We start from the raw sequence: 57,469 nt of genomic DNA, 5'->3' as shown, positions 1-57,469 counted from the left end.
TTCGACTACAACAAGCTGGTAGAATCTTGCGCCATCACTACGTAATGAAGCCTCGTTATCTTAAACGGCGCTTATTTGCACAAATCCATTGACAAAAGAAGGCTAAACGGGCATATTCCTCGGCCTTTGAATTGTCCATATAGAACACATTTGGGAGTTGGACCTTGGCTAATATCAAATCAGCTAAGAAGCGCGCCGTTCAGTCTGAAAAGGCTCGCAAGCACAACGCAAGCCGTCGCTCTATGATGCGTACTTTCATCAAGAAAGTATACGCAGCTATCGAAGCTGGCGACAAAGCTGCTGCACTGAAAGCATTTAACGAAATGCAACCAATCGTGGACCGTCAGGCTGCTAAAGGTCTGATCCACAAAAACAAAGCTGCGCGTCATAAAGCAAACCTGACTGCACAGATCAACAAACTGGCTTAATCGCCCGCTTGCTGAACTTTGTTAAAGAAACCCGCGAAAGCGGGTTTTTTTATGTCTGTTGTTTGCCGATACTTAACTTTGCGGTTGCGCAAACAGCGATGAATAATCGCGATTGCAGATACGCTGTACCGCTGGATGCTGAATCATTCGCTCGGCAAAAATAGCGTGATACTCCTCCATGACGTTCTCCATGCGGCCAATTTCGACAATCGACTCATCAGCATAGAAATCGTGAGCATAGAGGGTTGGCGCCACAAAAATGGCATTATGCGCCGCGCCGAAGGCTTTCATAAGCGCCGCATCGTCGAACTCGCCGAGTATTTCCACCTGCAGCCCCTGCGAATTAAACCAGTTCAGCAGCTTGCGCCCGAGCATTGAACGGCGACCGGGAATGAGCAGGCGACGCTCCTCAAGACAGGCGGGGAACGCTTTTTCCGGCGGCGGATTCATACACCAGAAGCTCACTCCGCATTCGCCGATTTTCACCGAAAACAGCCCCTCTTGCTGGGTCGAGTCAATCGGGCAATCCGAGATAATCATATCCAGCTTATGCTGGCTCAGTTGCTCCAGCAGCATCTCGTGGGTGGATTCAAAGCAGCGCAGGTGAATTTGCTCATCTTCAACTACCGCCGCATCCAGAACGCCGCTCACTAATCGCTTGGAAAGCGCGTCGGCGACGCCGACATCAAATAGCAGGTTCGACTCTTTGCGGTAGTTGACGATATCGAGCATCTCCTGGCTCAGGGTGAACATGCGATCCGCGTAGCGAAACACCAACTCTCCCAGCTCGCTGGGTTCCAGGCCGCGTCCTTTGCGTTTAAAGAGCTTCCCCTGTAAGCGCTCTTCCAGCGCTTTTATCTGCCCGGTGATCGTCTGCGGCGTCAAATAGAGCGCCTCGGCGGCGCCGACGACCGAGCCCTCACGGTAGACGTGCCAGAAATAGTACAGATGGTTGTAATTGATGTGTGACATACATCCCTCCCTGATATGTCCGGAAGGGCCCACAGGCCCTCCCGATGAAGTTACACGCTGTGAGTAAGATCCGTTACGCGCTTACGCAGAATCATGTAGCCGATGACGGCAGACAGGATAGACCCTATCAGAATGCCCAGCTTAGCCCAGTTGATCAATCCGGGATCCACGCTGCTAAAAGCGAGCGTGGCGATGAAAATCGACATGGTGAAGCCGATTCCGCACAGTACGCCGACCGCCATAATCTGCGGGAAGCGGGTTCCCGGCGGCAACGAGGCCCACTTAAACTTCAGCGCCAGCCAGCAGAACAGGCTAATTCCGAGCGGCTTACCGATAAACAGTCCGGCAATGATCCCAAGCGGCAGCAGCGAGGTCAGCCCCGCGAAGGTAACGCCCTGCAGCGAAACCCCGGCATTGGCAAAAGCAAACAGCGGTAGGATAAGAAACGCGACCCACGGATGCAGCACATGCTCAAGCTGTTTCGCCGGCGATTTGCCATTCTGCTCCTTCAAAGGAATCATAAAACCGACGATAACCCCCGCCAGGGTCGCATGTACGCCGGATTTCAGTACCGCCGTCCATAGCACCGCGCCAACCAGGATATAGATACCGGTGCGCCGTACGCCGCTGAGATTGAGCGCCGCCAGTACCACAATCGCGCCAGCGGCGACCGCCAGCGATAGCACCGACAGATCGTTGGTATAAAAGAGCGCGATAATCACGATCGCCCCGAGGTCATCAATGATAGCCAGCGCCATCAGGAAAATTTTCAGCGCTGTTGGTACACGGTTGCCTAATAGCGCCAAAACGCCAAGCGCAAAGGCGATATCAGTCGCCGCCGGGATCGCCCACCCTTCCCGCGCAACGGGATCCTGGGCATTGAAAGCTAAATAGATAAGCGCCGGCACCACCATGCCGCCAATCGCGGCGACCACCGGGAACACCGCCTGACGGCGGCTGGCAAGCGCCCCCTGGATCATCTCACGCTTCACTTCCAGGCCAATTAACAGGAAAAACACCGCCATTAGCGCATCGTTGATCCACAACAGCATGTTTTTGTTAATTTCCAGCGCGCCAACGCGCAGCTGCACCGGCGTCTCCAAAAAGGCATGATACAGACCGCTGGTGACGCCGCTATTGGCCATAATCATCGCCAGCGCGGCGGCGCAGATTAAGATAATGCCCCCGGAAGCATCGCTACTGAAAAATCGTTGCAGATGTTTCACTTTTACTCTCACCTTGTTGGTCAATAACTCGATAAAAGTATGATACAGCCGACAACACATCGAAAAAATCAGATTTAAATTGCCATTACACTCATTTTTTCCGAGCCATCTTGTCCGCTCATTAATCATAGACCACCCGTAGCAGGGTGAGCTGCTTGTCAGCATCGAGATAGCTTTTCTCTACCGTCGCGTAAGCCGAGGCCAGCGATGTCGTGATATTTTCCACGATCACATGGCGTTCGATACGATCGGCGCGCTGGCACAAAATCTCGCTACTTTCCGTTTCGTTCCAGCAGCTTTCAGTAACAACATTGCCAAAAAATTGGATATTACCGGCAGAGTGCGCCTGAACGCCGCCGATGGCGAACAGTGGAACGGCCGCCAACACTAACCATCTGTGCCTGGACTGCATACGCGAAACCCTCGTTCGGAGGAAGCAGGTAACCGGGGTCCGCGCCCCGGTCGCTGAGACTTAACCTTTAGCTTTCTGAATCGCCATCTGCAACGCATCCTGCGACGTACTGCCCGGCACGACCGAGATACGCCCGGCATCCGGGGCGGTAGCCTGTGGCATCACCACAAAAGCCGGAGTACCGGAAAAATTCATATGTTGAGCCAGCGCCTGATTACTTAGCAGCGCGTCATGCACCGCCCCGCTCTGCTGGGCGGTTTTTACCGCCGTCATTTGCGGCTGGGTGAGATAATGCGACGCCAGCGCGTAAACCTCCTTCTCGGTTAGCTGCCCCTCCACTTTGCCGGTGGCGTACAGGGCATTATGCCAGGCCAAATACTTCGCGCCGCCATCGTTCAACCACACCTGTTCGCCGATCCTCGCCGCCAAACCTGACACCGGCCAGCGGGATGAAAAGATAGGAAACTCTTTAAAGATAAAACGCGTATCAGGATTCGATTTCACCAGCTCTTCCACCACGGGCGACATCTTGCTGCACCAGGAACACTGGTAGTCAAAAAACATCACCACCGCCGCTTTAGCATCCGCCGGGCCAACAGAGGGAGAGCTATCGCTCAGCAACTCAGAGCGATACTGCAGCGCCAGCTGCGCATAAGCCTGCTTCTGGGCCACCTGCTGACGCTGATGTAGCGTTTCGCTGGCGGCGATAAGGAATTCCGGATGATCCGCCAGATACGTCGCCACCGCTTCGCCGACTTTATCCGGATGGCTGATGATATACGCCTCAGCGCTCGGTCCAATATCGCTGGCAACAGGTTGTGTATCTACGGCCAACGCGGAAAAAGAGATGACGCCGCCAACCGCCATACACACCGCCGATTTACAGGAAAGTTTGCGCATTATTGAGTTCTCATTATTAAGTTCAGGGGATGCCCGCAGGGGCAGAGTAAAATCGTCATCGCCGTTGCGCCGTTACCGTGACAGGCGGCATTACGCCCCCGGCATCGTTGAGGCTTTGCCAGCGCACGGCGCAGCTTTTCGCCTGTCGACACCACGATGTACGGCGGGTAGAAAACGGCGCGACCACCCCCGCGGCGTCTATAGGCTTACCGTTGACGCGGGTGGAAAAGAGGGTGATGTAGTAGGGTCCAGCATTGCGTACCGTCAGCCCATCCGCCGTTAAGTTCCAGGCCAGTTGGCGATAAGCCTGCTGCGGATCGCCGGTTAGCCCTACAGGCCGATAAATCAGCTTTAACGCCGAGCGAAAAGCCATCTGCACGCTATTGGCGCCGGTTTTTCCCGATGGAATAGCGGCAATACTCAGGGTGAACAAACTTTCACGATCCTGCGCCAGCGCCTCGCCGCTCCACGCGACGCGCAGCGTGTTCTCCTGCCCTGCACGTAATAAGAAGAGCGGCGGCGTGACCACGAATGGTGTTTTACGGGTCGACAAATCATCGGCGCCTGGCCAGCGTCCACCGCTCAGCACGTGGCTGTCCACCAGCCAGTCACTCTCCGAGGTATTGCGCAGCGGAACGCTCAGCGTCGTCCGCTCAGCGTGAAAAATAAAACGCGTGCCGCCAATCACCACGCCCGCATGGCCTATCCCAAAGGGCAACAGCCAGAGCCAAAACCAGCAGAAAAGTCGTCTATTCATAACTCAGCACAAAAGTCGCGGAAGCATCGGCTACACCCGGCGCCACCGGAGCGCCATCAGCCACATAGCGGGCATAAAACTGTAAACGTTCGGACGCGGCGCCCGCGGTTAGCGCGAGCACATCGCTTTGCGCCCCCGGCGCTACCTGTTGTTTGTTCTTGTCGTATAACGCAATCCCGATACCGGAGGCCGCGTTCGCCCCGCTATCCAAAGCGAAAAGATCGCCGCTTTGCGAGTCGCTGGTACCGCTAAAGCTCACCATCACGCCGCTGGCGGTGCTGCCGCAATTTTGTAGGGTGATCGAAAATGGCTGCCACTCCGCGCCGGCCCCCGCTTGATAAAACTGGCGGTTGCTGACGGTTCCCATATCGACCTGAATATTCTCGGAATCCGGCGACAGCGTACAGGTGTTGTCGGTAATCGTGCCCGTCACATAGACCCTACCGTCATGGGCCAGCGCGCCGTTCACCGCCAGAAGGAATCCACAGCAGAAAAACAGTGGTTTGATCATTGCCGCGCGCCTATTCATATTGCAGGTCAAAATACATCACCGCCGTCGCATTTCCGGAGGTCACGGTTGGCCGAGTAGATTTGTAGCGAATATAAAACGATAAGGTGTTGCGGCCCGTTTTCAGCGGATAGACCACCGAGCTGGTGTTATTGATGCTGACGGCATCCTGATCCTCATCAAGGATCTCCACGCCAACGCCGCCTGCCAGCATTTTTTCGCTACCCATCCCGGTGTCGCTCAGCGCCAGCAGCGCCGGATTGTCGCTGTCGGCAGTGCCGGTAAACCAGATTTTGCTGCCGGTAATGCCGCGCGAGCAGTTCTTCAGGTTGATGTTGAACGGTTTAAACTTCGTCGTCGTACCGGTGGAGGGAAAATCTGCCACCGAGAACTGACCTAAATCGATACTCTGGCTAAGGCTGGAAATTTCGACATCGCAGGTTTGCGCGACAATCGTGCCGGTAAATTCCAGGTTGTAACCGCTATCGTCGGCGTAGCAGCCGTTACCGCACAGCAGGATAAGTAAGATGAAGTACTGAAACAGGCGCATTAATCGAAATCCACCCGTAAGTTAGCCAGCGCGGTAAAAGCGCCCTCAGCTGGCGTCTGGCCGGTGGTGCTGACCGGATACGCTTGCAGGGAAAGGGTCGCCTGTCCGTTTTGATCGGTAGTAAAAGGCTCGACGCTGCTGGCGTCATTGGGCGTTAATACCGTGCCATCGCTGCTTTCGACCACCACGCCAACATCAGGATTATCGGTGGCGATAGCCTGGCTTAAGTGACTATCGGCGGTGGCTATCAGCCGCAGGCTCAGGTTAACCTGTGAATCCACCCCACTGCACTTCACCGGCACGGTGAATCTTTTATTGCGGACGCCGGTTGGTTTTTCTCCGGCGCGATTGAAACCGCCGCTGTACAGCGAGCCAAAATCAACGAGGATAGTTTGCCCGGCATTAATCTCGCAGCTTTGCGGCACGGTCACGCTGCCGCTGTAGACAATGCTGTATACCACGGTACTCAGCGGATCGTTCCCGGTGGTGGTGACATAGACGTTAAACATGGTCTTCGGCTCGATATTTACCGTGCCAATAAATGGCTTCACAACCTTAAGTTGAAAAACCAGATTTGAATCATGTACCGGAAACGGTGAGCCATTGTTGACGTTGGCGTCATAGCCCATATAGACATAATCCATTGGAGGATAAAACACCCCGGCCGCCGAGTCTTCGATGCGCATCGCCCCTTCAAGATAGGTGCCATCCAGCTGCATATATTTCCAGTCGCCGTTGGTTTCCACTATCGATGAAGAAGCGACATACGAACGATACGTCCGCCCGGAATCCGAAGAACCGGCGGGACAAATCGCCTGTACGTTTACATCCTGGTTTTTGCTGAGCTGCGTGGTCGAACCGGCCTGATTCTGCGCCGCCGTCAGCATCGTCGTCAGGTCATAATCGACCGTCGCAGGCGAGCCATTGGTATTCTGGCAAACGGCCGCCAGACCACCGCGTGCCAGCAACAACCCCATTAACAGAAAAAGAAAAGAGACAAGCTTCATTTAGCGACATTCCAGATGCTGACGCGCCAGCGGTTGGCTCACGTCAGGGAGATGATAATGGGTGAGGCATTGTTGGCCTGGCCGAGGCCCCCACTGCGCTTTCAGCGTGCCCTGCGGGCTAAGACCGGAGAGATATACTTCGCCGTCGTCGCCAACGATGCCTTCTTCAGCCACGCCAGCAATAGAGACCGTGGCGCCGAACGGTAGCGGTTTTCCGTCATGGTTTAGCGTCAACAGCGCGCGCTCGCCGACTCGTGCGGTAAAGTTCGCCAGCACCATTGCTCCCTGGGTGGGAACCACATTGATCACCGCATCATCAATATCGACATCTTCTTTTAGCGAATTGACGTCCAACGCCATGCGGTTCTGGCGGTAAGTAGTGGCGTACGGCACCACCGCGTAGCCGCGGCCATCGGTGTGGATCCCCGGCTGATCTTCAATATTGACGTCGCCAGCCCCCGGCACGGCGATAAGGACATTGGTATCGCCCAACGGCTGGCTGAGGGTGAGACCATGGGCATGCGCGACCATGCCGCCGCTGAGGCCATAGTTCAGTTGCCGATAATCGCCATGGTTGCTGTTGTTGTAGCCGACATTCAGGTTGCCCTTTGCCCCGTCGTATTCGAGGCTGGCGGAGCCGCTCGCACCAACCCCCTGATTCTGATAGCCCTGCTGCACGCTGTAGCTCAGGTTGTTTTGATCCAACAACGTGCCGCTGATACCGCTATTCTGCGTCACGCCGCCGTGCCCGTCGCTACTGGTGGAGAACGTCGCATAAACGTTATGACGCCGCTGGGTAATATCGTCGCCGTGGCTAAGCCACTGGCTGAGCGGTAGTGAGATATTGAGCGCCAGCGTCCGATAGCGTTCCTCCTCGCCGGGGGCGCGGCTGCTGCTATATGACAGGCTCCACGAGACCCCGGCCAGCGTGTCGCTGTAGCCAATTTGCAGTAATTTATTGGTTTCATCGGTGTGCCAATAGCTCTGTTGGCTACCGGTGACGTACAGTGAGCCAAAATGACCGAACTGCTGAGAGAGGTTGATCTGTACCTTGCCGCGTTTGGTGTAATACAGGTTGTAGTCATCGCCGACATCGCGATCGCTGTCATCCTCCTGCTGGCCGCTATTGCCGGACATCTGCTTCCACGCGGTATCATCGAGCGTATAAAAACCAGAGGTCGAGTAGCGATAGCCCAACAGTTGAAAATGGGTGCCCAGGTCGTTTAACGATTTAGCATATAAAAAGCGCAGCGATTGCCCCTGGTGTTCGCTGTCATCCGCCAGCGTACTGTAGGCTTGCGTAAGATCGACGGAAATCGCCCCCCAGTCACCGAAATTAGCTCCAGTTCCCAGCGCCAGCGCGCGGTAATCGGAGGAAAACTGCGTTCCGCCGTACAGCGTAAAGCCGTGCGGCAACCCCCACATCAGGGTCGCCTGGCCGAAACTCATCTCCCGCTTCTGGCTGCTATCGCCGCGATAGCTCGCCGCGGTGGCGGCATATTTCACCCGCCCCTCGCGTTGCAGAACCGGTACGGCGGCATAGGGCACGCTATAGCTGGAGACGCTGCCGTCGGACTCCTTGATCTCAACGTTGAGATCGCCGCTGGAGGAGGTCGGATAGAGGTCGTCAATGGTGAAGGCGCCAGGCGATACATAGCGCTGGTCGATGGTGTAGCCGTTCTGGCGAATCGTCACCTGGGCATTGCTTTTGGCGATGCCGTGGATAGTCGGCGCGAAGCCTTTCATGCTGTCCGGTAGCATATTGTCATCAGACGCCAGCTGGAGCCCACGAAACGGCAGGCTATCGAAAACGCCAGAAGGGGTATAACTATCGCCCGCCGTCAATTCGCCTTTTAGCGCCGCCACATCACGCTCCACATAGGTACTGATGTGCTGCCAGTCGCTTTTATGTTGCTGATTATCGCTGTTGTAGTTCCATGTCGAGTAATCACGCAAACGCCAGGCACCGAGATTTAATCCGCTATTGAGGCCGAGGAAGTCGTTGTCGCTATTGGTGCCGCCAGCGCTACGGTCCCGGCTATTCGCGCCGGTAAACGTATAGTTGAGCAACAATGCATTAATACCTTCATCCCAGTTTTGTGGCGGAATATAGCCTCGAGCCTGGTTGTTCAGCGCCGCCTGCGGAATGCTGATATTTAGCCGCTGCTGACTAAAGTCAAAAGCGGTAGAGGCTGCCGGGATAGCCGCCGCAAGATCGACGCAGTCGCCGGCACTGGCCTTCGCCAGCGGTGGAAAGGCGCTGAGATTCACGTTCATGCCGTTGAGCATTTCAGGCGTTACGCAGGCGCGCAGACCTGAGCCATCGGCGGCCTGGTTGTTGGCGCGAAAAGCGATATCGCGCGTCGTCAATAATGCGCCATTAAGGTAGACATCGACCCGATAAACCCCCGGCGCCTGACCGTTACCCTCAAAATGCGAAAGGTCAGCGATTTTCGACGGATCGTCAGATAAAAAGGCAGGGTTAAAATAGTTTTCGGCCCAGCCGCGCGGCAGCATAAACGCATTTGCCGAGATTAGAGCCAGGCTGATAAGCGCAGGCAGTCTACCCACCGTCAACTGGCGAGCGGCGACATCGAGTTTCAACACAATCTTACTGGCTCAGACAGGTTTGCTGCGGCGTAGTGGCGCCGAAATCGTTAATCGACTGGAAAGTCACCTGTCCTGCCCCGCCGTGTAAGGTTATCTCGCTTTTCGGCGGCACCATCGCATTGGCCAATTTCTGCCCGCCAACATGAATATCAACCAGCGAAACATAATACGGTGAAGGATTGGCGATGCTCAGACGCTCGCCGGCACGCTGACAGCGTAACATCGCCGGCGCGTCTACCGAGGCAATGGGCAAATGTTTAGGGCGAATAAACAGTTTAATAACGCTTTGCGTGGCGATTTGCAGCGAATTCGCCGCCAACTTGCTTTTATTAACCGAGGGAATGGCTTTGCTGTTGAGATAAAACACGCTTTCGCGATCTTCCGGCAACGAAGGGCCAACGTACATAATACGCAGCAGGTTTTCTTTTCCCGGCTGAATGACGAACAGCGGCGGCGTCACGACAAAATCGGCGCTTCTGCCGCCATCGGCGTTCGACACCCACGACTGAATTAAAAATACATTATTGCTGGATGAGTTAATTACCGGCAGAGAGACCTGCTTATCACCCTGCGGATAAATAACCCGGGTCGAACCCAGCGCGATACCGCCAGCATGAGCCAACTGAGTCATTCCCAGCGCCGCCAGCAGCAATAACGAAAATAAAATCGGGGTAATTCGCGTACTCATTCTTTTGATAACCAGGGAGGAGATGAAATGCATCCCTCCGCTGCCAGCAACGGAGGAGATGCGGATACCAATCAGGAATAGACCATGCTGAAGGTCGCGGTCGCCGCAACGTTACCTGCAGTGGCCGCGCCGGTAGCGACATAATCCACGCTCAGCGGTACGGTGTTTTCGCCATCAATCAGGGTGATGGTGCCGGAGGTATCGCCGATATTCAGAACCTGTCCATCCGGGCCGTATAACTGCAGCGCAACGTTAGTCGCCGCACCCGCGCCAGCGGTATTCGCCAGCGAACCCGCGAGCGTACTGTCCTGCTGACCATTAAAAATAACCGCCGCGTTCTGGCTGACCGTGGTGTCGCAGTCCTCCAGTTTGATTGAGAAATCTTCTTTCTGATTGGCAACCATTCCAGATGCCGTCAGTTTGCTGGTGCGAACCTGGCTCAGGATTACGGTCTGATCGATAGAGTCAGCAGAAACGGAGCATGCAGCATTCACAACCTGCCCCGTAAAATTCACCGTACCGCCGGAAACCGTCGAAGTATCCGCATTAGCTGCGCAGGTCATACCGCCCGCCGCCATGGCGGTTATTGCCATCGCTAAAAGATGTTTTTTCATAAATAACCTTTTAAATACACAAGTCGAAAATAGAATTAATAACGAATTTTAATACCGAGCCCTCTTCACAGAGATCTCTTGCTGGTACCGGGCGCAAAAAACGTTAAAAGTTGTAGCGTACAGAAATACTATATTCAATGAATAGCAAGCCCTGCACTGATTTATAAGCGCTAATGGGAAGTAAATTTCTGCCGTTATTTAATTATTATAAATTGGCCAGGGAGTTGCAATCTACAATGGCTGTTTTTATAGGACTCATCTTAACTACATGTTTTTGCAGTAAATAATTTATTTGCTTTGTTATTTAAAGCGGCAATTAGTAAGCCAACGGTAGTTTCTTAACCCCTAACAAACGCCCACCATCTATATTGATATAACCGCCCTTCCTCAATTCAGAAAGTAACTTCATGGTACGGCTTCGTGATATTCCGGTTCGTCGTTGAATAAAATTCAGGACATTAATGCTCTGACGATATTCGTCGCTGTAGGCGGCAATTTCGATTAATAACGCACGAACCTTGAGATAAGAGTCAACGCCAACCAGTTCCCGATCGCGAACGTTCATCACCATCAGACGATAGGCGAGAAAACGAGCCACATCGTGCCAAAGATTGCATTCGTCCGTCACCTTAATAAAATCCGCTAGCGAAACCGCGCGACCACAGCATTCTGTTTCCGCAATCAAAAAATGTTCCGGGCGAGTGGGAACATCGTAAGTCAGACCGTAGCTATCAATCAGTCCTGCGATTGACGGGGCAAAAACCGACAACACATTCAGCCCTCTGTCGCTGCGGCAAATTGAGAAGATACCGGACTCCAGCAACACAATGCGGCTACTTTGTTTCGTATACAGCGAAAACTCTTCACCCGGTTGCACGACGAAAGGTTTGCCGAAGGGCAAGAGTGCAGAAAATAAAGCATCAATCGCCGCATGAGGTTTAGCCTGCTGGGAGAAAATATATGAGTGCAAGGCATTCTCATTATCATTTTCGAAACCATTTAATTTCATTATATCTTCATTAAAAATCCATAATCATATGAGAAATAAAGATATACGCACATTAGTTAGCCTGCAATTAATAATAAATAAATACTAAATATAGAATAAATGTATAATGAAAGCACAAATAATCAATCATTAATCAAATAAGATAATCCTCAAACAAATAACCAACAAAGATCTCAAAATATTATTAAGCATTTTTAACATTACACACTATAACAAATGAAATTATTTCTTATGATATAACAAGAAAGAGAAAGGCGGCGATCCAGAATAGTACCTCCACTGAATCACCGCCTTTACGCTACATGAAATAAAGATCAATTAACTAAAATATCGCGGAGCCGCGTAGTACTCCGCCATTTTCTCCGCCAACCAACCGCCATCTTCACCATTGGAATGGATAGTGGTGATACTGACCGTCGAACCGCCGCCCCACAGCACGGCAAAAACGTTATAGTCCGGCAGATTTAGCGCCTGCATCTGGCTCCAATCGTATCCCTCATCCTGACGCAGAAAATCCCCCACCGTCGCAACACCATACGTGGTGCTGTTCACCGCGGTATTTAACAGCGCCGGGGTAATGGCGTTGATATCGCTGCCAATCCGCGAGTCCCCCATGAAGAACGTACCGCCGGATGCAAAATGCGCCGCAGCGATTTTACTGGCCCCTTCCGCAACCGTCGGCATATGGCCGCCGGGTATCTGCCACAGCATCGCCGGTTTTTGCAACGCTCTGGCGGCCTCCTTCACCATGCCCAGATAGTTAAACCAGCAGCTGGCGTTCCAGCCGTAGTGGGCCAGGGCATCCGGGCTGAAGCAGTCGCGTTCGAATTTATCAAATGCGATAAAGTCTGGCGCATAATCGCCGCTGTATACGCCCAATTCATTAATGAATTCAGCAATCGCCGCCCCTTGTTCACGCGGTGCGGCGTTGGCGCGCAGCAGCCAATCTGCCGTGCCCGTCGCCCAAACGTTGGTCTGCCAGCCAAAAGCGATATCAGGCGCGAACTGGCGAACGATATAGTTAATCGCCTGTACGTAGCCATACAAATCGTTGCTGAAGGTCGGCAGCGCCGGCGCGCTGAAACCTGGAATCGCAGGGAGCGCATTGATCGCCGCCGCCAGTTGTACATTCACCTGCACGCTATTGGCTTTACGCAACGCGGTATAGCCATAAGGCTCCTGCTGCATAGCGCCCAGGAAGTCCGGATTCAGGACGAAGGTTGCCGGAACCGGATGCTGGTCATCTTTCCAGGATTGTGCCGCCAGGCACTGGGTAATGAAGTTACCAAAGTGGTTGCGTAAACGCTGCTCATCCTGCAGATCCGATACCGCGCTGCCGCCGCTGGCATTGGCGGTATAGACCACCATCACCGGCATCACCGCGCGACCCGCTTCGGCTTCTATCTCGCGAACCAGCGGCACGGTTTTGTGGATCGGTAGCGAAGCATAATCCAGGAAACCATCGCCATTGCTGTCCACTTCCGCCGCCGGAATCGGATCGCCGCCGCCATCAAAACCATCGTATTTAAACAGCGCGCTGCAAGGCACATTGCGATACAGATCGGTCGTCTCTGCCGCATTCACCGTCACGCCGCCGTGCGCCAGATAATTCGGCCAGCCTTTTACCTGCAGCGGAACGCCCTGGATAAACTCAAGCGCGACGTTATTGACGCTTTGTAGTAAACGCAATGGCGCGCTGACGTCGCAACGCCAAGGCGTACCGGCGATATATACATCCGCTACCTGTACGCTATATTCCCCGGCAGATAAACGCAGCGGCAGTTTCTGCTGACGAGTATCGCTTTCCAGCACGAAACTATACTGATAGCCGCCGCAGCAGAAACGATAGCGCTGCGCGGCCGTCCCCTGTGGTAAGCCTAATACCGTTACCGCGACCTCAACAAAGGCGTCGCTCGCAACGGGCGTTTTTTGTAATGCTACGTTCACCTGCATCGTCATGCCGGCCATCGGCACAATGGTTGCAGGCTGCGCTGCGGTCGTGAGCAACTGGTTGTTCATGGTCGTCGGCTGCAGGCAGATAGCATATTGATGATTCGCCAGGAGCTGGGTAACGCGCTGCGGTTGATTCGCCATCAGCGTCAGTGTTCTTTCGCACACGCCCGCCTCCGACCATAGCTCAACAACGACTTCCGCGCCTTCCAGTTCATCGTCCGCCAGCAGCAACTCGATCGCGGCAAAGGTCACCGCTGGCTGATAAGCAATCTGACAGCGCTCAACGGCGTTACCTGAAGCAAGTTCCAGCGTATAGCTTTCTGTCACGGGCGAAATTCTCATCTCGTCGTTACACAGTTCCAGTACCGTAATACCGTAGCTGCCGGCGCTCAGATCGCCGATGGTTAGCGTCGCGCCCCATTCCCCGGCGAAGCGCTGCTGACGGCCATCAGAGTACCGCAGCTCAATTTCCGGCTTCAGCGAGGTGCTCTGCGCCTGCGCCGGGAATTGCAGAATAATTTGTCCCTGGCGTCCCGGGTCATGCGCCAGCGTCGCCGTCAGGTCATTCAGCACGACGGGCGTTTGTGTGGCCGAAAGATAAAACTCCAGTACCGCCGATTTGCCAGCAGCCAACAGATACTCGCCGTCGTTATTGATGGTGATGGTATTTTTTTCTGTCGGCCAGCCGCCGTCGCTGGCCAGCATTACCGCCTGGTTACCCAGCATGGTACCGCTAAATGGGCTGTACGGATCGGGATGCGCTGTCGCGGTGAAGCCTAATTTCAGCTGATTAATATCGACAGACTGCGAATACTGATTCGTCAACGTCAGGGCCATGCGTTGATACCAGCTGGACGCGTTCACCTCTCCGGAAACCAGGGTCAGTCCTGTACCGGTAATCGCGTCGGCGGCGGGCGTTTCAGGTTCTGGTTCAACCTCATCAGCTGAATCATCCGCAGGCGCTTCAGGTTCTGGTTCAAGCTCATCAGCTGAATCATCGACGGGCGCTTCAGGGACTGGTTCAAGCTCATCAGCGGCGTCATCGCTATCGGAAGCCGCCAGAGTCAGAGCGAAGGTAGATAATTTTACCGGTACCTGGGTGGCCGCCAGGCTAAAGAATAGAGTACCGCTTTCCCCAGCCGGCAGTAGCAGCTCGCTGCTGTTGTTTATAATGATTTCATTGAATTCCAGGGTTCCCTGGGCGGTGTCACGCAACGTTAATGAACGATCCCCTTTCAGCGTGCCTCCCGTATTCCCCCACGGATCCGGATGTCCGGAGGCGGTAAAGCTAATCGCCGCCTGGTTCAGATCCACAGTTCGATTACTTTCGTTTGTGAAGGTTAACGTGACTTTCTGGTACCAACTATTCACATCAATCTGGCTATTTTTAATTACAACGGTCATCAACTCGATTCCTCATTCCCTGGTGGAAAAAAGCCCCGGTAAACCGGGGCTTTGCTATAGAGCCCAATACGCCATTAAAAGAGAGATGTATTAGTAGGCGCCTAAGTCAGTCCATGTGCCGCTCTGACCGCAGTTCAGGTCAGGCTGTTCGCCCTGGGACCACCATTTCACCTGGTAGTTGTGACCATTCCAGCTAACAATTTCGAAGGTACCCCAGATTGCGCCATAAACAGCGTTAGCATCCCACAGCGCATATGGCGCATCATGGTCAGCCGCCTCATCGGAAGAGGAGTCATCTTCAGCCGGTTTGGTATCCTCGTCGGGAACCGGAATCACGTCGGTTTCATCTTCTTCATCAGCCGGTGTTGGTTCAACCTGGGCAGCTGCCGGAACCACAGTCAGTACAAAACGCTGTTGAGTTGAAGGTTCGTTGTAGCAGTCACGTACGAAAAGAGTGAACTGGAATGCCGTCTTCGCACTTACCTCAGGCACGACGAACTCAATTACTTCCGCCGTTTTATCCGCGACGTTAATTTCAGACGGTACGCCCCAGCTAAAGGTCAACTCGTCTTTATCTTCATCGGAAGAACCGGCGCCGGACAGCTGAACGGTAGAACCGCCCACTACCAGCAGCTCAATAGCCGCTTTCGGCGCATGGTTGACGTCCGTTTTCTTATCGTCTTCAGCAGATTCATCTTTTTCAACGTTGATGCCGTCGAAGTAGAACGGGTCCATATCGATAGTTTCTGACTCAATTTCATAACCCAGCCCTTCACGCGCCGCATTGACCAACACGCCGTTGTCCTGGTCGATAGTCCAGGTGAACATGCCGCCCAGACCCAGCTTCGCCGCGTATTCGCCTTTGGCTTTCACGGTGCGCGGCGTATCCAGCGACATAAACAGTTTGGATTCCGGGTTGTAGAGATAGTCAGCGTCAGCAACCTGATCGGTATAAACGTTGAAGCCGTTACGGCCCTTCTGGTTTTCCAGATCCAGGTAGTTGTAGATCACGTCATACCATTCATTAGTGCCGGACTCGAAAGTACCCGTGGTATCCCCGTTACCCGGGTTATAGGTACCTTTCAGCGGAGACAGCGACTCCAGCTCAACGTTACGGCCGTTACGGGTATAGCCGGCATAACCAATGTTGATATTTTCGGCCGGGAAACCTTCAGACAGCAGATGTTCCACAATAGTGTTTACACCCCAGCCGCCCTCTTCCAGCGCCTTCAGGTTAGTGTGATGAGCAACGGTTTCCGCCCACGGAGTGCCGAAGAAGTCATAGGTCATCAGGTTGATGCCGTACAGGCCAGCATTAATCAGCGCTTTGACGTTGGAATAATCGAAAGTCTTCACCACCGCGGAGCTGGCAATGGAGATTTTCACGTTGCTCAGGTTGGCGGAATCCAGCTGCTTACGCAGTTCGCCAATCAGCAGGGCGTAGTTTTCGCCATCTTCCGGGCCGCAAGGGTTGCCCGCGCCTTCGGCATTCGGGTATTCCCAGTCGATATCCACTTCGCTGAACATCGGGAACTGTTTGAACAGCTTCACCACGCCTTTAGCGAAGGTTTTACGTGCGGAATCAGATGCCGCGGTTTCATGGAAGCCGTTACTCATAGTCCAGCCGCCGATGCTCATGGACAGCACCAGGTTGTGGCCCTGCTGTTTGGCTTTCGCCTGCAGGTCACGCAGGCCGCCGAGCAGGCCTTTGGTATTCTCCTGGGTTACGGTTTTCGGATCGACATCCCAGCCGCTGACGCTGTGACCAACGTTAATGTAGGACTGGAAGTCACCCCACGGATCCAGGAAGGTTGGTTCATATTTGACTTTGCCGCACTTCTCAGCGCCTTCGGCCACCACGTCGCGATACTGGCCATCAATTTTATGGAAACCAGTCACGCCAACGAAGCCGACAATAATTTTATCGTAAGCGGTCGGTGAGATATTGGTCAGGTCATAGCCGCGACCGCGGTTATCTTTAGAGTCATCCCCTTCCAGACGACCATCATACTGAGACCAGTCGGTATAATAGCCAAATACCTTCGGCTTCGTGGTTGCTGCTTTATATTTGTTATAGACCGGCTTTGCGACACGCGCTGAAGTATAGCTATAGTTGCTAACTTCAGTTGCTGGATTAAAACCATCAGCGGCGTTGCTGGTTTCGGTAAGAGTATCGCCTTTAATCAGTTTGCTGGTAGCCATTTTAAATTTCCTTTTAAGTTTAAAAATTATCGCAGTTCGTTCTGCGAGACCAATAATCCATGACTCATGAAAAATTGGCTAATCACAAAGCATCAGCAATTAATCAACGCCAAATAATTATTTCACTGAGACCTCAATGAGGAACATCAGCACGACATCATTGGGTCAGAGAGGCCATCAAACCCACCTGAAGAATAAAAAACAAACAGCATATTAAATATAATTTAGGTAGTAATTAATTGTCATTTAACTTACATGAGATTATGTGACAGAGGTCTCCCCAACAAACAACACTACAATAAAACCGATGACAAAAAATGGATTAAGCCATTTCTTGTGCAATATATTCATCGACGACAATCAGGATGTGCAAATCTAAAGGAAGACGTTATGAAAACTTATCTCATCAATAACAACTGCATCTACAACGAACAGAAATATGAACTAAGAACGAGCTCAAATTCGCAAGTTATTCGAATGACGGCAATGCGTTCTAAATGTCTTAGTTTCATTATTGAAAACGCTCATCTGGAGATTATCGAACGGCAGAAAATCACCAATGAGTTATGGGGTAGCAGAAGTCATTTTGTGAATGATGCCAATCTAACGCAGATACTGTATTTAATCAGACGAGATCTCAAAGCACTCGGTATAAACGATCTTTTCATTACCATCCCGCGCCAGGGGCTGCAGGTCAACAAAGACATTACCATTGAAAAAGTCGAGCCCAGGAAACCAAAAGTCAGAAAGCAGTTTTTCCGTAAAACGCTGGCGGCGCTAACCACCGTCTTTTCCGTCACGCTGGGTACAATGATGTACATGCACATTCATTAATTCAGGGAGAATAAAATGAATCCAATTATTGATGGAATCCTCGGACTGGAAGGCGGCTATAGCGCCAATCCTAAGGATAAAGGCGGCGAGACTAACTGGGGCATCACAGAAGCAACGGCGCGAGCGCACGGTTACCAGGGAAAGATGAGCGAACTTTCTCACAATGAGGCCTATGCGATTCTGGAGACCGATTACTGGATCAAACCCGGCTTTGAGCAGGTATCGCAACTCTCCTGGTCAGTAGCATTTGAGCTGTGCGACGCGGCAGTGAATATTGGTCCTCACCACCCCTGTATGTGGCTACAGCGCTGGCTTAACGTGATGAATCGCGAGCAGCAATACTACCCGGATATAAAAACAGATGGCAACATTGGCCCGCGAACCCTGAATGCGCTGAATTGCTATTTAACGCGACGAGGTAAAGAAGGAGAACAGGTGTTAGTCAAAGCGCTAAACTGCAGCCAGGGGGCTTATTACCTGGAGATCAGCGAGAATCATCGACAAAATGAAGAGTTCATTTACGGCTGGCTTAAAAACCGGGTGACATAGTTGAGGCGCACTAATCTGTAATAAAAGACTCAAGGATGAGCCTTTTATTACGTAGTAATACTACTTGAGCTTAGTACCGCCAAGCGTATTTTTTACTTTCTCACCCAGTATTTTTAAAATTGGACCGGCAAAAACACCGCCTAACCCTGCGGCTAACAGCACCATATTAAAGCTAAATCCTTTTTCGATAGCGATAGCGCTAAGGAGAAAACTGGTAAAACAAGATATCACCACCTGGGTCAGGCAGTTCATAATTCCCTGATGTGCTTCGCCACTGTCTTCCTTATTTTTACGGAGAAGGAAACTGACGAATCCCCCCCAGGCGCCGATAGAAATAATGGTCAGAAGTATCTCTACTTCCAGTAATACAACTTCCGTTGTTTCTAAATGATTAGGTATAGACATAATCGCTCCTGCATAACTAAAGTAAAAAAAGATTCATCAGGAGTGTAAGTGGCGTAACTGGGGAAAGGTAATCAAAGAATATCAAGACTAACCACATCATATTAATGACGGTAAGATGATGGAACTTACCGTCTGAATGATGACAGCGTATGTAACATGGAAACTGTTTCATTTATCGCTGATATATTTCTACTATTTTTGTTCCATGAAGCATAAACCTGCACGGACTTAAACATCAATTCAGGTGGCGGTTGGATAAAATTTATATCGTATTTACGCTGATTTTTATAAAATAGCGCCAGCTTTAAAGGCAATAATGCAATCAACGCGGTTCTTTCTACCATGCCAACCAGTCCGGTGATAGAATCGCTGCAATAGCCCATGGTACGTGAGCCGTCATAATAAACATCATCTTTAAATAATCCGTTATCAGTGATGATGGAAGGAGAAGAAATGCCGGGTTGATACATGGCATGGCGGGAAGAGTAGAACTGATGTAAAGAAAGCTGCGACAGTTCGCTGAACAAATGGCCCTTGGCACAAATACAGACGAAATTTCTGAAGCTATCAATCATTTGATTATCGAGCCCAGGTTCAACCAACGGCTCAGAACCAATCGATAAATCGCATTGTGCCGTCAGTAGAAGCTCTTTAGCTTTATCGCGGCTAATATTGCGGGATGAAAAATGATTGATCACGCCCTGTTCAAAAAGCGCGCTGCCGTACAGTTGGGAAAGGTAATAACTTTCGATGAAGTCGCTACCAAGGATCGTAATCCGGGTATCATCATCCTTGTTTTCTGTCAGAAAGGTATTATCGACAAGCAACATGGCCTGGCGAAAACTATGGTGGATCTCGAGTGCTTTCGCTGTTGGCAGTAAACCATCTTTACTTCTGACAAACAGCTCCTGATGATAGAAGTTTTGTAGTCGTCTTAATGCCAGAGAGACCGCGGCAGGAGTAATGGCCAATTTTTTCGCCGCCTTCGCGGCATTACCTGCCGAAATGACAGCGTCAAGAACCTTGATTAAATTATAATCAAAGCCCTTATTGGCACCTTTCGATCCCATCCACTGTCAGCCTCTTTTATCGAAAAAAGCAATATAGATAATACTCAAAATAAATCAAACCCGGACATGCTAAACAAAGTATAGCGTCTCTATTCAAGGCTGAGGCTAGGGCAGAAAAAAGCCTGAACAGGATGTTCAGGCTTGTGCTAATAACGTAATTTAACGCAATTAACGCGTTAAATCATCGAAGAATTTTTTTACGCCATCGAAGAAGCTTTTGGAACGCGGGCTGTTTTTCTCACCCGTCGGACCACCGAAAGTTTCCTGCAGCTCTTTCAACAATTGCTTCTGCTTATCGTTAAGACCCACCGGCGTTTCCACCACCACGCGACACAGCAGATCGCCCTGAGCGCCGCCGCGTACGGACTTCACGCCCTTGCCGCGCATGCGGAACAGTTTGCCGGTTTGCGTTTCGCCAGGCACTTTCAGGTTAACGCGGCCATCCAGCGTCGGTACTTCAATCTCGCCGCCAAGCGCAGCCATGGTGAAGTTGATCGGTACTTCGCAGTACAGATTATTCCCTTCACGCTCGAAGATCGCGTGCTGTTTGACCTGAACCTGAACGTACAGATCGCCCGCCGGAGCGCCATGCTCGCCGGCTTCACCTTCGCCAGCCAGACGAATGCGATCGCCGGTATCGACGCCAGCCGGGATTTTCACCGACAGTGTTTTGGTTTTTTCAACGCGACCGTGACCGTGACACTTGTTGCATGGATCTTTGATAAGCGTACCGCGCCCCTGACAGTGCGGACAGGTTTGCTGAACGGCAAAGAATCCCTGGCGCATCTGAACCTGACCGGAACCATGACAGGTCGGACAGGTCTGCGGCTGAGTACCGGATTTGGCGCCGCTGCCGTGGCAAACATCGCACTCTTCCAGCGTCGGGATGCGGATTTCTTTAGTGACGCCACGGACCGCTTCTTCCAGCGTTAATTCCATGTTGTAACGTAAATCTGCACCGCGCGCCGCGCGTTGACGGCCACGACCGCCGCCGAAGATATCGCCGAACACGTCGCCAAAGATATCGCTGAAATCCGCGCCGCCGCCGAAGCCGCCGCCGAAACCGCCGCCGCCCATGCCGCCTTGTTCAAACGCGGCGTGGCCGTACTGATCGTAGGCTGCACGTTTCTGGGCATCAGTCAGGACTTCATACGCTTCTTTGATTTCTTTAAATTTGGCTTCGGCCTCTTTGTCACCCTGGTTACGGTCCGGGTGATACTTCATGGCCAGGCGCTTATACGCCTTTTTGATTTCACGCTCTTCCGCTGTTTTGGAAACGCCCAAAATCTCGTAATAATCTTGCTTTGCCATTGGTGTTTTTCAGCCCCTTAACATGCGTGCACGGGCGGAGAGGAAACCTCTTCGCCCGTGCCAGTGTTTTACCCGTTCAAAGGGCGATTATTTTTTGTCTTTCACTTCTTCGAACTCAGCGTCGACAACATCGTCGTCCTTCGCGCTGTTCTCTTGAGCGTCAGCGCCGCCAGCCTGCTGCTGAGCGTGTTGCTGCTGAGCGATTTCCATCAGCTTCTGGGAAGCCTGGGCCAACGCCTGCATCTTCGCTTCGATGTCCGCTTTGTCTTCACCTTTCAGGGAAGCTTCCAGTGCGGTCAGCGCAGACTCGATTGCAGTTTTGTCATCAGCCGGCAGTTTGTCGCCTGCTTCTTCAACCTGCTTACGAGTGCTGTGCAGCAGATGGTCGCCCTGGTTACGGGTCTGAACCAGCTCTTCGAACTTACGGTCAGATTCAGCGTTAGCTTCCGCTTCGCGAACCATTTTCTGAATTTCTTCTTCATTCAGACCGGAAGAAGCCTTGATGGTGATCTTCTGCTCTTTACCGCTATTTTTATCTTTCGCGGAAACGTGCAGGATACCGTCAGCATCGATATCGAAGGTTACTTCGATCTGCGGCATACCGCGCGGCGCTGGGTTAATACCATCCAGGTTGAACTGACCCAGAGATTTGTTATCAGAAGCGCGTTTACGCTCACCCTGCAGCACATGGATGGTTACCGCGGACTGGTTGTCTTCCGCAGTAGAGAACACCTGGCTGTGCTTGGTCGGGATCGTGGTGTTTTTGCTGATAAGCGCGGTCATCACGCCGCCCATGGTTTCGATACCCAGCGACAGCGGGGTAACGTCCAGCAGCAGAACGTCTTTAACTTCACCAGTCAGTACACCACCCTGAACCGCTGCGCCGATAGCCACAGCTTCATCCGGGTTAACGTCTTTACGCGGTTCTTTACCAAAGAACTCAGCAACTTTCTTCTGCACCATCGGCATACGAGTCTGACCACCAACGAGGATCACGTCGTTGATATCGGAAACGGACAGACCGGCATCCTGCAGGGCAACTTTCAGCGGCTCGATGGAACGGTTAACCAGATCTTCAACCAGGCTTTCCAGTTTCGCGCGAGTCACTTTAATGTTCATGTGTTTCGGACCGGTCGCGTCTGCGGTGATATACGGCAGGTTAACGTCGGTCTGCTGAGCGGAAGACAGCTCAATTTTCGCTTTTTCTGCGGCTTCTTTCAGACGCTGCATCGCCAGCGGGTCGTTGCGCAGGTCAATGCCCTGCTCTTTCTTAAACTCGTCAACGAGGTAGTTGATCAGACGAGTATCGAAGTCTTCACCACCCAGGTGGGTATCACCGTTGGTTGCCAGAACTTCGAAGGTTTTTTCGCCGTCAACTTCGTCGATTTCGATAATAGAGATATCGAAGGTACCGCCACCGAGGTCGTATACCGCGATAGTACGGTTGCCGACTTCTTTATCCAGACCGTAAGCCAGCGCAGCGGCAGTTGGTTCGTTGATGATACGTTTGACTTCCAGACCCGCGATACGGCCGGCATCTTTGGTTGCCTGACGCTGAGCATCGTTGAAGTACGCAGGTACGGTGATAACAGCTTCAGTTACCGGCTCACCCAGGTAATCTTCAGCGGTTTTCTTCATTTTCTTCAGCACTTCAGCAGAAATCTGCGGCGGTGCGGTTTTGGTGCCTTTCACATCAAGCCAGGCGTCGCCATTATCTGCGGCAACGATTTTGTACGGCATGATGGAAACGTCACGCTGAACTTCTTCATCCTGGAAGCGGCGACCAATCAGGCGTTTAATCGCAAACAGGGTGTTTTGCGGGTTTGTCACTGCCTGACGTTTAGCCGGCTGACCAACCAGAGTTTCACCATCCTGGGTATAGGCAATAATAGAAGGCGTGGTGCGATCGCCTTCGGCGTTCTCCAGCACGCGAGCGGTAGTGCCATCCATAATCGCTACACAAGAGTTGGTAGTACCCAGGTCGATACCAATAATTTTACCCATCTAAACGTCTCCACTAAAAATTCGATCAACATGTGGTTGTGAACCTGTAATAAGGGCGAAACGTGCGGTTTCAACTGCCCTGACATCATTTTTTTTCAGGTTCTTCACTGCGGTTGACTACAAGATGGGGTCGCCCTGGTTTTCATCAAGGGGCAAGCCAAAAAAAATTTTTATGGCAAAACACAGACGCGAGAGTAAACAACACGCCAGCCGGGCAAAATAGTCGCCATAACTCATACAAAACATAAATAGTAAATAAGAACATATTCATCGGATATCGCACATGTTCGGCGAAGAGTTCGCGATTATCGCGGCGTAAGGTAAATTGCTGAAAAATACCCCGCCAGATCATAGACAGTAACCACGCGCCTCATTATTATGCCGCGCCCCACCGCAAGTGGCGGGGTAATGCTTCCCTTTCTAATCATTATTTTGAGGAATTATGGGCAACACTAAGTTGGCTAATCCGGCACCGCTGGGCCTTATGGGCTTTGGCATGACCACTATTCTGCTTAACCTGGCGAATAGCGGCCTTTTCGCATTCGATGTAGCTATCCTGGCGATGGGCATTTTTTACGGCGGCATTGCGCAAATTTTTGCCGGCCTGCTCGAGTATAAAAAAGGCAACACCTTTGGTTTAACCGCTTTTACGTCCTACGGCTCCTTCTGGCTGACGTTGGTCGCGATCCTCCTGATGCCGAAAATGGGTCTGGCTGATGCGCCGAACCCGCATTTCCTGGGCATGTATCTTGGCCTGTGGGGTATCTTTACGTTGTTCATGTTCTTCGGCACGCTGAAAGCCGCGCGCATGCTGCAGTTCGTCTTCCTGAGCCTGACGGTGCTGTTCGCGCTGCTGGCGATTGGCCACCTGGTCGATAACGAAGGCATTGTTAAAATTGCCGGCTGGATTGGCCTGGTATGCGGCGCGAGCGCTATTTACCTGGCGATGGGTGAAGTGTTGAACGAGCAGTTCGGGCGCACCGTTCTGCCGATTGGCGAACCACGCTAATGGCCTGCCGCCGCCCGCAAACCGGGCGGCGGCGTTAAATTTAACGCTGCAGTTCTCCTTGCGGTAAAACCGCCTGCGTCGTCAACCCCTGACGCAGCCAAATACCTAAACCCAGCCCCATCAGAGACAGCGCCAGTACGTACCAGGCCGGCGCCATCGGCGAGACCCCCATCAACATGGTGACGGCAATCGGCGTCAGGCCGCCGAAAATGGCGTATGACAGATTGTAGGAAAACGAGATGCCGGTGAAACGCACTTCCGCCGGGAAGGCGCGCACCATTACGTAAGGTACCGCCCCCACCACGCCGACGCACAATCCAACCGTGCCATACAGCAGGAACAGCCGCTGCGGGCTGGCGCCGGAAAGGTGGTAAAAGGCCCAACTGGCGGCCGCCAACAGCAGACTACCGACAATAAAAGTGCGGCTGGCGCCGAATCGGTCTGCCGCCAGACCGGCGAGTAAACAGCCGATACACAGCATAATCGTGGCGATGCTATTGGCCTGCAGGGTAATCGCCGGCGCAAAGCCATAATGTTTTTGCAGCCAGACCGGCGACATCAGGATCACTACCACCACGCCGGCGGAAAGCAGCCAGGTGAGCAACATCGAAACGATGACGGCCTTCTGGTGCTTAAGCGCCACCGCCTTCACCGGCAACTCCTGCGCCAGCGCTTTGCGCTGTTGCATCTCAAGAAATATCGGCGTCTCCTGTAGCCAACGACGCAGGTACATCGCCACCAGGCCAAAAACGCCGCCCAGCAGGAAAGGAATACGCCAGCCGCCGTCGTGGATACCCTGCGGCGTCATGCTGGTGTTGATAAGCGTCGCCACCACCGAACCTAACAGGATCCCAACGGTCAACCCCGCGGTCAGGGTGCCGCAGGCGATACCGATGCGTTTTTCCGGGACATGTTCGGCTACAAAGACCCAGGCGCCCGGCACTTCGCCGCCAATCGCCGCCCCTTGTAAAATACGCATGAGCAGTAATAGCAGCGGCGCAACGATGCCCATAGAGGCATAAGTCGGCAGCAGACCGATCGCCAGCGTCGGCAGCGCCATGAGCAGAATGCTAAGCGTAAACATTTTCTTGCGGCCGACCAGGTCGCCAAAATGGGCCATGATAATGCCGCCAAGAGGACGCGCCAGATAACCCGCGGCGAAAATACCGAAGGTCTGTACCTGACGTAGCCATTCCGGAATATCGGCGGGGAAGAACAGTTCGCCGACGACGGCGGCGAAGAAGACAAAGATAATGAAGTCATAAAACTCCAGCGCCCCGCCGAGGGCGGCCAGCGTCAGAGTTTTATAATCCTGTCGATTCAGTGCTCGGGTGTGTTGTGACATAACTGGCGCTTCGTCCGCAGTAATATTACGCAATATGTAAAGTAAAAAACACTATACCGTAAATAAAACAGCACACCACCGGCAATGCAGGTTATATCAGCAATGCATTAAATTCAGGATAAAGTTTCACGTCGTGCGCTTTTCGGGCGAAAAGCTGCTACAACGCTGGCTTCCGTCTCCACATACGGCCCCTCAAGCAACTGTACACAATAAGGTACACTTGCAAAAACACCATGCACCAGCACCTTACCTTCCGCGTCTTTAACTCCTTCAAGAGTCTCCTGAATCGCTTTCGGTTGGCCAGGCAGGTTAAGGATCAGCGCCTGCTTGCGGATGACGCCAACCTGCCGGGATAGGATAGCCGTCGGCACAAAGTGTAGGCTAACCTGACGCATTTGCTCGCCGAAACCGGGCATGACGCGATCGGCAATCGCTAAAGTTGCGTCCGGAGTCACATCACGGCGCGCCGGGCCGGTGCCGCCGGTGGTTAACACCAGATGACAGCCCATCTCGTCAACCAGCTCGCACAGCGTTTGTTCAATGATGGGCTGTTCATCAGGGATCAGGCGTGTCTGTAGTTCAAAGGGCGTTGTCAGCGCACGCGACAGCCACTCTTCCAACGCAGGAATACCTTTGTCCTGGTAAACGCCGCTGGAGGCGCGGTCAGAAATAGAAACTAAGCCGATGCGTAATTTATTCATATTCATTCCGTTCAAATAGTGCAATTAAGCGGAATGATACACGCTGGAGAGAATTACAGACAGGATTCAAAAGAAGTAGCGTGACCGGTAGCCCGGTCACGCTGGGATGATTACAGCAGGTCGCCGATCATTTTTTCCAGTTTTTCCTGGTCGATGGCAAACTTACGGATACCTTCCGCCAGTTTGTCTACCGCCATCGGATCCTGGTTGTGCTGCCACAGGAACTGGGATTCAGTAATGCGTTCCGGACGCGCTTTGACTTCGCCGCTGAACGCCAGTTTACGTTCGACAGCGCCTTCGCTTTCTGCCAGCTCTTTCAGCAGCGCAGGGGCGATGGTCAGACGGTCGCAACCGGCCAGCTCAAGGATTTCGCCAACGTTACGGAAGCTTGCGCCCATCACGACGGTTTCATAACCGTGCTGCTTGTAGTACTCGTAGATTTCGCTAACGGAAACCACGCCCGGATCTTCTGCCGGCGCGTACTCTTTCTTATCCGTGTTCGCTTTGTACCAGTCGAGGATACGACCAACGAACGGAGAAATCAGGAAGACGCCCGCTTCAGCGCAAGCGCGAGCCTGAGCGAAGGAGAACAGCAGGGTCAGGTTACAGTTGATGCCTTCTTTTTCCAGCTGCTCAGCGGCGCGAATGCCCTGCCAGGTCGAAGCCAGTTTGATCAGGATACGATCGTTGCCGATACCGGCATCGTTATACAGTTTGATCAGGCGTTTCGCTTTCGCGATAGAGGCGTCGGTGTCGTAGGACAGACGGGCATCAACTTCGGTAGAAATACGGCCCGGGATCAGTTTAAGGATTTCGAGACCGATGTTCACCGCCAGTTTGTCGGAAGCATCGATAATCTGCTGCGCGCGATCGCTGCTCTGGCCGCGAGCCCAGGCAACAGCGTCGTCAATCAGCTTACGGTACTCAGGGATCTGAGCCGCGCCGAGGATCAAAGAAGGGTTGGTGGTGGCATCCTGAGGCTGATACAGCTTCATTGCCGCGATATCTCCGGTGTCAGCTACGACAGTGGTGTACTGACGCAGAGAAGTCAATTTATCCGTCATGATAGTGTTTCTCTTAAACAGCAGTTAAGGGGATGTAACCGGTCTGCCAAGATGATAACACGCCATAGGGTCAGCGCAACCGCCGACAATGCAAGAGCGCAGAGTGTGATAAACTCGACATATTAATTATCTGAATGCTAAAGGATTGTCACCGGAGTGGTAGCGCTTACACCGCGCGCCGGCATGGACAAGAGGACGTTTAATGCCTGATTTTCTCTCGTTTATCAATGAAATACTCTGGGGCTCGGTAATGATTTATCTGTTACTGGGCGCCGGTATTTGGTTCACCTGGCGAACGGAGTTTATTCAGTTCCGTTATATTCGCCAGTTTGGCAAAAGTCTTAAAAAAAGCCTTCGTCCGCAGCCCGGCGGATTAACGTCTTTTCAGGCGCTGTGCACCAGTCTGGCGGCTCGCGTCGGCAGCGGTAACCTGGCGGGCGTGGCGTTAGCGATTGCCGCTGGCGGCCCCGGCGCCGTGTTCTGGATGTGGGTCTCCGCACTACTCGGCATGGCCAGTAGCTTCGCCGAATGCTCGCTTGCCCAGCTGTACAAAGAGCGCGATAGCGCAGGCCAGTTCCGCGGCGGCCCGGCGTGGTATATGGCCCGCGGACTTGAGATGCGCTGGATGGGCGTGGTCTTCTCGATCCTGCTGCTGCTGGCCTATGGGGTTATCTTCAATACCGTGCAGGCTAACTCGGTGGCGCACGCTATGGCCTATGCTTTCGATTTACCGATGGTCGCCGTCGGCGCCGCGCTGGCAGCCGCGACGCTGTTGATTATCGTCCGCGGTTTACGCGGCGTGGCGCGATTGATGCAGTGGTTTGTCCCGCTGATGGCCCTGCTGTGGGTCGGCGCCAGCCTGTTGATTGGCCTCTGGCACTTCGCTGCCCTGCCGGCGGTTTTTGAAACCATCTTCCGCTGCGCTTTCGGCTGGCAGGAAGCGGCGGCGGGCGCGGTGGGCTATACCATTAGCCAGGCGCTTACCGGCGGGTTTCAGCGCGGGATGTTTTCCAACGAAGCGGGGATGGGTTCAACGCCAAACGCCGCCGCAGCCGCGGCCTCATGGCCTCCGCATCCGGCGGCGCAGGGCATTGTACAGATGATTGGCGTCTTTATAGATACCATTGTTATCTGTACGGCCAGCGCGGTAATTATCCTGCTGGCGCCGCGCGAAAACCGCGATAATGTGGTCAGCGGTATTCAAACCATGCAGCACGCGATGGGCGATCTCATTGGTAGCTGGGGGCCGGGTCTGGTCGCCACGGTGCTGCTGCTTTTCGCTTTCAGTTCGATTGTCGCCAATTATATTTATGCCGAAAATAATCTGATCTTCCTGCGGCTCAATAAGCCGCTGCATATCTGGACGCTCCGGGTTATCACCGTATTAATGGTGATGGCAGGCACCCTGGTGAGTTTGCCGGTGGTCTGGCAGCTGGCGGATATTATTATGGCGTTAATGGCCATCACTAACTTAACGGCGATTTTGCTGCTTTCGCCAACGGTACGCATCCTCGCCAGCGATTATCTGCGCCAGCGTAAACTCGGCGTGCAGCCGGTCTTCGATCCCGCTCGCTATCCGGAAATTCAGCAACATCTGGCGCCCGGCGCCTGGGATGAGATACCGCGCGAATAGCGCGGTAATCGCAGCAATCGATCCCACCATGCGCTTTTTTTGTTAAAATTCGTCGAAATTCCCTGCAAGGACTGGATATGCTGATTCTGATTTCACCTGCAAAAACGCTCGATTATCAAAGCCCGCTGGCAACGACTCGCTATACCCAGCCCGAACTCCTGGAGTATTCTCAACAGCTTATCGGTATCGCCCGTCAGCTGACGGCGCCGCAAATCGGTAAGCTGATGAGCATCAGCGATAAGCTGGCCGACCTCAATGCCACCCGTTTTCACGACTGGCATCCGGACTTTACCCCGCAGAATGCCCGTCAGGCGATACTGGCGTTCAAAGGCGACGTCTATACCGGCCTGCAGGCCGAAAACTTTAGCGAAGCGGATTTCGATTTCGCCCAGCAGCATCTGCGTATGCTTTCCGGACTTTACGGCGTATTGCGCCCGCTGGATTTGATGCAGCCCTACCGTCTGGAGATGGGCATTAAGCTGGAAAATTCGCAGGGCAAGGATTTGTATCATTTCTGGGGCGATGTCATTACCGATAAGATCAATCAGGCGCTGCAGGCGCAGGGCGACGATATCATTATCAATCTGGCATCCGATGAGTATTTTAAATCGGTAAAACCGAAGAAATTGCAGGGACAGTTGATTAAGCCGGTATTCCTCGATGAGAAAAACGGCAAATTCAAGGTGATCAGCTTCTATGCCAAAAAAGCGCGCGGCCTGATGAGCCGCTACATCATAGAAAATCGTTTAACCCGTCCGGAACAGCTGCAGAAGTTTGATAGCGAAGGCTATTTCTTTGATGCGCAGGCATCGGAGAAAGGTGAACTGGTGTTTAAACGCCACGAGCAGTAAGCCTGAATGCCCCCAGCCTGACGCCGGGGGCAAGAACGATTAGTCGTCGTGGTGATGCCGCTCGTGGCCATGACCATGATGGCCTTGATCGTCATCGTCATCGCGATCGCGATCGTGGCGGCGATAATCATCATGCGGGCGCCAGCGATCGTCGCGCCAGTCATAATGGCTCGCCCACCAGCCATGATCGCGCCAGCGATCGCCGTCCCAGTAGCGGCCATAATCATCCCGGTCGCCGATTTGCAGCTTCACCGCCGGGATCAGGGTAATTTCATCTGCATGAACCAACGCAGGAGCGACCAGCAGCAGAGAAAGCGCCAGCAAAACAGGTTTCAGCATCGTCATAAGTAACCTCTTCTATTCGCCCCCATTATGGGTCGATAACGAAATATTAACCCCGCAAAACTATCCTGTTTATTCTCCGCAATCCGAATTTATTCTCTTCCGCATTTATTGGTCGGTTATACACAATTTCTCCATTTTCGGGCGTAAAAAAACCGGGCGCGGAGCCCGGTTCAACGAACGGTAGAATAGCAATACTAGCCCATCATCAGCTTACGCAGCGCGGCGAAATCGGCCGGTAGATTATGCGACAGCAGCGGCAGGTCGGCGCGGTCGGCCAGTTCTTTCGGCAACGGCAGCGTCTCCTGCAGAATCTCTTCTACGCTCTCTTTGAATTTAGCCGGATGCGCGGTACCAAGGAACAACCCGTACTCGCCCGGCTGCAGCTGGTCGCGCAACGCGCGATAAGCAATTGCCGCATGCGGTTCAGAGGTGTAGCCGATGGACTTCAGTTCACGCATGGTTGCTTTGGTGGTTTCATCATCAACCGCGGCGTATCCCAGCTCATTAAGACGCCAGATTTTGCGGCGGAACAGCTCTTCCACGCGCGGCCAGTTGTTCGGTTGGCTGACGTCCATCGCGTTAGACAGGGTCGCCTGCGTCGCCTTCGGCGCCCAGTTGCCATCCTGCAGGAAGCGCGGCACGGTGTCATTGGCGTTGGTAGCGGCAATAAAACGCTTAATCGGCAGCCCCAGCGATTTCGCCAGCAGGCCGGCGGTAAGATCGCCGAAGTTGCCGCTTGGCACCGACACCACCAGCTGATTACGGGCTTCCTGCGGCAGCTGCGCGACCGCCTCGAAGTAGTAGCAGATCTGCGCCAACAAGCGGCTGATGTTAATAGAGTTGGCGGAGTTGAGACCGAGCGCGACCTTCAGCTCTTCATCATCAAACGCCTGCTTAACCAGCGCCTGACAGGCGTCGAAATCGCCGTCAATCGCCACGGTTTCAATGTTGCCGCCCAGGGTACAGAACAGCTTCTCCTGCAGCGGGCTGATCTTACCGCGCGGGTAGAGAATCACCACTTTGACGTTTGGCAGACCGTAGAAGGCGTGCGCCACGGCAGCGCCGGTGTCGCCGGAGGTAGCGGTCAGAATCGTCACCGGCTTATCGCCCGCAATATGCGTCAGCATCTGGGCCATAAAACGGCCGCCAAAGTCTTTAAACGCCAGCGTTGGGCCGTGGAACAGCTCCAGACAGCCGATATCATCCTGTACTTGAGTGACCGGCGCCGGGAAGGCGAACGCCGCGGCAACGCGGGATTGCAGTTCATTCTGCGGGATCTCGTCGCCAATAAAGGCCGACAGGATTTTCGCGCTGCGGGTCACGAAATCCTGTTCCAGCATTTCGTCGATTTCAGTCAGGTTGAATTCCGGCAGATCGTGCGGAAAGAACAGCCCCTGTTGTTTGCCAAGCCCTTGCGTCACGGCCTGCGCAAAGCTGACCTGTTCGTTATGATCTTTTAAGTTATACAGTTTCATCACTTATCCCACTACTCGAGCGCCCGCCGTGTCCAGCCGGCAAATATGAACGAAGCCTTCCTGATTTTGCAGATAATGCGCGGCCAGCCAGTCGGCGACGCGCTGCGCGGTGTCCGGTTTATCGCACAACGCGAACAGCGTCGGGCCGGAGCCGGAAATACCGCAAGCCTGCGCGCCGATTTCCATCGCCGCCTGACGCGCTTCGCTGAAGCCCGGCAGCAGTTTGGTACGGTACGGTTCGGCAATAACATCTTTCATTAACTTTGCCGCCAGCTGCGGCTGACGGCTATAGCAGGCGTGAATAAACCCTGCCAGATGGCGACCGTGGGCGATGCAATCCTGACGGCGATACTGCGCCGGAAGAATCGCGCGCGCTTCGGCGGTAGAGACCTTAATGCCCGGATAGGCCAGCACCCACAACCATTCATCAAAGCCCGGGATCTGCTGGCTGATGATGCCTTGCTCTTCAATCATCAGTTGCATACCGCCAAGATAGCATGGCGCCACGTTATCATAGTGAACGCTGCCGGAAATGCGCCCTTCCATCTCGCCCATCAGCGCCAGCATCCGATTTTCATTCAGCGGCTTACCGCAGTGTTCGTTCATCGCCACCAGCGCGGCGACCACCGAACAGGCGCTGGAGCCAAGACCCGAGCCAATCGGCATATTTTTTTCCAGGGTCATCGCCACCGGAACCGTTTTACCGATCTCGCGGCAAAAGGCTTCCCAGCATTGATAAACGATATTTTCCTGCGGCGCCGAGGGTAATTTGCCGGCGAAGCGGCCTACGTTACGCAGGCTGAACTCCGCCGCCGCCTCTACCGAGACGTTATCCCCAAGCAACGTGCCGTCGACCGGCGTCACCGCGGCTCCCAGCACATCAAACCCGACGCTCATATTGGCACTGGAAGCCGGGGCGTATACTTTGACCATCTTAAACTCCTAACTTCCATGACAGGGTACGCAACAGGTCGGCGAACACGCCAGCCGCGGTGACGTCGTTACCCGCACCATAGCCGCGCAGTACCAGCGGCAGCGGCTGATAATAGTGGCTGTAAAACGCCAGCGCGTTCTCGCCGTTTTTCACCTTATACAGCGGATCGTTACCGTCCACTTCAGCGATTTTCACCCGGCAGACGCCATCTTCTTCAATATTGCCGACGTAACGTAAGACTTTACCCTCGTCGCGCGCTTTAGCAACCCGCGAGGCGAATTGATCGTCAAGCGTCGGCAGGCGCGCCATAAAGCTTTCGACATCGCCGCTGGCGTCGAAGTCGGCAGGCAGCGCAGGCTCAACGATAATATCCGAGAGCTCCAGTTCGCGCCCGGTTTCGCGGGCAAGGATCAGCAGCTTGCGCGCCACATCCACGCCGGAAAGATCGTCGCGCGGATCCGGTTCGGTATAGCCCATCTCGCGCGCCAGTTTAGTGGCTTCGGAGAGGCTCATACCCTCATCCAGCTTACCAAAAATGAATGAAAGCGAACCAGACAGGATACCGGAGAAGTGCAGCAGTTCATCGCCGGCATTCAGCAGGTTCTGCAGGTTTTCAATGACCGGCAGACCCGCGCCAACGTTGGTGTCATAGAGAAACTTACGTCGTGAGCTGCTGGCGGCGTGGCGTAACTGGTGGTAGTAATCCAGCGAAGAGGTGTTGGCCTTTTTATTCGGCGTCACCACATGGAAACCTTCACGCAGGAAGTCAGCGTACTGATCGGCCACCGCCTGGCTGGAGGTACAATCGACGATAACCGGGTTCAGCAGGTGATACTCTTTCACCAGGCGGATTAAACGGCCCAGATTAAAGGGCTCTTTCGCTTCCGCGAGTTCGCTACGCCAGTTTTCCAGATTCAAGCCATGGACGTTGGTCAGCAGCGCCTGCGAATTGGCGACGCCGCATACGCGCAGATCGATATGCTTGCCCTTTAACCAGCTCTGCTGGCGTTTAATCTGTTCGATTAACGCGCCGCCCACGCCGCCGACGCCGATCACGAAGACTTCAATGACCTGGTCGGTGTTAAACAGCATTTGATGCGTGACGCGCACGCCAGTGGTCGCGTCATCATTGCTGACGACCACCGAGATTGAACGCTCGGAAGAACCCTGGGCAATCGCCACGATATTAATATTGGCGCGCGCCAGCGCGGCGAAAAATTTCGCCGAGATGCCGCGCAGCGTGCGCATCCCATCCCCCACGACGGAAATGATTGCCAAGCGCTCCATGATTGACAGCGGCTCCAGCAGTCCTTCTTTCAATTCGAGATAGAATTCTTCTTCCATCACCCGCTTCGCCCGCGCGCAATCACTTTGCGGCACGCAGAAGCTGATGCTGTATTCCGATGAAGATTGGGTAATCAACACCACAGAGATACCGGCGCGAGACATGGTGGCGAAAACGCGCGCCGCCATGCCGACCATGCCTTTCATTCCCGGACCGGAAACGTTGAACATAGCCATATTGTTGAGGTTCGAGATCCCTTTTACCGGCAGGCCGTCTTCATCAAGGCTGGCGCCGATGAGCGTCCCCGGCGCCTGCGGATTACCGGTATTTTTAATCAGGCATGGGATCTGGAACTGGGCGATGGGGGCGATAGTGCGCGGATGCAGCACCTTCGCGCCGAAATAGGAGAGTTCCATCGCTTCCTGATACGACATGGATTTCAGCAGCCGCGCATCCGGTACCTGACGCGGGTCGCAGGTATAGACGCCATCGACGTCGGTCCAGATTTCGCAGCAGTCGGCTCGCATACAGGCGGCCAGCACGGCAGCGGAGTAATCAGAGCCATTACGCCCCAGCACCACCAGTTCACCCTTTTCGTTGCCGGCGGTAAAGCCGGCCATCAGCACCATGTGGTCTGCCGGGATTTGGCTGGCGGCGATACGGCGAGTGGATTCAGCAATATCGACAGTGGATTCAAGGTAGTGGCCGACGGCCAGCAGTTTTTCGACCGGGTTAATCACGCTGACCTTGTGACCGCGCGCTTCCAGCAGCGCCGCCATGATAGCGATAGAGAGCTTTTCACCGCGGCAGATCAGCGAGGCGTTAACGCCATCCGGGCACTGGCCCAACAGACTGATACCGTGCAGCACGTGTTTAATCTGCGCGAATTCCTGGTCTACGAAAGTTTTCAGTTGTGCGAGCGGAAAGCCAGGCTGAATGTCGGCCAGCCCCTGCAGCAGGTCGGCAAAGATACGTTCGGCGTCGGCGATATTGGTCAGAGCGTCCTGACCGCTGATGGTTTTTTCAATCATCGCGACCAGATGGTTGGTGATTTTCGCCGGGGCAGACAGCACGGTCGCAACCTGCCCCTGCCTGGCATTGCTCTCCAGGATATCGGCAACCCGCAGAAAACGTTCTGCATTTGCCACTGATGTACCGCCGAACTTCAACACTCGCATGGTTCTTACCCCTTGATCTCTTGTCAAAAAAAAAGCCCGCACTGTTCAGGTGCGGGCTTTTTTCTGTTGTTTCCTGTACGCGTCAGCCCGCACCGTTACCTGTGGTAATGGTGGTGGTGATAATGGTGGTAATCATGCCGATGCGATTCATGGATGTTGTGTACTCTGTATTTTTATCTGTCTTGTGTCCTGTCTATATTGGTTAAAGTATCTGCCTGCTTAAGTCAACGAATTTCTAAAATGGCGACTTTTTAGCCAACACCGTCATTACGCCACAACGCCCCGATAATTCCGCCGCATTGCCGGACGGTTGCCGTTGAAATTAGTATATTCAACTATAAAAAAAACTTATCGCAGGATTTTATTCAGGTAGATTTTTTTCAATATCATGCAGCAATCGATGCAACATGGCGGTGTCGCGCTGCTGTAAGAGGCCAATACGCTGCTGTAGCCAGTCGGCCAGTTTGATGTCGTCCTCCACCCCCAACCGTCCAAGTAGCGAAAGCGTCCGCTGGCGTAGCGCCTGCAATTGTTTTTCGTCGGTTTCAGGCGTCTGAACAGCACTCTGCTGCTGTAGTAAGCTCAGTTGATAGCAATACACCATCACCGATTGCCCAAGATTCAGGGAGGGATAATCGGCAACCATCGGCACGCCGGTAAGCACATCGGCCAGCGCCAGTTCATCGTTAGTTAATCCGGAATCCTCACGGCCAAAGACCAGCGCCGTATGCTTCATCCATTGTGCTTTTTCTTCCAGCAGCGGCAGTAACTCCTGCGGCGTGGCGTAGTAGTGAAAACGCGCGCGGCTACGGGCGGTGGTAGCGATGGTAAAGTCGACATCGTGCAAAGCCTGCTCAAGCGTCGGGTAGGTTTTTATATTATCTAAAATATCTCCCGAACCATGCGCCACCCAGCGCGCGGCGGGCTGCAGATGCGCCTCGCTATCGACAATCCGCAATTCGCTGAATCCCATGGTTTTCATCGCCCGCGCCGCCGCGCCGACGTTTTCCGCCCTCGCGGGGGCCACCAAAATAATCGATAAACGCATTGTGCTTCTCTTATCCTCTTACGCGGCGCTAATCTGCGGTCACCCTCATTTTACGCGGCGAAAATTTACAAATTTGCAACAAAAATCACTAAAAATGGGCTTTATTACTCTTAAAAAAAACTAAACTGTTCACATTGGACACCAATACGGAGTATGTTAACAGAACGCATTTATCCATATGTTTGGCAATGATATTTCAGTTTTCATTCGTCCACAGACTTTGGATTCATTGCATTTATTAATTCATAGCTGCAACTAATTGAGCTGTGTAAGAAATGTGACGATAATTCGCAAATCGATGCAATGATTTCACAAGACTGTTAACGTGCTACAATTGAACTTGATATATGTCAACGAAGCGTAGTTTTATTGGGTGTTCGGCCTCTCTTAGCCTGTTATGTTGCTGTTAAAATGGTTAGGATGACAGCCGTTTTTGACACCGTCGGGTCCAGAGGGAAAGTACCCACGACCAAGCTAATGATGTTGTTGACGTTGATGGAAAGTGCATCAAGAACGCAATTACGTACTTTAGTCATGTTACGCCGGACATGTTAATTTGTGGCATGTACCAGGCAGGTCAGGGACTTTGGTACTTCCTGTTTCGATTTAGTTGGCAATTTAGGTAGCAAACATGCAGACCCCGCACATTCTTATCGTTGAAGACGAGTTGGTAACACGCAACACGTTAAAAAGTATTTTCGAAGCAGAAGGTTATGATGTATTCGAAGCGACCGATGGCGCGGAAATGCATCAGATCCTGTCTGAAAATGATATCAACCTGGTGATCATGGATATCAACCTGCCAGGTAAAAATGGTCTTCTGCTCGCGCGTGAACTGCGTGAACAGGCTGACGTCGCGCTGATGTTCCTTACCGGCCGCGACAACGAAGTTGATAAAATTCTTGGCCTCGAAATCGGCGCCGATGACTATATCACTAAACCGTTTAACCCGCGTGAACTGACTATCCGCGCCCGCAACCTGCTCTCCCGTACCATGAACCTCGGTACCGTGAGCGAAGAGCGTCGCAGCGTTGAGAGCTACAAGTTCAACGGTTGGGAACTGGATATCAACAGCCGTTCGCTGGTGAGCCCAAACGGCGAGCAGTACAAGCTGCCGCGCAGTGAATTCCGCGCGATGCTGCACTTCTGCGAAAACCCGGGCAAAATCCAGTCACGCGCAGAGCTGCTGAAGAAAATGACCGGTCGCGAGCTGAAGCCGCATGACCGTACCGTGGACGTGACCATTCGTCGCATTCGTAAGCATTTCGAATCCACGCCGGATACCCCGGAAATCATCGCTACAATTCACGGTGAAGGTTACCGTTTCTGTGGCGATCTGCAGGAATAATTTCGCTTTTCCTGCTGTCATAATGCAAAACGGCGCCTTCTGGCGCCGTTTTTTTATAGCTATTTTACTTCCAGATACGAAACGTGTCGTCATCCTTGCTTTGCGGCTTTTCCGGCTTGCTCTGCGGTAGTGATAAGGCGTACCAGTCCACGCGGCGAGTCAGGAACATTAGCGCGCACAACGCCAGCAGTAACACCCCGGAGCCAAGCAGCAGCGCGCTATCTTCTGAGCGCAGTAACAGCCACATCACGCCGTCCAGCAGCAGTAACGCCATTACGAACAGCAGGCTATTACGCCATCCTTTCAATACCGCCTGTAAATAAACACCGTTAATCACCGCGCCAATCAAGCTGGCAACTGTCCAGGCTTGGGTAAAGCCAATATGCTCAGAGAGCGCCAGCAACACCAGGTAGAACATCACCAGCGATAACCCTATCAGCAGATACTGCATCGGATGCAGACGACGATGTGTCAGGCTTTCGAAGACGAAAAAGGCCATAAAAGTCAATGCGATTAGCAGGATGGCATATTTGGTCGCCCGGTCAGTCAGCTGATATTGATCGGCCTGCGACATCACCTCCACGCTAAAGGCGGGTAAACGCGACCACTCAATATCGGTGTCATCGGTGAAATAGTTGCCCATATTGTTGGCAAACCAACTGCTTTGCCAGTGGGCGATATAACCCGAAGCGCTCACTTCGCGTTTCGTAGGCAGGAAGTTGCCAAGGAAACCAGGATGCGGCCAGTTACTGGTTAACTGCAGCTCGCTGTTACGTCCCAGCGGTACAACGGAGAAGTCGCCGGTACCGTTAAGGCCGAGGGAAAATGCAATATTCAGCGGTTTATTGTCTGCGGTTAACGCGGGCATCGGCATATGAATGCCCATACCGCCGCCGTTCAACCCCACCCCTGGTTCAACGGTCAGCGTCGTACCATCAATTACCGGCGCGTTGATGACGCCAATGCCGCGGGCATCGCTCACGCTAAGCACTAAAAAAGGTTTCCCTAAAGCGGTATTCGCCTTTTTCAGTTCCTTAAGCCGCGCGGGATCGAACTGCGCCTGAATTTGCAGAGCGTTATGCCAGACCTGCCCACTGTATATGCCGACTTTTCTCGACTCCACATTTTGCACGCCGTTGACCGCCAGCGATTCCGGTAGCCAGTAGTAGATCCAACTACGCTGATATTCGACCTCTTTTTGATTCTCCATGCGGGTCAGCGTCTCGGTCACCGGGATGGCAACCAGCGGCCCGGTCAGCTTTTGTGAACCGCTGGTACTGCGCTCTATCGCATCCACTACATCGCTGCGATAGTCCGCGCGCTCGGCGATAAGCACTCTGACCATCATCAGCGGTACGGACAACAGCAAAATACAGCCCAACAGCGTACTAATTTTCCAGAATAACGGTGATTTCATCATAGCCTTCTTCTCCCAATGGTGATGGGTTCACTGTAGGGTGGCTATGTGCAGTGTATTTGAAGCTATGTGAAGGGACGGTGAAGTTGTAGCGTCGCGACAACGCCGCCTTCAGGGCGATTACGCAGGCTGATATCGCCCTGATGCAGGCGCGCCACCTCACGAACAAACGCCAGTCCCAGACCGCTGCTCTTATGGCCGTCTTCCCGCGGCAGCGAGTAAAAGCGTTCAAAGACGCGCGTCAGCGCAAAGTCAGGAATACCGCGACCGTTGTCCGTCACGCTTAGCAGCGCTTCTTCGTGGCACATCTCCACCACCAGAGCGATTTCACCGCCATGAGGGGTAAAGTCAATCGCATTGTCGATAAGATTGCCCAACGCCTGCGCCAGTAGTTCGCCATCGCCATTCACCGTTACTCCGCTCTTCTGCCAGCGCAGGGTGATGGCTTTCGCCGCCAGCGCAATGTCCCGGTCTTCCGCCAGACGTTGGAAAAGCGCATCAACCGAAACCAACTGCGGCGTTATCTCCAGCCGATTTTCCAGCCGCGCCTGCAGCAGCAACTTTTCCACCAACAGCTGCATGCGCGTATTCTGCGCAAGAATATTTGCGGTGAAACGCGCAGCGATCTCAGGCGGCGGCCCCTCGCGCAGGATCTCCGCCGCGCCGCGAATTGCCGCCAGCGGGCTTTTGAGTTCATGGGTGAGATCGTAAACATAGTTTTCGATCGCGTTTTTACCTTCTAGCTTCACGCGCATGCTCTCCAGTGCCTGCGCCAGCTTGCTTAACTCGCTACTGCCGACGTTCGGCAGAGGTAGCGGACGATCGGCAGTCACCGAATCGGCGTAACGTACCAGTTTGCCAATGGAGAAGTTGATCCACCAGACAATCCCGCCGCCAATCAGTAAAGCAATCCCCAGCAGCGCGCCACCGGCCCACAGGATCCGCCGTTCGCTGCGTTTAATCACCGGCGTCATCGCCAGATTAGGTTTACCGACGCTCACCACGCCGATGATACGGCCGTTATCCATCACCGGCGCGGCAATGTACATGACTGAGCTATTATCATCCGCGGGGTCGCTGCGCGAGCTACGGGCGCCGTACTGGCCTCGCAGGGTTAACCAGACGTCATTCCAGCGTGAATAATCCTGGCCCACCGCCTGCCCGCTGGAATCGAACACCACTTTCCCCTGCGCATCCGTCAGATAGACGCGATACTCATTGCGCATTTTCCTAATGCCGCTGATGTTGGCGTTGATGGGCTGCTGATTAAGCGACTGAAAGGCCTGCGCCAGTCTCCCCTGCTGTGGATTTACCGAAAGCAGATCCTCACGGGCCAGAGCCGCCAGTAGCGTTGCGGTATCGTTAAGCGTGCCTTCCGTTGCCCGACGTACGCCCGGTTTGACTTCCTGTACGAAGATAGAGAGCACAAACCACGCGGCAATGGCGACAATCAAGAAATACCCCAGCAGCAGGCGCATCCCGATACGCATCAATAGCCTCCCAGGCTATAGCCCAGACCGCGATGCGTATTAATTGGGTTAATATCGGGGTTCACCGCCCGTAGCTTGGCGCGCAGGGTCTTGATATGAGTATCGACGGTGCGATCGATACTCTCGTAAGCATCGCTCCACACTCGCTCCATCAACTGCTGGCGGGAGAACACGCGGCCGGGGGCGTTGATTAGGGTTTTCAACAGCAGGAATTCGTAACGCGTCAGGTTCAGCGGTTGGCCACACCAGCTAATTGCCATCGCCAGCTCATCCAACACAAACTCGCCTACGCGCACCACCGGCGAAGGCACGGCAAACTTCTGCAGTCGCCGCAGCACGGTTCTCACCCGCGCGCAGACTTCGCGCGGCGAAAACGGTTTGGCGATGTAGTCGTCAGCACCAATTTCCAGCCCCAGCAGCTTATCAACCTCTTCGCTGCGTGCGGTCAGAAACAGTAACGGCAATGCCGGATGGCGCGCCAGCAGTCGTCGGCATAGTTCAAAGCCGCTAATATCCGGCAAGCCGACGTCGAGGATCGCTAAATCCGGGCTCTGATGCAGCGCCGCATCAAGCGCGGGCAACCCGCGCTCGAAGACGGTCACGTCAAATCCTTCCTGTTGCAGCATGTAAACAAGGGTATCGGCGATACTCCGTTCATCCTCAACTAACCAAATCCGTGGCTGTTGCATTGTGACTCCCGTTTATTTACTCCACGGCATGATCGGCACGGCGCTGATGGCATTCTTCGGCGAGCCGTCGACCACTTTATCCGAATAGGTCAGATATACCAGCGCATTGCGTTTAGCGTCGTAGAAGCGAACGACCTGCAGTTTTTTGAACACCAGCGAGGTACGTTTCTGGAACACGACATCGCCCTGGCTTTTGCCGTTTTTGATTTTGTCCGTCAGCTCAATCGGCCCGACCTGCTGACAGGATATGGCGGCGTCAGAGGTATCTTCCGCCAGCCCTAACCCGCCTTTAATGCCGCCGGTTTTTGCCCGGCTGATATAGCAGGTGACGTTTTGTACATCGGGGTCGTCGAAGGCTTCGACCACGATTTTATGATCCGGTCCCAGCCATTTAAATACCGTATCGACGGAACCGATTTGCTCGGCGTGCGCCAGTTGGCCTGCGGCCAGTAAGAACAAACCTGCCACTAACTTCTTGTATTTCATATTGTTACCATTTCTTAAAATTCCGCTGCGTGATAATCACAAACGCTATGGAAAAGGTTTAAAGATCACAGCTTTACAAAATTACCAACGATATCCACCAGATAATCGCATTTAAAAGCAAAAAAAACACTGAATGCTAAAACATCAAAAAATGCTATTATCCGCTACCTTAATATAGGTACCTGAGTTTAAAGGATGGGGACATTTTATGGATCAAGCTGGGATTATTCGCGATCTCCTGAGCTGGCTGGAAGGTCACCTGGATCAGCCCCTCTCGTTGGATAATGTGGCGGCGAAGGCAGGTTATTCCAAGTGGCATTTGCAACGTATGTTTAAAGACGTCACGGGTCAAGCTATCGGTGCCTATATTCGCGCACGCCGTCTTTCCAAATCCGCTGTTGCGCTACGGCTGACCGCACGCCCGATCCTCGACATCGCGCTGCAGTATCGCTTCGATTCCCAACAGACGTTCACCCGCGCCTTTAAAAAACAGTTTAATTTGACCCCAGCGCTCTATCGCCGTTCACCGGACTGGAGCTCGTTTGGTATGCGTCCGCCGCTGCGTCTCGGTGAGTTTACGATGCCGAAGCATGAGTTTGTCACCCTGAGCACCACGCAACTGGTCGGCGTGACTCAAAGCTATACCTGTAAGCTGGAAGAGATTTCTGAATTCCGTAACCAGATGCGCGTTCAGTTCTGGCGTGAATTCCTCGGCAACGCGCCCAGCATTCCGCCGACGCTGTACGGCCTGCATGAACCGCGTCCAAGTCTGGAAAAAGATGACGAACAGGAGGTGTTCTACACCACCGCGCTGACGCCGGAGATGGCGAACGGGCACCTGCATAACTCTCATCCGGTGATTCTGGAAGGCGGCGAGTATGTGATGTTCACTTACGAAGGATTAGGCACCGGGCTACAGGAGTTTATCCTGACGGTGTACGGCACCTGTATGCCGATGCTGAACCTCACCCGCCGCAAAGGGCTCGATATCGAGCGCTTCTATCCGGAAGATGAAAGCCGGAACCAGGCTACGCCAATTCAGCTGCGCTGCGAGTACCTGATTCCGATTCGTCGTTAACGCTGCAGTTCATCCATCGCGGGGGCATCGAGATGCGAAACGTCCCCCGCGGTCTCCACGACCCACCCTGACGCCAGCCACGGGCTCTGCTGGTAATCAACGCGTGAAATCGAACAGTTGCGCAGGCGCAGACGGCGCTCGGCATAGGCAGGCAGCCCGAGGATCGTGCTCACCAGACAGCCCAGCGCCATCCCATGACTCACCAGCAACGGTCGGCTTCCTGGCGGTAATTCCAGGCAGGATGATAGCGCCGCGCGCATACGCTCGCTCAGCTCCTGCATGGATTCGCCCTGCGGAATGCGGCCATCCGGCGTACCGTTGACCAGCTGGCGACGCCAGCCCTCTTCTTCTTCGCTAAGCGAGTCGATATGGCGCTTTTCAAGCACCCCCATATCCAGCTCGCGCAGGCGCGGATCGGTAACGACGCCGCAGCCGCAGGCTTCAGCGATAATTTCTGCGGTGCGGCGGGTACGGCCGAGGTCGCTGGCGATAATATGGGTAATCCCCAGCGTTCTGGCGCGCTCACCCACCTGCCATGCCTGGCGCTCGCCGTGAGCGGTCAGCGGACTATCGGACTGGCCTTGAATACGTCGCTCGGCGTTCCACTGCGTTTCACCGTGGCGAACAAGGTATACCTGTAACATGCTTATTTTCCGTTCTGAACCCTTCATCATTCGACGAGCTGCGCGATCGGCTGCCGCCAGAGTGATTTAGAGTATACTGCGATGACGTTAATTAATTCTGAGTTGTTTTGATTATGCACCATGTTGTCTCAGCTACCACTAATCCCGCCAAAATTCAGGCAATTCTGCAGGCTTTTAACGAGATCTTCGGCGAAGGATCCTGCCATATTGAGTCCGTCGCCGTCGAGAGCGGCGTGCCGGAACAACCCTTCGGCAGCGAGGAAACGCGGGCTGGCGCACGAAATCGCGTCGCTAATGCCAGGCTCGCGCAGCCGGAGGCTGATTTTTGGGTGGCGATAGAAGCCGGGATCGATGAAGGCAGCACCTTCAGTTGGGTAGTGATTGAGAGCCGCCAGCAGCGCGGCGAAGCCCGCTCGGCAACCCTGCCGCTGCCGGAGGCGATCCTTGCGCAGGTTCGCGCCGGGGAAGCGCTGGGGCCGGTCATGTCGCAGCATACCGGGATCGACCAGATCGGCCGCAAAGAGGGCGCTATCGGCGTCTTTACCGGCGGTAAACTGACGCGCAGCAGCGTTTACCATCAGGCGGTAGTGCTGGCGCTAAGCCCATTCCATAACGCTATTTATCGTTAAGCAGCGTCTGTTCCAGCCACTGCCGTAGCTCTACCGGCGCCGATTTCAGGCTATTTGAGCCGCGAGTAATCGTAGCGATACCGGCGCCGAGTTCGTTTTTCAGTTCGCGCTGGCTCATCTCGCCGCGCAGCAGCTCTTCAATAATACGCACCCGGGTACCCAGCGCTTCGCGCTCGTCGGGCGTAAGCATCAACTGCAGTAACGGCAGGTGAAGATCCTCGGCGTAGGCCTGCTGCAACAACGCCACGAAGCGCAGCCACTCCTGATGACGTTGTTCGGCCACGGCCGCTGAATAGGGAGATTGTTGGGTCATGTTACGTCGCCATGTTGAGACGGGCAGCCAGGCTGCCCGTCGAATGTACTCTTCAACGAGTACAAAGAATAACATACTTCCGGACGATCAGTAACGCTGTTGCCATTCGGCGTCGCTCAGCAAGTTATCCTGCTTGCCCATAAAGTAGCGGTAATAGGCATCGTAAGAGAGGACGTTTTTTACGTACCCGCGGGTTTCCGAGAACGGAATACTCTCGATAAATGCCACCGCATCGATGCGCCCGGCGCTATTGCCCTGCCAGGTGCGTACGCGTCCTGGCCCGGCGTTATAGGCGGCGGAAGCGTAAATACGGTTATTACCAAACTGCTGGTAGACGTACTGCAGGTAGCTGGTGCCGATGTTGATATTGGTTTCCGGATCCAGCAGTTGCGATGGGCTGCTATAACCAGGAATGCTGAACATGCTAACGGTATGCGTCGCGGTGCCTGGCATAATCTGCATCAAGCCGCTGGCGCCGACCGGTGAACGCACTTTCGGGTTCCAGGCGCTCTCCTGACGCGCAATCGCCATCGCGTAGCTCTGCGGAATATCTTTGCCGCTAATGTAACGCGCGAATAGATCGTTGTACGCCAGCGGGAAGCGCTCTTCCAGCTGATCCCACAATTTACCGGCGATCGTCGCCTGTACGCTGAGATCCCACCAGTGTTGATCAAAAGCGTAACGCGCCAGCTGCGCCTGCTGCGATTTGGTCCGGCTGCTTACCAGGTTCGCCCATTCGCTGCGCGCGGTGTTGTCCATGTTCCAGTACATCAGCTCGCGAACGCGCGCCATCTCAGGGCCGGAGGCCAGCGCCGGGTCGATAGTGCCGGAGGCTTTATCAATGCGGAAGGTGTACTCTTCGCCCAGACGTTGAGCGGCAACCATCGGATAGAAGCCGCGTTGCTGCATCAGCGAATGCAGGATCGTTTTCGCTTCGTCATCGCGTCCGCGCTCCAGCAGCAGATCCGCCTGCCAGTAGCGCCACTCGTCTTTCTCTTTCGCCTCCATCGGCAGACGCGCCAGCCAGGTGTTCAGCCCATGACGATCGCCGCTACCCAGCGCCATACGAACCCGGCGTTCCACCAGCGAAGTCGATTGTGAACGCATGATTGCGTCATCGCGCCACTCCGCCTGCGCTTCGGTCACATCGGTGCCCATCAGGCGCCAGGCGACAATATCGCGCAGCTCCTGGGTTTGATCCTCATTCAACTGCTGCGCCTGCACCAGCGACGGGATCATCAGACGGGCATTTTCCACATCCTGACGCGCGACGCTGGCAAAAGCGACCGCCGCCATCTGGCGGGTAAAGTCAGTGGCCCCGGTGGTACGGGCAAAGGTCATCACGCTATTGGGATCGTTGGCTAACGCCACCACCGCCGAAGCGATGCTCTGATAGTTTGAGGGCATCTGTTGAGCAAGCACGCGGACCAGGCTGGTATTGCCGGCCTTCATCGCCAGGCGGATTCGTTCGAGATAGGCCAGCGGATCCTGCTGCCCGGAATCTCGCCACGCGCTGAACAGCGGATCGCAGGCATTTGGCTGGCTCTTGCCGGTCAGCCACAGCTCTTTCGCCCCGCTCCAGGCTTCCTGCGATTGGCCGACGCTGAGTTTGGCGTAGTAGTAGTTACACTGCGCTTCGGTTGTCGCCGGTTTATCCGGGCTGAACGCCAGCAAGCCGCGCCAGTCGGTGCGCCGCGCCAGCTCATTAACAAAGCGAGATTTCAACGAACGCGCCGCCGGTAGCGTCGGATTCGCCGCAATGAAATTAGTGACCACCAGCGGCGGCTGGTTCATCAGGTCATCGGTGATTTGTCGATATTGCAGGTAGGGATACAGCGGATAGCTGCTGAGCGTAGGCATCAACTGGTTGACGACATCCATCTGGCGGTTGTCCCACGCTTGTTTAATTTGAGCATAGCGGCTGCGCTGTTCATCCAGTGAATCCGCATGTGCCAGCTGGCTTAGCGTCAGCAGACTCACGCCGGCAGCCAGAAGACGCCATGCCGTAGTTTTGGCTTTTTCCACAAGCTCTTCCTCTAGTTTGGTGCATCACCGCGGCATCGTGCCGCTTCAAAAAAATCAGGTATTGCTTAGTTATGCTAATCAGACAACTGAAAACATGCCATGTCCTGAACATTTTTTTACGCTTCTGTGAATCCTGTCGCCTCGCTGGGATTACCGCGCGAAAAAGGCTACACTTCGCCTTTGAACTATCTATCAGAATAGAAAGAGGCGAAGTCCAACGTGGCTCAATTCGTTTATACCATGCATCGTGTCGGCAAAGTGGTTCCGCCGAAACGTCATATTTTGAAAAATATCTCCCTCAGTTTCTTCCCTGGCGCGAAAATCGGTGTTCTCGGTCTGAACGGCGCCGGTAAATCTACCCTGCTGCGCATCATGGCCGGTATCGACACCGAGATCGAAGGTGAAGCGCGCCCGCAGCCCGGTATCAAAATTGGCTACCTGCCGCAGGAGCCGCAGCTGAATCCGGAGCACACCGTGCGCGAATCCGTTGAAGAAGCGGTCGCCGAAGTGGTTAACGCGCTGAAAGGCCTGGACGAAGTTTATGCCAAATACGCCGAGCCGGATGCCGACTTCGATAAGCTTGCCGCGCAACAGGGCAAGTTCGAAGAGATCATCCAGGCGCACGACGGCCATAACCTGAACGTACAGCTGGAGCGTGCGGCCGATGCCCTGCGCCTGCCGGACTGGGATGCGAAAATCGCCACTCTTTCCGGTGGTGAACGCCGCCGCGTCGCGCTATGCCGCCTGCTGCTGGAAAAACCAGACATGCTGCTGCTCGACGAACCGACTAACCACCTCGACGCCGAATCCGTCGCCTGGCTGGAACGCTTCCTGCACGATTTCGAAGGCACCGTGGTGGCGATTACCCACGACCGTTACTTCCTCGATAACGTCGCTGGTTGGATCCTCGAACTTGACCGCGGTGAAGGTATTCCGTGGGAAGGCAACTACTCCTCCTGGCTGGAGCAAAAAGATCAGCGTCTGGCGCAGGAAGCTTCTCAGGAAGCCGCACGCCGCAAATCTATCGAGAAAGAACTCGAGTGGGTTCGTCAGGGCGCGAAAGGCCGTCAGTCTAAAGGCAAAGCCCGTCTGGCGCGCTTTGAAGAGCTTAACAACGTCGAATACCAGAAACGTAACGAGACCAACGAACTGTTCATTCCGCCAGGAGCGCGTCTGGGCGATAAAGTTCTGGAAGTCAGCAATCTGCGCAAATCTTACGGCGACCGCGTACTGATTGACGATCTGAGCTTCTCCGTACCGAAAGGCGCTATCGTTGGTATCATCGGTCCAAACGGCGCGGGTAAATCCACCCTGTTCCGCATGATGTCAGGCCAGGAACAGCCTGATTCCGGCACCATCACGCTGGGTGAAACCGTTAAACTGGCTTCCGTCGATCAGTTCCGCGACGCGATGGACAACAGCAAGACCGTTTGGGAAGAAGTGTCCGGCGGCCTGGATATCATGAAGATCGGCAACACCGAGATGCCGAGCCGCGCCTACGTTGGCCGCTTTAACTTCAAAGGCGTCGACCAGGGCAAACGCGTTGGCGAGCTGTCCGGCGGTGAGCGTGGGCGTCTGCACCTGGCGAAGCTGCTGCAGGTCGGCGGTAACGTACTGCTGCTCGATGAACCAACCAACGACCTGGATATCGAAACCCTGCGCGCGCTGGAAAACGCCCTGCTGGAGTTCCCGGGCTGCGCCATGGTTATCTCGCACGACCGTTGGTTCCTTGACCGTATCGCGACCCACATTCTGGATTACCAGGATGAAGGTAAGGTTGAGTTCTTCGAAGGTAACTTTACCGAGTACGAAGAGTACAAGAAACGCACCCTCGGCGCCGATGCGCTGGAACCGAAGCGTATCAAGTACAAACGTATCTCAAAATAAAATACAAAAAGGCAACGCAAGTTGCCTTTTTTAGTGTTTGCTCCCTCTCCCATTGGGAGAGGGTTGGGGTGAGGGCTACAGCCCGCAGAGCCTCTATCCCTGCTCGCCCATCAGTTGCTTCACCAGCTCAACGCAGCGCAGGAACCGGGCGTCGTAGTCCGACTCTTCCACGTGCACGAACTCAATGTCGTTTTCTTTCAACAGCGATACCAGCAGCGTCTGAAACTCTTTGCGATCTACCGAACTACCGAGGCTACGCAGCCCATCGGCCACCCACGGCGTGTTGTTCTCCAGCAGGATCACCAGATCAAAGCGGTATTCATCGATTAACGCCTGCACGAACGGATGTTCGCGGCCTTCGTACTTCAGGCAGAAGGCCTGAGTGCTGACGAAGTCAGTATCGATAAACGCCACTTTATTGGCGTATTTCACCGCGAAATCAATGTACTGTGCGTGCCCCAGCGCGATTTTATCGTAATCGGAATACTGCAACGCCATTTCATCGCCGCCGAGGTGTGAAAAGACGTAATCGCGGCCATATTCCCAGGCGCTGGTGGTATTGAAGATATTGGCGAGCTTATTCACCAGCGTCGATTTACCGCTCGACTCGCCGCCGAGGATCGCCACCGTACGCACAAAGAACGGTTTGACCTCAGTCGGAATATATTCCCAATAGCGGAACGGGTTTTCGCGGATCTGGCCGCCGCTGATACTCATGAAGGTTCGCTTCGGATCGATAAGCACGGTTTCGATCCCCAGATGTTCCAGATACTGCGGCGCATCGGCCTCTTCTGAGGTATAAATCCAGTTTGGCTCGATTCCCTTTTCACTCATGAAGGCGCGGATCCCGCGGCTCCAGACGTCCCAACCGTGCGGGTACGGCTCCATCCCTTCTTCGTTGAAGGCGTGGATGCGAATGTTTTTTTGATATTTAAAGGTTTGCAGCAGCCAGCGCAGACGATCGGGAACCGTCGGCTGTTGCGACATGGCGCTCTCTTCGAACAGCTCGCGGTCGCGAGTGTCGTCATAGCCCATGATGATATGAAGCTCATCGACCTGGCTACAGGCGCGCTGAATCAGGTAAATATGCCCGGTATGCAGCGGATAAAATTTACCAAAAACCACCCCGACGCTTTTCTGTTTGCGCGGGAATTCAAGGCCGAGGAAGCGGTGTAACGCTTCAAGCTTCTGGGCGCTCGGGCTTTTGATTTTCGCGTTTAATAGCTGACTGAGATAACCTTTGGTCATCCCGCTGGCTTCCGCCACCTGCTGCAGCGTACAACCCTTTTGCTTAATGGCGTTTTTCAGATAGTCGAATGACGACATAGTTTATGCGTGCCTCCTGCAAACTCGGGTTTGATACCCGTCATACCCTGAAGTATGACGGGTATCATTATAAGTCGTCAAAAACGCTCAGCGCATCGGCCAGTTTTTTCACGCCAAAGATTTGCATCCCTTCCGGCGCTTTTTTGGGCACATTGGCCGCCGGGACGATGGCGCGACGGAACCCGTGCTTCGCCGCCTCGGAAATACGTTCCTGGCCGCTTGGCACCGGGCGAATTTCACCGGCTAATCCGACTTCGCCAAAGACCACCAGATCCTGCGGCAACGGGCGATCGCGCAGGCTCGAAACCATCGCCAGCAGCAGCGCCAGATCGGCGCTGGTTTCAGTGACCTTAACCCCGCCAACCACGTTAACGAAGACGTCCTGATCGGCCATCTGCAGGCCGCCATGGCGGTGCAGCACCGCCAGCAGGATCGCCAGACGGTTCTGTTCCAGGCCTACCGCTACGCGACGCGGATTAGACATCATCGAGTGATCGACCAATGCCTGGATCTCAACCAGCAGCGGGCGGGTGCCTTCCCATACCACCATGACCGAGCTGCCGGAGGTGACTTCATCGCCGCGGCTGAGGAAGATGGCGGAGGGGTTGCTGACTTCGCGCAGGCCTTGCTCGGTCATCGCGAAGACGCCGAGTTCGTTGACCGCGCCAAAGCGGTTTTTATGGCTGCGCAACGTGCGGAAACGGGAATCGGCATCGCCGTCCAGCAGCACCGAGCAGTCAATACAGTGTTCCAGTACTTTCGGACCGGCCAGCGAGCCATCTTTGGTGACGTGGCCGACCATCACGATCGCCACGCCGCGAGTTTTGGCAAAGCGCGTCAGATAAGCCGCGGTTTCACGTACCTGGGCTACGCTCCCCGGCGACGACTGGACATCAGCCATATGCATCACCTGGATGGAGTCGATGACCATCAGCTGCGGCTTTTCTTCATCGGCGATCTGGCAGATTTGCTCGATGCTGGTCTCCGAGAGCATATTCAGGTTCGCCGTCGGCAGCCCGAGACGATGCGCGCGCATCGCTACCTGCTGCAGGGATTCTTCCCCGGTGACGTACAGCGTTTTCATCCCTTCGGCCAGCTTGCAGAGGGTTTGCAGCAGCAGCGTCGATTTCCCGGCGCCGGGGTTGCCGCCGATTAGAATCGCGCTACCCGGAACCACGCCGCCGCCGAGCACGCGGTCGAACTCTTTAAATCCGGTGGAGAAACGCGGCAGCGCCTCCAGGCTTATCTCCGACAGCTTCTGTACCTTCGACACGCCGGCATTACCAGCGTAACCTGACAGACGCTCGTTTCTCGCCACCTGCGGCGAGGCGGCGATGCGCATCTCGGTGATGGTGTTCCAGGCATGACAGGCGCTGCACTGCCCCTGCCAGCGCGGATAATCCGCACCACATTCATTACAGACAAATGCGCGTTTTGGAGCTTTCGCCACGTTAACCTCTTACTTTTGATTCATGCTGCCGGAGAGAATACAGAATACCCCCATCAGGTCAGCGTGGCGGATGGTGACTTCCGCCTGTTCATTGACTTTTGGTTTCGCATGATAGGCAATGCCGAGACCTGCCGCCTTGATCATCGGCAGATCGTTGGCGCCATCGCCAATCGCCACGGTTTGCGCCGACGGAATTTCATATTTTTCCGCCAGTTTACGTAGAGTGTTGGCTTTATATTTGGCATCGACAATGTCGCCGATAACGTTGCCGGTGAGCTTCCCGTCCATAATTTCCAGCTCATTGGCGAATACCGCGTCGAGATGCAGCTTATCGCGCAGGTATTCGGCAAAGAAGGTAAAGCCGCCGGAGGCGATGGCCACCTTCCAGCCCAGCGTTTCCAGCTTCAGCACCAGTTGGGTCAGCCCCGGCATCAGCGGCAGCGCTTCCCGCACCTGCAGCAGGATGTTCGCGTCGGCGTCTTTCAGAGTGGCGACGCGCTGGCGCAGGCTGGCGGTGAAGTCGAGCTCGCCGCGCATCGCGCGTTCGGTCACTTCCGAAACCAGCTCGCCGGTGCCGGCAAGCTTAGCGATTTCATCGATACATTCGATCTGAATCGCCGTGGAGTCCATATCCATCACCAACAGGCCCGGCGTGCGTAGATGCGGGATTTTTCCCAGCGGCGCGACGTCCAGCCCGGCCTCGTGGGCCAGACGCGTGGCGCGCTGCGTCAGCGAACCCGCCAGGCGAATCACCTGATAATCCTCCACGACCCAGGAAGAGACGATGACCAGCGCCGCGCCGAGCTCGCGCTGCCACGCCGTCAGCCGACGTTTATCGAGACCGCGACCATACAGCAGCCAGCCGCTGCGCCCGGCGTGATAATCCAGCGGCATGACCTCGTCGCCGCTCAGGGAAAGCGGCAACCCAGGCCACAAGGAAACATCTTCGGGCAGGTCGCACCAGGTCAAACTGTTAGGCATTACGGCTCCACATCTCTTCATTCAGGCGAGGAAAATAACGCATGAGGCTACCTTGTAACCAGCGCTTCTGGCAACATTAAGCTGCAAATTTTCAAAGGTGGAATATGGTACGAGCAAAACTGAAATTCCGACTGCATCGCGCCGTCATTGTTCTGATCTGTCTCGCGCTTCTCGTCGCGCTGATGCAAGGCGCCTCATGGTTCAGTCAGAATAGCCAAAAGCAGCGTAATCCGCAGCTGGAAGAGCTGGCGCGAACGCTGGCGCAGCAGGTTACGCTGAACCTGGCGCCGCTGATGCGTAGCGAAACGCCCGACGAAAAGCGCATTACCCGCCTGCTGGAACAGCTGACGGATAAAAGCCGGGTGCTCGATGCCGGGGTATATGATGAACAGGGCGATCTGGTGGCTCGATCCGGCGAAAGCGTCGACGTGCGCGACCGCCTGGCGTTGGATGGCAAAAAAGCCGGCGGCTACTTTAACCAGCAAATCGTCGAGCCGATCCTCGGCAAAAACGGCCCGGTCGGCTATCTGCGCCTGACGCTGGATACCCACACGTTGGCCACTGAGGCGAAACAGGTGGATAATACCACCAATATCTTACGCCTGATGCTGCTGTTGTCGCTGGCAATCGGCGTGGTGCTGACCCGCACATTGCTGCAGGGTAAACGTACCCGCTGGCAGCAATCGCCCTTCCTGCTCACCGCGAATAAGCCCGTCCAGGACGAAGATAAAGATTAACCAGACAAGGATATCCTATGCCGACGCTCCGCCTGTTGCTCTCCGACTCCTACGACCCCTGGTTTAACCTGGCGGTAGAAGAGTGTATTTTCCGCCAGATGCCGGCCACCCAACGGGTGCTGTTTCTGTGGCGTAACGCCGACACCGTGGTTATTGGCCGCGCGCAGAACCCGTGGAAGGAGTGTAATACCCGGCGCATGGAAGAGGATCACGTGCGGCTGGCCCGTCGCAGCAGCGGCGGCGGCGCGGTATTCCACGACCTCGGCAATACCTGCTTTACCTTTATGGCGGGCAAACCGGAATACGATAAAACCGTTTCTACTGCTATCGTGCTGGCGGCATTGAATTCGCTTGGCGTGACCGCGGAGGCCTCCGGGCGCAACGATCTGGTGGTCAAAACCGACAACGGCGATCGCAAGGTTTCTGGTTCAGCCTATCGCGAAACGATGGACCGCGGTTTTCATCACGGCACCCTGCTGCTAAACGCCGATTTAAGCCGTCTCGCCAACTATCTTAATCCGGACAAGAAAAAGCTACAGGCCAAAGGCATTACCTCGGTACGCGGGCGCGTGGCGAACCTGGTTGAACTCCTACCGGGCATTACCCACCAGCAGATTTGCGAAGCCATTCAGGAGGCATTCTTCAACCATTACGGCGAACGGGTAGCGGCGGAAGTCATTTCGCCGGACAACACGCCGGATCTGCCGAATTTTGCCGAGACCTTCGCCCGCCAGAGCAGCTGGGAGTGGAACTTCGGTCAGGCGCCCGCTTTCTCTCACCTGCTGGATGAGCGCTTTCGCTGGGGCGGCGTCGAGCTGCATTTTGACGTCGAGAAGGGCCATATCACCCGCGCGCAGGCTTTTACCGATAGCCTGAACCCGGCGCCGCTCGAGGCGTTGGCGGCACGATTAGTCGGTTGTCAGTATCGGGCGGAAATATTACAGCAGCAGTGTGAGGCGCTGCTCGCCGATTTCCCGGAGCAGGAAGCGGAACTAAAAGAACTGTCGGCGTGGATGGCCGGCGCGGTGCGCTGATAAAAAAGCCCGCTGCGCTTAGCGGGCCTGGGAAACCGTAGGCCGGGTCAGGCGAAGCCGCCACCCGGCACAACAGGTCTTACTCTTTATCGCCCAGTAGTACGGATTCCAGCGCGATTTTGATCATATCGTTGAAGGTCGTCTGACGCTCAGCGGCAGTGGTCTGCTCGTGGGTACGGATATGATCGGAAACGGTGCAGATGGTCAGCGCTTTCGCGCCGAACTCCGCCGCGACGCCATAAATGCCGGCCGCTTCCATTTCCACGCCCAGAATGCCGTATTTTTCCATCACGTCGAACATAGACGGGTCCGGCGTATAGAACAGGTCAGCGGAGAAGATGTTGCCGACGCGCGCGTCAACGCCCAGCGCTTTGGCTGCGTCTACCGCGTTACGTACCATGCCGAAATCGGCAATCGCCGCGAAGTCATGGTCTTTGAAGCGCAGACGGTTGACTTTAGAGTCGGTGCACGCGCCCATGCCGATAACCACATCACGCAGTTTGACATCTTCACGTACCGCGCCGCAGGAGCCGACACGGATGATTTTTTTCACGCCGAAATCGGTGATCAACTCTTTGGTGTAGATAGAGCAGGATGGGATACCCATACCGTGGCCCATCACGGAGATTTTGCGGCCTTTGTAGGTACCGGTGAAGCCCAGCATGCCGCGCACGTTGTTTACTTCACGCACGTCTTCGAGGAAGGTTTCTGCAATGTGCTTCGCGCGCAGCGGGTCGCCCGGCATCAAAACTACGTCAGCGAAATCGCCCATTTCTGCGTTAATGTGTGGGGTGGCCATCGTTTTATCCTTATATAAATTGTTCAGGCCTGATGGCGGCTACGCCTTATCAGGCCTACAAAACGTATTCAAATACCCTAAGGATTTCGTGTTGTAGGAAGGCGACGAATTCGTGAATCCCCGGGAGCATAGATTAACTATGTGACCGGGGTGAGCGAATGAAGTCAACGCATCTACAGCGCGAAAGACAACGGGTATTACAGCATGTTTTTACCGTACGCCATCGGCGACGTACCAAAGTATGTCGCCAGCGTCTGGCCGATATCGGCGAAAGTTTCGCGGTGGCCTAACGAACCCGGCTTCACTTTCGGACCGTACACCAGCACCGGAATGTGCTCGCGAGTGTGGTCGGTACCGGTCCAGGTCGGGTCGCAGCCGTGGTCGGCGGTGAGGATCAGAATGTCGTCTTCCCCAACCAGCTCCATCAGCTCCGGCAGACGGCGGTCAAACAGTTCCAGACCCGCTGCGTAGCCAGCGACGTCACGACGGTGACCCCAGGAGGAGTCAAAGTCGACGAAGTTAGTGAAGACGATAGTCTCGTCGCCCGCTTCCTTCATCTCTTTGATGGTCGCGTCGAACAACGCGTCCAGCCCGGTGGCTTTCACTTTCTTAGTGATGCCGCAGTTGGCGTAGATGTCGGCGATTTTACCCACGGAAACCACGTGACCGTTTTTCTCGTCGACCAGCTTTTGCAGCACGGTCGGCGCCGGCGGCTCGACCGCCAGGTCGTGACGGTTACCGGTACGCTGGAAGTTTCCGGCTTTGTCGCCAACGAACGGACGCGCAATCACGCGGCCAATGTTATAGCCGCCTTCGGTCAGTTCTTCACGGGCGATTTCGCACAGCTCATACAGCTTGTCGAGACCGAAAGTCTCTTCGTGACAGGCTATCTGGAACACCGAGTCAGCAGAGGTATAGAAAATCGGTTTCCCGGTTTTCATATGCTCTTCACCCAGTTGATCCAGAATCACGGTACCGGATGAGTGGCAGTTGCCGAGGTAGCCCGGCAGGTTCGCGCGCTTAACCAGTTTATCCAGCAGTTCCTGCGGGAAGCTGTTTTCATGATCGCTGAAGTAGCCCCAATCAAACAGCACCGGCACGCCGGCGATTTCCCAGTGGCCAGACGGCGTATCTTTACCGGAAGAGAGTTCATGCGCCCAGGCGTAGGCGCCAACGACTTCGGCATTACCGTCCATACCGGCGGCAATTTTACCGGTAGAACCTTCATGCGCTTTCACCAGGCCCAGACGGGTCAGGTTAGGTAAATTCAGCGGGCCTTTACGACCATTGTCAGCTTCACCTTTGGCGCAGGCTTCCGCAATGTGGCCCATGGTATCGGCGCCCACATCGCCAAAGCGGTCAGCATCTTCCGTTGCGCCAATCCCAAAGGAGTCCAGCACCATAATAAATGCACGTTTCATCTTGTTCTCCATACATCATGCGCTGCAAAAAAGCGATCAGATCAGTATATCGCTACTTGGTGATTCGGCGATAGACCGTCGGTGTAATTTCTGGGGCTTGAGCGTCCAGTTTAATTGCCGCTTTCACGGCTTTGGCCGCTTCCTGCCAGCTGGATTCATCTTTCGCATGAATCACCGCCAGCGGACGTTCGCCATCGACTTTATCGCCAAGGCGCGCCATATCGGTAAAGCCAACGCTGTAGTCAATAGTATCGGAAGCCTGACGACGACCGCCGCCCATCGACACCACCGCCATCCCCAGCGCGCGGGTATCCATTTCAGAGACAAATCCGGCGCCTTCAGCATAGACGGCTTTGCTCAGCATTGCCGTCGGCAGGTATTTCGCATAGTTTTCGACAAAGTCGTTCGGCCCCTTCTGCGCCGCCACCATACGGCCAAAGACTTCGGCCGCTTTACCGTTATCCAGCACCGCCTGCAATTTCGCGCGCGCCTCGGCGTCATCCGCCGCCAGCTTGCCGGAAATCAGCATTTCCACACACAGCGCCATGGTGACGTCGTACAGGCGTGGGTTACGATATTCACCGGTCAGGAACTGCACCGCTTCGCGAACTTCAACGGCGTTACCCGCACTGGAGGCCAGCACCTGGTTCATATCAGTTAACAGCGCGGTCGTGCGCACGCCGGCGCCGTTGGAGACGCCAACGATCGCTTCGGCAAGCGCTTCAGAAAGCTCATACGTCGGCATAAAGGCGCCGCTGCCGACTTTGACGTCCATCACCAGCGCATCCAGACCTTCCGCCAGTTTCTTGGCCAGAATAGACGCGGTAATCAGCGGGATGGAATCCACCGTCGCGGTAATATCGCGGGTGGCATAGAAACGTTTGTCAGCCGGGGCGAGCGAGCTGGTCTGCCCGATGATCGCCACGCCGACATCTTTAATAATTTCGCGGAAACGCGCGTCGTCCGGGAAGATATCGAAGCCCGGGATCGCTTCCAGTTTATCAAGCGTACCGCCGGTATGGCCGAGACCGCGCCCGGAGATCATCGGTACGTAACCGCCGCAGGCGGCAACCATTGGCCCCAGCATCAGCGAGGTGACGTCACCCACGCCGCCGGTCGAGTGTTTATCGACGATCGGGCCGTTGAGGTTAAGGCTTTTCCAGTCGAGAACGGTTCCTGAATCCCGCATCGCCATGGTCAGCGAAACACGTTCCGGCATAGACATATCATGGAAGAAGATGGTCATCGCCAGCGCGGCGATCTGTCCTTCAGAGATAGTATTATCGCGGATGCCGTTGATGAAAAAGCGAATCTCCTCATCGCTTAATGCATGACCATCACGTTTTTTACGAATAATTTCTTGTGCGAGAAACACGGTAACCTCCCAAATGGTATAAATCGCCGGATGGCGGCGCGAGCGCCTTATCCGGCCTA

The 57,469-nt window shown here is 54.5% G+C and carries 53 protein-coding genes and 1 other annotated feature; of the genes, 12 read left to right on the top strand and 41 right to left on the bottom strand.

Going from position 1 to position 57,469, the window contains the following annotated elements; genetic code table 11:
- Window positions 1-164 precede the first annotated feature (164 nt).
- The gene (rpsT, locus tag PGQ95_RS18920) at window positions 165-428 is read left to right on the top strand and encodes a 30S ribosomal protein S20 (RefSeq protein ID WP_001518655.1); all 264 of its coding nucleotides are present in this window, start codon (window positions 165-167) and stop codon (window positions 426-428) included.
- A 72-nt stretch (window positions 429-500) separates the two neighbouring features.
- Here the strand turns inward: rpsT and nhaR are convergent, their stop codons facing one another.
- From nhaR to PGQ95_RS18850, 14 genes are all read right to left on the bottom strand, one after another.
- Complete coding sequence (nhaR, locus tag PGQ95_RS18915; RefSeq protein ID WP_045395806.1) at window positions 501-1,400, bottom strand: transcriptional activator NhaR; 900 nt, start codon at window positions 1,398-1,400, stop codon at window positions 501-503.
- 50 nt (window positions 1,401-1,450) lie between these two features.
- Entirely contained in the window at window positions 1,451-2,626 is a 1,176-nt protein-coding gene (nhaA, locus tag PGQ95_RS18910) for a Na+/H+ antiporter NhaA (RefSeq protein WP_087858182.1), read from the bottom strand.
- Between the two features lie 121 nt (window positions 2,627-2,747).
- Window positions 2,748-3,038 (bottom strand): hypothetical protein, encoded by a 291-nt coding sequence (locus tag PGQ95_RS18905; RefSeq protein WP_087858183.1) that lies wholly within the window; start codon window positions 3,036-3,038, stop codon window positions 2,748-2,750.
- A 60-nt stretch (window positions 3,039-3,098) separates the two neighbouring features.
- Window positions 3,099-3,938 (bottom strand): DsbA family protein, encoded by an 840-nt coding sequence (locus PGQ95_RS18900; RefSeq protein WP_430919014.1) that lies wholly within the window; start codon window positions 3,936-3,938, stop codon window positions 3,099-3,101.
- Window positions 3,939-3,993: 55 nt separating this feature from the next.
- Window positions 3,994-4,695: a pili/flagellar-assembly chaperone gene (locus tag PGQ95_RS18895; RefSeq protein WP_213317886.1), complete on the bottom strand. Its 702-nt coding sequence runs from the start codon at window positions 4,693-4,695 to the stop codon at window positions 3,994-3,996.
- Complete coding sequence (locus PGQ95_RS18890) at window positions 4,688-5,206, bottom strand: fimbrial protein BcfF (protein WP_430919012.1); 519 nt, start codon at window positions 5,204-5,206, stop codon at window positions 4,688-4,690. The genes PGQ95_RS18895 and PGQ95_RS18890 overlap by 8 nt, the downstream gene beginning before the upstream one ends.
- Window positions 5,207-5,216: 10 nt before the next feature.
- A complete protein-coding gene (locus PGQ95_RS18885) occupies window positions 5,217-5,753 on the bottom strand; it encodes a fimbrial protein BcfE (protein WP_113374567.1) in 537 nt (178 codons plus the stop codon).
- Entirely contained in the window at window positions 5,753-6,760 is a 1,008-nt protein-coding gene (locus PGQ95_RS18880; protein ID WP_113374566.1) for a fimbrial protein BcfD, read from the bottom strand. Before PGQ95_RS18880 ends, PGQ95_RS18885 begins: the two co-directional genes overlap by 1 nt.
- Window positions 6,761-9,364 (bottom strand): fimbrial biogenesis usher protein, encoded by a 2,604-nt coding sequence (locus PGQ95_RS18875; protein ID WP_430919031.1) that lies wholly within the window; start codon window positions 9,362-9,364, stop codon window positions 6,761-6,763.
- Between the two features lie 7 nt (window positions 9,365-9,371).
- Window positions 9,372-10,058, bottom strand: a complete 687-nt coding sequence (locus PGQ95_RS18870) for a fimbria/pilus periplasmic chaperone (RefSeq protein WP_183269095.1) — start codon at window positions 10,056-10,058, stop codon at window positions 9,372-9,374.
- 71 nt (window positions 10,059-10,129) lie between these two features.
- Window positions 10,130-10,672: a fimbrial protein BcfA gene (locus PGQ95_RS18865; RefSeq protein WP_087858189.1), complete on the bottom strand. Its 543-nt coding sequence runs from the start codon at window positions 10,670-10,672 to the stop codon at window positions 10,130-10,132.
- A 316-nt stretch (window positions 10,673-10,988) separates the two neighbouring features.
- A complete protein-coding gene (locus tag PGQ95_RS18860; RefSeq protein WP_087858190.1) occupies window positions 10,989-11,681 on the bottom strand; it encodes a winged helix-turn-helix transcriptional regulator in 693 nt (230 codons plus the stop codon).
- Window positions 11,682-11,999: 318 nt separating this feature from the next.
- Entirely contained in the window at window positions 12,000-15,038 is a 3,039-nt protein-coding gene (locus tag PGQ95_RS18855; protein ID WP_430919010.1) for a chitinase, read from the bottom strand.
- Between the two features lie 90 nt (window positions 15,039-15,128).
- Complete coding sequence (locus PGQ95_RS18850; protein ID WP_430919008.1) at window positions 15,129-17,240, bottom strand: glycosyl hydrolase family 18 protein; 2,112 nt, start codon at window positions 17,238-17,240, stop codon at window positions 15,129-15,131.
- Window positions 17,241-17,630: 390 nt separating this feature from the next.
- Here PGQ95_RS18850 and PGQ95_RS18845 point away from each other — a divergent pair, with 390 nt between their 5' ends.
- Both PGQ95_RS18845 and PGQ95_RS18840 read left to right on the top strand, forming a co-directional pair.
- A complete protein-coding gene (locus PGQ95_RS18845) occupies window positions 17,631-18,074 on the top strand; it encodes a winged helix-turn-helix domain-containing protein (protein ID WP_087858193.1) in 444 nt (147 codons plus the stop codon).
- A gap of 15 nt (window positions 18,075-18,089) precedes the next feature.
- Window positions 18,090-18,623 (top strand): glycoside hydrolase family 108 protein, encoded by a 534-nt coding sequence (locus PGQ95_RS18840; RefSeq protein ID WP_087858194.1) that lies wholly within the window; start codon window positions 18,090-18,092, stop codon window positions 18,621-18,623.
- 60 nt (window positions 18,624-18,683) lie between these two features.
- Here the strand turns inward: PGQ95_RS18840 and PGQ95_RS18835 are convergent, their stop codons facing one another.
- The 4 genes from PGQ95_RS18835 to dnaK all read right to left on the bottom strand — a co-directional run bounded on the left by PGQ95_RS18835 (window position 18,684) and on the right by dnaK (window position 23,413).
- Window positions 18,684-19,028, bottom strand: a complete 345-nt coding sequence (locus tag PGQ95_RS18835; RefSeq protein ID WP_087858195.1) for a phage holin family protein — start codon at window positions 19,026-19,028, stop codon at window positions 18,684-18,686.
- Between the two features lie 125 nt (window positions 19,029-19,153).
- A complete protein-coding gene (locus tag PGQ95_RS18830; protein WP_087858196.1) occupies window positions 19,154-20,098 on the bottom strand; it encodes a LysR family transcriptional regulator in 945 nt (314 codons plus the stop codon).
- Window positions 20,099-20,266: 168 nt separating this feature from the next.
- Window positions 20,267-21,409 carry a molecular chaperone DnaJ gene (gene dnaJ / locus PGQ95_RS18825; RefSeq protein ID WP_020079653.1) on the bottom strand — a complete coding sequence of 381 codons (1,143 nt, stop codon included), beginning with the start codon at window positions 21,407-21,409 and terminating at the stop codon, window positions 20,267-20,269.
- An 87-nt stretch (window positions 21,410-21,496) separates the two neighbouring features.
- A complete protein-coding gene (gene dnaK, locus PGQ95_RS18820) occupies window positions 21,497-23,413 on the bottom strand; it encodes a molecular chaperone DnaK (RefSeq protein WP_045395850.1) in 1,917 nt (638 codons plus the stop codon).
- Between the two features lie 442 nt (window positions 23,414-23,855).
- Between dnaK and satP the strand changes: the two genes are divergently transcribed.
- On the top strand, window positions 23,856-24,422 hold the full coding sequence (gene satP / locus PGQ95_RS18815) for an acetate uptake transporter (protein WP_045395854.1): 567 nt from the start codon (window positions 23,856-23,858) through the stop codon (window positions 24,420-24,422).
- Window positions 24,423-24,462: 40 nt separating this feature from the next.
- On the opposite strand, the gene PGQ95_RS18810 is transcribed toward satP, so the two are convergent.
- From PGQ95_RS18810 to tal, 3 genes are all read right to left on the bottom strand, one after another.
- Window positions 24,463-25,767: an MFS transporter gene (locus PGQ95_RS18810; protein WP_087858197.1), complete on the bottom strand. Its 1,305-nt coding sequence runs from the start codon at window positions 25,765-25,767 to the stop codon at window positions 24,463-24,465.
- 113 nt (window positions 25,768-25,880) lie between these two features.
- A complete protein-coding gene (gene mog, locus PGQ95_RS18805; RefSeq protein ID WP_047078005.1) occupies window positions 25,881-26,468 on the bottom strand; it encodes a molybdopterin adenylyltransferase in 588 nt (195 codons plus the stop codon).
- Between the two features lie 110 nt (window positions 26,469-26,578).
- Complete coding sequence (gene tal, locus PGQ95_RS18800) at window positions 26,579-27,532, bottom strand: transaldolase (protein WP_015368356.1); 954 nt, start codon at window positions 27,530-27,532, stop codon at window positions 26,579-26,581.
- 202 nt (window positions 27,533-27,734) lie between these two features.
- On the opposite strand from tal, the gene PGQ95_RS18795 reads away from it, so the two are divergent.
- Both PGQ95_RS18795 and yaaA read left to right on the top strand, forming a co-directional pair.
- Entirely contained in the window at window positions 27,735-29,165 is a 1,431-nt protein-coding gene (locus tag PGQ95_RS18795; RefSeq protein WP_087858198.1) for an alanine/glycine:cation symporter family protein, read from the top strand.
- 77 nt (window positions 29,166-29,242) lie between these two features.
- The gene (yaaA, locus tag PGQ95_RS18790; RefSeq protein WP_316425164.1) at window positions 29,243-30,016 is read left to right on the top strand and encodes a peroxide stress protein YaaA; all 774 of its coding nucleotides are present in this window, start codon (window positions 29,243-29,245) and stop codon (window positions 30,014-30,016) included.
- Between the two features lie 39 nt (window positions 30,017-30,055).
- Here the strand turns inward: yaaA and PGQ95_RS18785 are convergent, their stop codons facing one another.
- The 7 genes from PGQ95_RS18785 to yjjY form a co-directional block, all read right to left on the bottom strand.
- Window positions 30,056-30,361, bottom strand: a complete 306-nt coding sequence (locus tag PGQ95_RS18785; protein WP_316425163.1) for a DUF2502 domain-containing protein — start codon at window positions 30,359-30,361, stop codon at window positions 30,056-30,058.
- A 194-nt stretch (window positions 30,362-30,555) separates the two neighbouring features.
- The gene (gene thrC / locus PGQ95_RS18780; RefSeq protein WP_113374560.1) at window positions 30,556-31,836 is read right to left on the bottom strand and encodes a threonine synthase; all 1,281 of its coding nucleotides are present in this window, start codon (window positions 31,834-31,836) and stop codon (window positions 30,556-30,558) included.
- Between the two features lie 3 nt (window positions 31,837-31,839).
- The gene (gene thrB / locus PGQ95_RS18775; protein ID WP_020079659.1) at window positions 31,840-32,769 is read right to left on the bottom strand and encodes a homoserine kinase; all 930 of its coding nucleotides are present in this window, start codon (window positions 32,767-32,769) and stop codon (window positions 31,840-31,842) included.
- 1 nt (window position 32,770) lies between these two features.
- Window positions 32,771-35,233, bottom strand: coding sequence for a bifunctional aspartate kinase/homoserine dehydrogenase I (thrA, locus tag PGQ95_RS18770; RefSeq protein WP_087858203.1), 2,463 nt, complete (start codon window positions 35,231-35,233; stop codon window positions 32,771-32,773).
- A gap of 25 nt (window positions 35,234-35,258) precedes the next feature.
- Window positions 35,259-35,377: a sequence feature (Thr leader region), on the bottom strand.
- Window positions 35,316-35,384 (bottom strand): thr operon leader peptide, encoded by a 69-nt coding sequence (gene thrL / locus PGQ95_RS18765; protein WP_004222578.1) that lies wholly within the window; start codon window positions 35,382-35,384, stop codon window positions 35,316-35,318. It overlaps the preceding feature by 62 nt.
- Before the next feature lie 210 nt (window positions 35,385-35,594).
- Window positions 35,595-36,281, bottom strand: coding sequence for a tRNA/rRNA methyltransferase (locus PGQ95_RS18760; protein ID WP_430919004.1), 687 nt, complete (start codon window positions 36,279-36,281; stop codon window positions 35,595-35,597).
- Window positions 36,282-36,676: 395 nt separating this feature from the next.
- Window positions 36,677-36,817 (bottom strand): protein YjjY, encoded by a 141-nt coding sequence (yjjY, locus tag PGQ95_RS18755; RefSeq protein ID WP_001541509.1) that lies wholly within the window; start codon window positions 36,815-36,817, stop codon window positions 36,677-36,679.
- A gap of 95 nt (window positions 36,818-36,912) precedes the next feature.
- Between yjjY and arcA the strand changes: the two genes are divergently transcribed.
- Window positions 36,913-37,629 carry a two-component system response regulator ArcA gene (arcA, locus tag PGQ95_RS18750; protein WP_002887843.1) on the top strand — a complete coding sequence of 239 codons (717 nt, stop codon included), beginning with the start codon at window positions 36,913-36,915 and terminating at the stop codon, window positions 37,627-37,629.
- 64 nt (window positions 37,630-37,693) lie between these two features.
- Here the strand turns inward: arcA and creD are convergent, their stop codons facing one another.
- The 4 genes from creD to creA form a co-directional block, all read right to left on the bottom strand.
- Window positions 37,694-39,049: a cell envelope integrity protein CreD gene (creD, locus tag PGQ95_RS18745; protein ID WP_271031583.1), complete on the bottom strand. Its 1,356-nt coding sequence runs from the start codon at window positions 39,047-39,049 to the stop codon at window positions 37,694-37,696.
- Window positions 39,050-39,111: 62 nt separating this feature from the next.
- A complete protein-coding gene (gene creC, locus PGQ95_RS18740; protein ID WP_430919002.1) occupies window positions 39,112-40,536 on the bottom strand; it encodes a two-component system sensor histidine kinase CreC in 1,425 nt (474 codons plus the stop codon).
- Window positions 40,536-41,225 (bottom strand): two-component system response regulator CreB, encoded by a 690-nt coding sequence (creB, locus tag PGQ95_RS18735; RefSeq protein WP_213317874.1) that lies wholly within the window; start codon window positions 41,223-41,225, stop codon window positions 40,536-40,538. The genes creC and creB overlap by 1 nt, the downstream gene beginning before the upstream one ends.
- 12 nt (window positions 41,226-41,237) lie before the next feature.
- Window positions 41,238-41,711: a protein CreA gene (gene creA / locus PGQ95_RS18730; RefSeq protein WP_045378970.1), complete on the bottom strand. Its 474-nt coding sequence runs from the start codon at window positions 41,709-41,711 to the stop codon at window positions 41,238-41,240.
- Window positions 41,712-41,919: 208 nt separating this feature from the next.
- On the opposite strand from creA, the gene robA reads away from it, so the two are divergent.
- Window positions 41,920-42,789: an MDR efflux pump AcrAB transcriptional activator RobA gene (gene robA / locus PGQ95_RS18725; protein ID WP_087858208.1), complete on the top strand. Its 870-nt coding sequence runs from the start codon at window positions 41,920-41,922 to the stop codon at window positions 42,787-42,789.
- Here robA and gpmB read toward each other — a convergent pair.
- Window positions 42,786-43,433, bottom strand: coding sequence for a 2,3-diphosphoglycerate-dependent phosphoglycerate mutase GpmB (gene gpmB / locus PGQ95_RS18720; protein WP_015368369.1), 648 nt, complete (start codon window positions 43,431-43,433; stop codon window positions 42,786-42,788). The two genes, robA and gpmB, sit on opposite strands and share 4 nt — an antisense overlap.
- A gap of 113 nt (window positions 43,434-43,546) precedes the next feature.
- Between gpmB and yjjX the strand changes: the two genes are divergently transcribed.
- Entirely contained in the window at window positions 43,547-44,062 is a 516-nt protein-coding gene (gene yjjX / locus PGQ95_RS18715) for an inosine/xanthosine triphosphatase (RefSeq protein WP_113374555.1), read from the top strand.
- Here the strand turns inward: yjjX and trpR are convergent.
- The gene (gene trpR / locus PGQ95_RS18710) at window positions 44,049-44,375 is read right to left on the bottom strand and encodes a trp operon repressor (RefSeq protein ID WP_015368371.1); all 327 of its coding nucleotides are present in this window, start codon (window positions 44,373-44,375) and stop codon (window positions 44,049-44,051) included. The two genes, yjjX and trpR, sit on opposite strands and share 14 nt — an antisense overlap.
- 87 nt (window positions 44,376-44,462) lie before the next feature.
- Complete coding sequence (gene sltY / locus PGQ95_RS18705; protein ID WP_308958249.1) at window positions 44,463-46,400, bottom strand: murein transglycosylase; 1,938 nt, start codon at window positions 46,398-46,400, stop codon at window positions 44,463-44,465.
- A gap of 219 nt (window positions 46,401-46,619) precedes the next feature.
- Between sltY and ettA the strand changes: the two genes are divergently transcribed.
- Complete coding sequence (gene ettA / locus PGQ95_RS18700) at window positions 46,620-48,287, top strand: energy-dependent translational throttle protein EttA (protein WP_113374553.1); 1,668 nt, start codon at window positions 46,620-46,622, stop codon at window positions 48,285-48,287.
- 93 nt (window positions 48,288-48,380) lie between these two features.
- Here the strand turns inward: ettA and nadR are convergent, their stop codons facing one another.
- The 3 genes from nadR to serB form a co-directional block, all read right to left on the bottom strand.
- The gene (gene nadR / locus PGQ95_RS18695; RefSeq protein WP_020079664.1) at window positions 48,381-49,613 is read right to left on the bottom strand and encodes a multifunctional transcriptional regulator/nicotinamide-nucleotide adenylyltransferase/ribosylnicotinamide kinase NadR; all 1,233 of its coding nucleotides are present in this window, start codon (window positions 49,611-49,613) and stop codon (window positions 48,381-48,383) included.
- A 67-nt stretch (window positions 49,614-49,680) separates the two neighbouring features.
- A complete protein-coding gene (gene radA, locus PGQ95_RS18690; RefSeq protein ID WP_015368375.1) occupies window positions 49,681-51,063 on the bottom strand; it encodes a DNA repair protein RadA in 1,383 nt (460 codons plus the stop codon).
- 9 nt (window positions 51,064-51,072) lie between these two features.
- Window positions 51,073-52,044: a phosphoserine phosphatase gene (serB, locus tag PGQ95_RS18685; protein WP_015368376.1), complete on the bottom strand. Its 972-nt coding sequence runs from the start codon at window positions 52,042-52,044 to the stop codon at window positions 51,073-51,075.
- A gap of 104 nt (window positions 52,045-52,148) precedes the next feature.
- Between serB and PGQ95_RS18680 the strand changes: the two genes are divergently transcribed.
- A complete protein-coding gene (locus PGQ95_RS18680) occupies window positions 52,149-52,781 on the top strand; it encodes a YtjB family periplasmic protein (RefSeq protein WP_015368377.1) in 633 nt (210 codons plus the stop codon).
- A gap of 17 nt (window positions 52,782-52,798) precedes the next feature.
- Window positions 52,799-53,815 (top strand): lipoate--protein ligase LplA, encoded by a 1,017-nt coding sequence (lplA, locus tag PGQ95_RS18675; RefSeq protein ID WP_348854264.1) that lies wholly within the window; start codon window positions 52,799-52,801, stop codon window positions 53,813-53,815.
- Between the two features lie 79 nt (window positions 53,816-53,894).
- Here lplA and deoD read toward each other — a convergent pair whose 3' ends face one another.
- The 3 genes from deoD to deoA form a co-directional block, all read right to left on the bottom strand.
- Window positions 53,895-54,614 carry a purine-nucleoside phosphorylase gene (gene deoD / locus PGQ95_RS18670; protein WP_002887789.1) on the bottom strand — a complete coding sequence of 240 codons (720 nt, stop codon included), beginning with the start codon at window positions 54,612-54,614 and terminating at the stop codon, window positions 53,895-53,897.
- 197 nt (window positions 54,615-54,811) lie between these two features.
- Window positions 54,812-56,035: a phosphopentomutase gene (deoB, locus tag PGQ95_RS18665; protein WP_045395913.1), complete on the bottom strand. Its 1,224-nt coding sequence runs from the start codon at window positions 56,033-56,035 to the stop codon at window positions 54,812-54,814.
- A gap of 52 nt (window positions 56,036-56,087) precedes the next feature.
- Complete coding sequence (gene deoA / locus PGQ95_RS18660; protein WP_087858282.1) at window positions 56,088-57,410, bottom strand: thymidine phosphorylase; 1,323 nt, start codon at window positions 57,408-57,410, stop codon at window positions 56,088-56,090.
- Window positions 57,411-57,469: the final 59 nt, after the last annotated feature.

It is taken from the genome of Klebsiella sp. 141240, assembly GCF_050600805.1.
In the GTDB taxonomy this organism is placed as follows: Bacteria; Pseudomonadota; Gammaproteobacteria; order Enterobacterales; family Enterobacteriaceae; genus Klebsiella; species Klebsiella aerogenes.
This window is presented reverse-complemented; position numbering and strand designations above follow the sequence as displayed.

What these genes read in the sequence shown, in the direction of transcription:
- mog (WP_047078005.1), bottom strand. Translation starts at nt 26,468, where the DNA reads ATGAATAAATTACGCATCGGCTTAGTTTCTATTTCTGACCGCGCCTCC.
- thrC (WP_113374560.1), bottom strand. Translation starts at nt 31,836, where the DNA reads ATGAAACTGTATAACTTAAAAGATCATAACGAACAGGTCAGCTTTGCG.
- PGQ95_RS18845 (WP_087858193.1), top strand. Translation starts at nt 17,631, where the DNA reads ATGAAAACTTATCTCATCAATAACAACTGCATCTACAACGAACAGAAA.
- tal (WP_015368356.1), bottom strand. Translation starts at nt 27,532, where the DNA reads ATGACGGATAAATTGACTTCTCTGCGTCAGTACACCACTGTCGTAGCT.
- creB (WP_213317874.1), bottom strand. Translation starts at nt 41,225, where the DNA reads ATGCAACAGCCACGGATTTGGTTAGTTGAGGATGAACGGAGTATCGCC.
- PGQ95_RS18840 (WP_087858194.1), top strand. Translation starts at nt 18,090, where the DNA reads ATGAATCCAATTATTGATGGAATCCTCGGACTGGAAGGCGGCTATAGC.
- creC (WP_430919002.1), bottom strand. Translation starts at nt 40,536, where the DNA reads ATGCGTATCGGGATGCGCCTGCTGCTGGGGTATTTCTTGATTGTCGCC.
- PGQ95_RS18890 (WP_430919012.1), bottom strand. Translation starts at nt 5,206, where the DNA reads ATGATCAAACCACTGTTTTTCTGCTGTGGATTCCTTCTGGCGGTGAAC.
- thrB (WP_020079659.1), bottom strand. Translation starts at nt 32,769, where the DNA reads ATGGTCAAAGTATACGCCCCGGCTTCCAGTGCCAATATGAGCGTCGGG.
- serB (WP_015368376.1), bottom strand. Translation starts at nt 52,044, where the DNA reads ATGCCTAACAGTTTGACCTGGTGCGACCTGCCCGAAGATGTTTCCTTG.
- yaaA (WP_316425164.1), top strand. Translation starts at nt 29,243, where the DNA reads ATGCTGATTCTGATTTCACCTGCAAAAACGCTCGATTATCAAAGCCCG.
- PGQ95_RS18885 (WP_113374567.1), bottom strand. Translation starts at nt 5,753, where the DNA reads ATGCGCCTGTTTCAGTACTTCATCTTACTTATCCTGCTGTGCGGTAAC.
- PGQ95_RS18785 (WP_316425163.1), bottom strand. Translation starts at nt 30,361, where the DNA reads ATGACGATGCTGAAACCTGTTTTGCTGGCGCTTTCTCTGCTGCTGGTC.
- PGQ95_RS18905 (WP_087858183.1), bottom strand. Translation starts at nt 3,038, where the DNA reads ATGCAGTCCAGGCACAGATGGTTAGTGTTGGCGGCCGTTCCACTGTTC.
- PGQ95_RS18865 (WP_087858189.1), bottom strand. Translation starts at nt 10,672, where the DNA reads ATGAAAAAACATCTTTTAGCGATGGCAATAACCGCCATGGCGGCGGGC.
- thrA (WP_087858203.1), bottom strand. Translation starts at nt 35,233, where the DNA reads ATGCGAGTGTTGAAGTTCGGCGGTACATCAGTGGCAAATGCAGAACGT.
- dnaK (WP_045395850.1), bottom strand. Translation starts at nt 23,413, where the DNA reads ATGGGTAAAATTATTGGTATCGACCTGGGTACTACCAACTCTTGTGTA.
- PGQ95_RS18830 (WP_087858196.1), bottom strand. Translation starts at nt 20,098, where the DNA reads ATGGGATCGAAAGGTGCCAATAAGGGCTTTGATTATAATTTAATCAAG.
- PGQ95_RS18870 (WP_183269095.1), bottom strand. Translation starts at nt 10,058, where the DNA reads ATGAGTACGCGAATTACCCCGATTTTATTTTCGTTATTGCTGCTGGCG.
- nadR (WP_020079664.1), bottom strand. Translation starts at nt 49,613, where the DNA reads ATGTCGTCATTCGACTATCTGAAAAACGCCATTAAGCAAAAGGGTTGT.
- deoD (WP_002887789.1), bottom strand. Translation starts at nt 54,614, where the DNA reads ATGGCCACCCCACACATTAACGCAGAAATGGGCGATTTCGCTGACGTA.
- nhaR (WP_045395806.1), bottom strand. Translation starts at nt 1,400, where the DNA reads ATGTCACACATCAATTACAACCATCTGTACTATTTCTGGCACGTCTAC.
- PGQ95_RS18810 (WP_087858197.1), bottom strand. Translation starts at nt 25,767, where the DNA reads ATGTCACAACACACCCGAGCACTGAATCGACAGGATTATAAAACTCTG.
- PGQ95_RS18860 (WP_087858190.1), bottom strand. Translation starts at nt 11,681, where the DNA reads ATGAAATTAAATGGTTTCGAAAATGATAATGAGAATGCCTTGCACTCA.
- creA (WP_045378970.1), bottom strand. Translation starts at nt 41,711, where the DNA reads ATGAAATACAAGAAGTTAGTGGCAGGTTTGTTCTTACTGGCCGCAGGC.
- satP (WP_045395854.1), top strand. Translation starts at nt 23,856, where the DNA reads ATGGGCAACACTAAGTTGGCTAATCCGGCACCGCTGGGCCTTATGGGC.
- PGQ95_RS18680 (WP_015368377.1), top strand. Translation starts at nt 52,149, where the DNA reads ATGGTACGAGCAAAACTGAAATTCCGACTGCATCGCGCCGTCATTGTT.
- robA (WP_087858208.1), top strand. Translation starts at nt 41,920, where the DNA reads ATGGATCAAGCTGGGATTATTCGCGATCTCCTGAGCTGGCTGGAAGGT.
- PGQ95_RS18850 (WP_430919008.1), bottom strand. Translation starts at nt 17,240, where the DNA reads ATGGCTACCAGCAAACTGATTAAAGGCGATACTCTTACCGAAACCAGC.
- creD (WP_271031583.1), bottom strand. Translation starts at nt 39,049, where the DNA reads ATGATGAAATCACCGTTATTCTGGAAAATTAGTACGCTGTTGGGCTGT.
- deoB (WP_045395913.1), bottom strand. Translation starts at nt 56,035, where the DNA reads ATGAAACGTGCATTTATTATGGTGCTGGACTCCTTTGGGATTGGCGCA.
- arcA (WP_002887843.1), top strand. Translation starts at nt 36,913, where the DNA reads ATGCAGACCCCGCACATTCTTATCGTTGAAGACGAGTTGGTAACACGC.
- PGQ95_RS18900 (WP_430919014.1), bottom strand. Translation starts at nt 3,938, where the DNA reads ATGCGCAAACTTTCCTGTAAATCGGCGGTGTGTATGGCGGTTGGCGGC.
- PGQ95_RS18880 (WP_113374566.1), bottom strand. Translation starts at nt 6,760, where the DNA reads ATGAAGCTTGTCTCTTTTCTTTTTCTGTTAATGGGGTTGTTGCTGGCA.
- trpR (WP_015368371.1), bottom strand. Translation starts at nt 44,375, where the DNA reads ATGACCCAACAATCTCCCTATTCAGCGGCCGTGGCCGAACAACGTCAT.
- PGQ95_RS18855 (WP_430919010.1), bottom strand. Translation starts at nt 15,038, where the DNA reads ATGACCGTTGTAATTAAAAATAGCCAGATTGATGTGAATAGTTGGTAC.
- yjjY (WP_001541509.1), bottom strand. Translation starts at nt 36,817, where the DNA reads ATGACTAAAGTACGTAATTGCGTTCTTGATGCACTTTCCATCAACGTC.
- gpmB (WP_015368369.1), bottom strand. Translation starts at nt 43,433, where the DNA reads ATGTTACAGGTATACCTTGTTCGCCACGGTGAAACGCAGTGGAACGCC.
- PGQ95_RS18895 (WP_213317886.1), bottom strand. Translation starts at nt 4,695, where the DNA reads ATGAATAGACGACTTTTCTGCTGGTTTTGGCTCTGGCTGTTGCCCTTT.
- PGQ95_RS18760 (WP_430919004.1), bottom strand. Translation starts at nt 36,281, where the DNA reads ATGCGTTTATCGATTATTTTGGTGGCCCCCGCGAGGGCGGAAAACGTC.
- dnaJ (WP_020079653.1), bottom strand. Translation starts at nt 21,409, where the DNA reads ATGGCAAAGCAAGATTATTACGAGATTTTGGGCGTTTCCAAAACAGCG.
- PGQ95_RS18835 (WP_087858195.1), bottom strand. Translation starts at nt 19,028, where the DNA reads ATGTCTATACCTAATCATTTAGAAACAACGGAAGTTGTATTACTGGAA.
- yjjX (WP_113374555.1), top strand. Translation starts at nt 43,547, where the DNA reads ATGCACCATGTTGTCTCAGCTACCACTAATCCCGCCAAAATTCAGGCA.
- lplA (WP_348854264.1), top strand. Translation starts at nt 52,799, where the DNA reads ATGCCGACGCTCCGCCTGTTGCTCTCCGACTCCTACGACCCCTGGTTT.
- PGQ95_RS18795 (WP_087858198.1), top strand. Translation starts at nt 27,735, where the DNA reads ATGCCTGATTTTCTCTCGTTTATCAATGAAATACTCTGGGGCTCGGTA.